Raw genomic sequence first — 47723 nt, 5'->3', positions numbered from 1 at the left:
CCGGCGAGGGCCTCGTCGACGGAGTTGTCGATGATCTCCCACAGGCAGTGCATGAGGCCGCGGGAATCGGTGGAACCGATGTACATGCCCGGGCGCTTGCGCACCGCTTCGAGTCCTTCGAGGACCTGGAGATGATGGGCGGAATACTCGGACGTCACGATCTCCCAGCGTAATCGGGGCCTCCGACATCGCCTTGCAGACACACGGCCTCGCCGGGTCGCCGTACGCGCACAGCGAAATGTGATGCGCGTGCGGCATAGGGGAAACATCCCCGTGGTTCTATTGACAGACTCGCCCAACGACCCACCGAGGAGGGCACCCGAGATGACCACCACGACCGCACCCGACGCGTCCGTCGTCCTCGACCACCGCCTGACGGCGGCGGATCGCTGTGACTCCTGCGGAGCGCAGGCCTACATCGCCGCCGAAGTCAACGGTAGCGAGCTGCTCTTCTGCGCCCACCACGGACGCAAGTACGAAGAGAAGCTCCGCAGCATCGCGACGTCGTGGCACGACGAGACCGCGCGTCTGCACGCCACCGACTGACCCTTCTCCTTCGAACGGGCTCCGGCCGCTCTCACCGAGCGGAACGGGGCCCGTTCGACGTGTAGCGCCGCGGAACGAGCGGTGAGACGCGCAGCGCGATCTCCTCGCCGATCGTGTCGACGGCCTCGGCGAGATCGGTCGCGGATGCAGCTCCCCCGCGCCCGAACACGACGACGGTGTCACCAGGAACGGCATCCGGCCATCCGTCGACGACGGTGGTGGCCGCCTCGATAGCGCGGACCCGGCGTCCTCCCGCGACCGTGGCGATCGAGAATCGACCCTGCAGGACCGATGGCAGGCCGTGCAGGTGGCCCAGATCGATCCGTACCGCGTCGCCCTCGACGGACACCACCGTGGCGAGCAGCGAGGCGATGGGCTCGATCCCGAGCTCGGTCTCGCTCGGTCCCCCGGCGGGACGGATGCCATAGGAGAATGCCCCGACTCGCACGAGGTCTTCGCGGAACGGGGCGCGCGCGAACCCGGCGGCGCTGGCGGCCAGGTGCGAGAACCGCGGGGTCAGCCCCGCGGCGGCCGCGGCGGTGCGGGCGGAGAGGAACACCTCCCGCGCGTTGTCGTCGTCGGCATCCGAGGCTTCCGCGATGTGCGACCACAGGCCCTCGAACGAAGCCGCTCTCGCGTCGACGAGGGTCGACACTCGCTCGAGGGCAGCGCTCCAGCGCTCGGGACGGATGCCATTGCGGTGCAGGCCCGTGTCGATCTTCAGATGCACGCGCGCGGGCGTCGACGCGGGGGGCAGGCTCGCGAGGTCGTCGAGGAGCGCCTCGTCTCCGATGCCGAGGTCGAGCCGGGCCGCAACACCCGCGGCGAGGTCGGCGACCCCGCCGAGCAGCCACACGAAGATACGGGCGTCGGCGCCCGCGATCGCGCGCACCGCCCGGCCGGTCTCGACGTCGAACGCGCCGAACCAGGTCACGCCCTCGGCGCTCGCGCGTCGGACGATCGCGTCGATACCGTGCCCGTAGGCGTCGTCCTTCACGACGAGCATGTGTCGCGCGGGGGCGACGGCCTCGCGCACCCGTGCGAGATTGCGGGCGAAGACGTCGAGGTCGACGAGGTACTCGGCGCTCACGCGACCACCGTCCGCACGGCCCGCGTGCCCACCGCGGCGACGATCTCGGCCGCGGTCCAGCCCGTGGCATCCGTCCACGCCGACAGCTCCGGATGCCCGGCGTCGGGGTCGCCGAAGAACACGACGTCGGTGCCGCGTGCGGGGCGTTGGTCGGAGACGTCGACGACGCACACGTCCATGGCCACGCGGCCCACGATCCTATGGCGGCGGCCGTCGATCGCCACGTCGGCCCGGTTGCCGAGGGAGCGCACGACGCCCTGCGCGTAGCCGCCGGTCACCAGGGCCACGGTCGTGTCGCGGGACGCACGGTGCGTGTAGCCGTACGAGACGCCCTCACCGGTGAGGAGCGGCTTCGTCCCCAGCACCCTGCCGTGGAGCGACAGCACCGGACGGGCACGGAGGTCTCCCCCGGGCAAGCCGAACAGCGTCGCGGCGTCGAGCCGGCTCGGGTCCGTCCCCAGGGAGGCGAGGATGGATGCCACCCACTCGGCACCGTGACCCCACGCGTCGGCCGCGAGCACGTCGTCGGCGGGACCGATCGGCGCGAGAAGGGCGTTGGCGCGGAGGTTCGACTCGGACAGGCGCGCGACCGGGGAGACTCCGGCGGCGGCGTCGAGCGGGGCGGGCATCGCGGCGGCGGACATCATCAGCGGTGGAGGGCGTCGCCCATCAGTCGCTCGTGGCGGGGACGCGAGCCCTCTCGGATACCGGTGGTGCTCACGCGCGTCTCGTACAGGCCGGGGATCCAGTTGCCCTCGATGAGCACCGGTCCCTCGGGGCCGACGGCGACGTCCCAGCCGATGTAGGGCACCTCGGGGATCTGTCGCGCGGCCCGGTCGACGAGCGCGAGCGCCTGATCCCACAGCGGCACCTGGAAGTCGACGATCGACTGCTGCGACTCGGGGTGGACCTCGTAGCTGCTCTTGTGCTTGCCGGTGTGCCCGGGACCGACCGAGTGGCCGTCGTCGTCGAGCATGGTGAAGAAGCCGCCCCACGTGAACTGGTCGCTCACGGCGCCCCGTCCGAACTTCTGCACCATCACCATCGGGTGGACGGTCTCGCCGTCGAAGTACGTCGTGATCCGCGTGGTGTTCACCGTCCCCGCGCAGTACGACGCGAGGTAGGGGTGCTGCACGATGGGCTGCTCGATGAGGATCTGGCCCTTCTCCACGAGCTCGGCCCGGAAGGCGTCCCAGTCCGCCACCTCGGCGGTGTCGTAGCGGAAGACTCCCTTGCCCTCGCGGCTGACCGGCACCTTGGCGATGATGACGGGATGCCGTGACGCGAAGTCCTTCAGGGCGGCTGCGTCGGTGGTGTCGAGTTGCATCCACTCGCGTCCCAGGAACTCGCCGAACGCGCGGTTGAAGTTCAGCTTGTTCTCGAGCGTCTTGGCGACCTCGCGATCGTTGACCGCCGTGGCGAGGTGATGCTGGATGAGCGACGTCATGAACGTCTTGCGCTCGCGCGGCGTCAACAGCGCGAAATCGGCCTCGTAGTAGTCGATGTAGGCGGTGTCGTGGAATGCGGCCCACCACAGCATGTCGACGAGCACGAGCGGCGCCCACTTGCCCTGTTCCTGACCGATCTGGCGTGCGAACGTCCAGACGCGGGAGGGGCGGAATGCGGCGACGCGCTTGAGGAAGTAGGCGGCGCGCGCCTTCGGGGAGATGTCCATCGGCAGGCTGATCGCTTTCTCGTTCGGAGGTCAGACACCGCCGGATCGACGTCCGTCGCGGCGCTTCCGAAGTACCCATCATACGAGGCCGGTCCGCCGTCGCCCGCTCCGCGGGCCCGTGGCGGCCCTGTGTTAGCGTGTCGAGGTGTCACAGAGGTCTCTGCGCGTCCGGTACCTGCTGCAGCGAGCTCGACGCCTCAGCCTGGGCAACGTCACCGAGTTCGCCGGTCAGGTGAAGAAGGTCTCTCGCGCGCCTCTTCCCGTCATCATCGCCGACATGCTCTGGTCGTCCGTGCGATACGAGATGGGCTTCCGCGACTACGCGGTGTGGGACATCCGGCTCCTGAACGGGCGCGAGCGTCGGACGTGGATGACGCACCCCAAGGCCATCCGTCTCAACAACACGCTGAACGGACCCGATTCCGCGACCCTCCTCGGCGACAAGCCCCGCTTCTACCGCGACTTCGCCGACATGATCGGCCGCGAGTGGATCGACGCCGCCGAGGCGACCGACGACGAGGTCGCGGCGTTCCTGCAGCGGTATCCCCGCGTCCTGGTCAAGCCATCGCAAGGTGAGGGCGGACGCGGCATCACGACGTTCACCGTCGACGAGATCCCCGACGTCGCCGTCTGGCGCGCCACGCTCGTCGCCGAGAACCAGTCGCTGATCGAGGAGATCCTCCCCCAGCACGAGGACATGGCGCGGCTGTACCCGGGCAGCGTCAACACGCTCCGGCTCATCACTTATCGCCGCGCCGACGGCAGCTTCCACCTCATCGCCGCGGTTCTGCGCATCGGCAACGGCGGTGTCGTCGACAACTTCGCCGGCGGCGGCATGTTCACGATGCTCGACGACGACGGTGTCGCCCAGTGGGCGGGCGTCGACAAGAACTCCAACGTCTTCCCCCGGCATCCCGTCACCGGTGTCGACATCGCCGGATTCCCGGTGCCGCTCTTCGCCGAGGCGCTCGCGATGGTGGAAGAGGCGTCGCGCCGACTGCCGACCGTGCCCTACGTGGGCTGGGACGTGGCGATCACGCCCGACGGTCCCGCGCTCATCGAGGCGAACCACAACTCGAGCGTCTTCCAGATGAAGCCCAGCGTGTCCGGCATCCGCACGGGACTCCTGCACCGCTACCGCGACGCGATCGGTCCCGGCATCCTCGAACGCCGTCGCTGAGGGCACCCTCGCGGTGCGGGGTCAGCGCCGCCCGAAGCGCGCCCGCACGAGCGTGAACGCGGACGTCAGCTCGGGCGTCCGCAGCGCCGCCAGGATGCCGAGGTAGATCGCGCCCGCGACCGCGCAGATGAGCGCCGTCCCCGCGGCGCCGAAGAAGAGGTTGTCGAGCATCCAGCTCTGTGCGCCGCCGGACAACAGGTAGATCCCCCACCCGGCGAGAGCGGCGGGGACTGCGGCGCCGATGAAGACCGCCAGCGAGATGACGGCCTGACGGATGCCGAGAGGGCCGATCTTCCGGCGGAGGAGCCAGATCGCAAGCGAGAGCTCCAGGATGCCGCAGAGCGTCTGCACGGAGGCGACCGTGGCCGTCAGGAACTCCTTCGGGACGGTGCTCGCCAGGAGTGTCAGGACGACGACGAGGGCGCCCTGCGCGAGCGTGAAGAAGAACGGCGTGCGCGTGTCGCCGTACGCGTAGAACGTGCGCTGGATGATGAACAGCACCGCCATCGGGACGAGACCGACGAGGAACGCGATGAGCACCGGCGCGGCCAGAAGCGCGTCTCCGGAGCTACTGGTGAAGATGCGCGAGGCCGGCGCTGCCGCCGCGATGAGCGCGCCCGCGGAGATCACGACGAAGAGGCCGAGGATGCGGATCGCCGAACTGATGTCGGCGCGGACGTCCTCGCCGCGCCCGGCGCCGGCATGTTCGGCGATGCGCGTGAAATAGGGCGTCCCGATCGATAGGACGATCAGCGAGTAGGGCACCATGTAGATCAGCCAGGCGTTGCCCCACACGGCGACCGAGGCATCCTCGCCCGACGCGGAGCTCATGATGTTCACCTGCACGAGACCGGCCAGGAGCGTCACGACGACCATGCCGAACGTCCAGGACGCGAGGCTCCCCATGCTGCCGAAGCCCACCCCGCGCCAGCGGAAGTCGGGGCGGAGCGGGATGCCGGACCGGCGCCACGCGATGGCGAGGACGACGGTCTGCGCGACGATGCCCGCGGTCGCCGTGGCGCCGACCAACGCGATCGACGCCGGCGTCCACCACTCCACGTCGGTGCGATGGAAGCCGAACAGCGCGATGAAGAGCCCGAAACCGACGATCGAGACGATGTTGTTCACGACGGGTGCCCACGCGTACGGCGTGAACATGCGTCGGGCATTCAGGCTCTCGCCGATCAAGGCGAACAGGCCGTAGAAGAAGATCTGCGGCAGGCACCAGTACGCGAAGGCGATCGTCAGTTCACGGGTGGGCCCGTCGTACCCGCTCGCCATGACCGAGACGAGCGCCGGCGCGAGCGCGAGGGCCACGGCGGTGGCCAGCAGCAGGATCGCCGCACCGGCCGTGATGAGCTTCGGCAGGAACACCCGTCCGCCGTCCGCCTGCGCGCTGACGGCCACCACGCGCGGCACGATCACGCCGGTCAGCAGACCGGTCGAGATCAACGTCAGCACCGTGTTGGGCAGCTGGTTCGCCACGTAGAACGCGTCGGCCGACGCACCCACCGAACTGATCGCGGCGACGAGCACGATGGTGCGTACCAGCCCCGTCATGCGCGAGACGAGAGTGCCCGCGGCGATGAGGCTGCTCGCCCGTGCCAGGTTCATCGAGTGCGCGTCAGGCCGCGGCGCGGACGATACCCAGCGGCGTGGACTCGTGTCCCTGGCCGAGCGGGTTGTCCTTCAGGATCGCGACGAGACGCTTCTCCCCGGCCCTGTCCATCGTCGACCCGAGGATGTTGCCCCCGAGGTCGTTGATGTCGACGACCGCGACCTCGAGATCGATCCCCAACAGCGCCTTGAGCCGTGCAGCCACCTCTCGCGGACGCTCCGGTCCGAGCACGACCGCCTGGTTGTACGGCGGGATGGTGCCCTGGGTGGGACCGTCGATCGCGCGAGCCTTGTCGCCGGCGATGCGGTAGAAGTCGCCCTTGCGCCCGAAGGCCTTGGTGACGGCCGATACGGCGGCGGCGAACAGGATGCGGGGCGTCCCACATTCACGCAACGCCATCTCCATCGTCTCGGGCATCCCGAGGCCGATGCCGTACGGCGTGCGGGTCACGTACTTCGACAGGAAGAGAGCGAGCTTGCGCGGCTTGATGCTGTCGAGCTTGAACGAGCGGCCCTGCGTGATCGCGACGATCTTCTCGGTGACGAACAGCAGGTCGCCCGGCTGCACGGCATCCTTCGCGTACTCGAGGATGAACGCGTCGAGGTCGTCGCCCGGCATGACGACCCGCGTGCGGATCGGAATGCGGGCGTACGAGATACCCTCGACGGTCCGGGTGAGCGCCTTGCCGGCGTTGGCCTCCGCGCTCATTCGAGGTAGTCCCGCAGCGACTGCGACCGGCTGGGGTGCCGGAGCTTGGCCATCGTCTTCGACTCGATCTGGCGGATGCGCTCACGCGTCACGCCGAACGTGTCGCCGATCTGGTCGAGCGTCTTGGGCTGACCGTCGCCGAGACCGAAGCGCATGCGGATGACACCCGCTTCGCGCTCGCTCAGGGAGTCCAGGAGCGACTCGAGCTGGCGCTGGAGCATCGTGAAGCCGACGGCGTCGGCCGGGACGACCGCCTCCGTGTCCTCGATGAGGTCACCGAACTCGCTGTCGCCGTCCTCGCCGAGCGGCGTGTGCAGCGAGATGGGCTCGCGACCGTACTTCTGCACCTCGATGACCTTCTCAGGGGTCATGTCGAGTTCCCGGCTCAGTTCTTCCGGTGTGGGTTCGCGCCCGAGGTCCTGAAGCATCTGGCGCTGGACGCGCGCGAGCTTGTTGATGACCTCGACCATGTGAACCGGGATGCGGATCGTGCGGGCCTGGTCGGCCATGGCGCGCGTGATCGCCTGACGGATCCACCAGGTGGCGTACGTGGAGAACTTGAAGCCCTTGGTGTAGTCGAACTTCTCGACCGCACGGATGAGGCCCAGGTTGCCCTCCTGGATGAGGTCGAGGAACTGCATGCCACGACCGGTGTAGCGCTTGGCGAGCGAGACCACCAGGCGCAGGTTGGCTCCGAGCAGGTGGCTCTTGGCACGCTGGCCGTCGCGGGCGACCCACTGGAGGTCCAGGCCCAACTGGCTCGTCTTCTCAGCGGCCGACATGTTCGACAGCTTCTCTTCGGCGAAGAGACCCGCCTCGATCCGCATCGCGAGCTCGACCTCTTCGGCCGCGTTCAACAGGGGGACCTTACCGATCTGCTTCAGGTAGTCCTTGACGGGGTCGGCCGTCGCGCCGGTGATCTGCGCCGAGTAGACGGGAACGTCGTCCTCATCGCTGGAGGAGATGACGATCGCGCCGGTGGGCAACGCCTCCGCGGGCGCGGCAGGGGCCTCGTCGTCCTCGTCGGCGTCGTCGTCCGTCTTCTTGGCGGCGGGCTTCGCCGCGTCGTCACCATCGGTGTCGTCGTCGTCCGCGTCGTCGGCGACCACGATGTCCTCTTCGACGTCTTCCTCGATCTCTTCCTCGTCGAGGTCGTCGTCGCCCTTCGTCTTCGACTTCGCCTTGGCGGGCGTCGCCTTCGCCTTGGCGGGGGCCTTCTTGGCCGGGGTCTTCGTCGACACGGCCGTGGTCTCCTCCGCGGTGTCGAGATCGGTGTCCTTCGCACTGCGGGAGCGGGTCTTGGTGTTCGTGCCTGCCACGTTTCGCCTTTCACCGGGAACGTACGTTGCACGGCCACCGGTCGTTCTCGGACACTAGTAAGACCCTTGTCAAGTCCGATCCGGTGGAGCGGGCTCCAGGTTCGGCCGACAACGGGTCAGGTTCTTCATTGTCTCACATCCCCGACGCGGGACTTGACGTGCACCGGGCATCTATGCGTATGCAACGGTTCCGGAGCCCGCGCTATTCCTCCCGGGAGGGAGCGATCCCACCGTTCGGTCGGCGTGAGCCGCGCAGCCGTGGTCGACCCGGCGGTCGACGGCCGCGGGTTCAGCCGAGCCGGCCGCGTCGGTCGTCGTCGCCGGGACGGGTCGCGAGGAACCGTTCGAGCTCGGCGGCGAGTTCGTCCGCGCTGGGGAGATCGCCCGTGTGGATGATGGGCGTCGCCTGCGTCGAACCTGCCATGTACGCGTCGTAGCGCTCTTCGAGCCCCTGCAGCATTCGGGTCAGCTCGTCGCTGCCCTCCACCTGCTCGGTGACCTTGCCGAGGAACTCCCGGTTCTCTTCGCGCAGCACTTCGCCCGAGAACACCAACCCGGTCGCCACCGTCAGGCTGTCGAGGCCCGCCAGGGCCGCCGCCGGGTACTCGGTGTCGCCGAGGTAGTGAGGGATGAGGAGCGCGAAACCGGCCACCTTGGCGCCGGCTTCGGCGAAGCGGTACTCGAGGAGGTGTCCGACCGTGGAGGGGACGTGCGTGTGCGGTCGCCACACCGAGTGCGCTTCGGCCAGGTCGGGGCGCGTGCCGCTGACCGTCGTGCCGATCGGTCGGGTGTGCGGGACGGGCATGGGGATGGCGTGCACCCACGTCACCGATGCCACCTGGAGACCCGCGCTGAGTTCGAGGACGGCCTCGGCGAACGCCTCCCACAGGAAATCGGGCTCGTATCCGGCCAGGAGCAGGAACGGGTGTCCGAGGGAGTCATGCGCGAGCGAGAGCTCGAGCCGCGGCGGCCGGTAATCGGTGAGGTGGTCCTCGACGAAGGTGATCAGCGGGCGCCGGGCGCGGTAGTCCAAAAGCGTGTCGTTGTCGAAGGTCACGACGGGGTGCGGTTCGAGGTCGTCGCGGAAGTACTCGACGAGGCGGGTCACGGCTCCCCCCGCGTCGGTGAACCCGGTGAGCGCGATGACCAGCGGCAACCCGGAGGGCACCGGCGGCGCGGCGGGGGCGCGGTCGTACAGCGGTGCGGGATACGGCATGAGTCCACTCTACGAGCCGCTTCGGACACGGCGGTGGCGGTGCGTCCCGCTTCTAGCGAACACCCGCGAACCTAGGATGGGAGCCATGCCTTTCCCCTCCGTGACGCATTCCGATGTCTCCGTTCTCGACTCCGGTGCCGATGCGATCCTCCTCGTAGTCGCGAAGTCCGACGGAGCTGAACCCGACCCGCAGGGGTGGGACGGGCTGTACGCGTCGCTGACGGCCGTCGGTTTCACCGGCGCCGCCGGTGCGTTCCAGCGTGTGCACGTGCCCGGCGTGGCTCTTCCCGTGGCCGTCGTGGGCGCGGGTGCCGCCCCGGATGCCACCGCGCTCCGCGATGCCGTCGGGACGGGCATCCGCCAGTTCACCGGATTCGAGCACGTTGCGGTGCTGTCGTTCGTCGACGCGGCGTGGGCGCCGCTGGCCGAGGGCGCAGCCCTCGGGGGCTACCGGTTCGCCGGATACAAGTCCGAAGCACCGAAGGCGCGGGCGGCACGAGTGAGCGTCCACACCCCCGACGCGCCCACCGACGCGGAGCAGGCGGCCGTCACCGCTGTCGCGGGGGCCGTCGCGCTGGTGAAGGACCTGGTCACGACCCCCGCCGAGTGGCTCGGGCCCGCCGACTTCGCCGACGCCGCGGTCGCGGCTGTGAAGAGTCTGCCCGTGAAGGTGACGGTGCTCGACGAGGACGCGCTCACCGAGGGCGGCTACGGCGGGATCCTCGGCGTGGGCCAGGGATCGGATCGTCCGCCGCGCCTCGTGCACCTCGAGTACTCCCCCGCCGACGCCGAGCGCCACGTGGCTCTCGTGGGCAAGGGCATCACGTTCGACACCGGCGGGCTGTCGCTGAAGCCTGCGGCATCCATGGTCGGCATGAAGTACGACATGTGCGGGGCCGCGACGGTGCTGGCCGTCCTGCGGGCCGCGGCGGAGATGGCACTGCCGGTCCGCGTGAGCGCCTGGATGTGCATCGCCGACAACATGCCCTCAGGTCGCGCGACGCGCCCGGGCGACGTGCTGCGCATGCTCGACGGAACCACTGTCGAAGTGCTCAACACCGACGCCGAAGGTCGCCTCGTGCTCGCGGACGGTCTCGTCGCCGCGAGCCGCGAGCACCCCGACCTGATCGTCGACGTCGCCACCCTCACGGGCGCGATCACCGTCGCGCTCGGCAACCGCCACACCGGCGTGATGGGCGAGGACGACGCGGTGGCGGAGTACCTCGCCGCGGCCGAGCGTGCGGCCGAGCTCGCCTGGCAGCTGCCGCTGCCGGCCCACATGGTCGATGAGCTCGACTCCCCGATCGCCGACCTGCAGAACGCCAAGATCGGCGATCCCGCGGGCGGGTCGCTCTTCGCCGGGCTCTTCCTCCGGCACTTCGTGGGCCGTGTCTCGGAAGAGGCCGACGCGCCGCGGATCCCCTGGGTCCACCTGGACATCGCCGGGGTCGGCATGAACAAGGGCGCACCGCACGGCTTCACCGACAAGGGTGTGACGGGCGCAACGGTGCGCTCGCTCGTCGAGTTGCTCTCGTCGGGGAGCGCGCGGTGACCGAGTCGCGCGCCGACGTCGTCGTCCTGGGTGGCGGCAGCGGAGGGTACGCCGCGGCGCTGCGCCTCGCCGAGCTGGGCAAGGATGTCGTGCTGGTCGAGAAGGACAAGCTCGGCGGAACGTGCCTTCACCGGGGGTGCATCCCGACCAAGGCGCTCCTGCATGCGGCCGAGGTCGCCGACGCCGCGCGCGACGCGGCCGACATCGGTGTTCGCGCATCCTTCGAGGGCGTTGATCCCGCTCGCGTGCGCAGCTACCGCGAGGGCATCGTCGCGAAGAAGTTCAAGGGCCTCGAGGGGCTGATCTCGGCCCGTGGCATCCGCGTGGTCCGGGGTGAGGGAACGCTCGAGGCCGGCCCGGCGGTGCGCGTGGGCGACGACCTGTATCGAGCGACGGACGTGATTCTCGCGACCGGCTCGTACGGCCGCACGCTTCCCGGGCTCGACATCGGTGGACGCGTCCTCACCAGCGAGGGCGCCCTCGATCTCGACGTCGTGCCCGAGCGTGTCGTCGTGCTCGGCGGCGGCGTCATCGGCGTCGAGTTCGCCAGCGTGTGGCGGTCGTTCGGTGTCGACGTCACGATCGTCGAGGCACTTCCGCACCTGCTCCCCGCCGAGGACATCGCCTCCAGCAAGGCGCTCGAGCGCGCCTTCCGCAAGCGCGGCATCTCGTTCCAGCTCGGCCGCCGGTTCTCGTCCGTCGCGCAGACCGAGACCGACGTGACGGTGACCCTCGACGATGGATCGACCCTGGACGCCGATTACGTGCTCGTCGCGGTGGGCCGGGGGCCAGCCACCGCCGACATGGGCTTCGAAGAAGCCGGCGTGCGCCTCGAGCGCGGGTTCGTCGTGGCCGACGAGCGGCTGCGCACGACCGCTCCCCACGTCTGGGCCGTCGGAGACATCGTTCCCGGACTTCAGCTCGCCCACCGAGGGTTCCAGCAGGGGATCTTCGTGGCGGAGGAGATCGCCGGCCTCGCCCCGGTCCTCGTGCCCGACGTCGACGTGCCGCGTGTCGCTTATTCGCATCCCGAGGTCGCGTCCGTCGGGCTGACCGAGGCGCAGGCCACCGAGCGTTTCGGCGTGGATGCGGTGCGCGCGTACGAGTACAACCTCGCCGGCAACGGACGCAGCGAGATCATCGGAACGTCCGGGATCGTCAAGATCGTGCGTCGGGTGGACGGTCCGGTCGTCGGGGCCCATCTCGTCGGTGATCGCGTCGGCGAACTCATCAGCGAAGCGCAACTCGCGGTCGGCTGGGAGGCGCACCCGGAAGACATCGCGCCCTTCGTCCACGCGCATCCCACCCAGAGCGAAGCACTGGGCGAGGCGTTCCTCGCTCTCGCGGGCAAGCCGCTGCACGCACTCTGATCCCCCAGTCGTCACTAAGCTAGACACCGCATCCGGTACGAAGGAGACATATCCATGAGCACTTCCGTCGTCCTCCCCGCTCTCGGCGAGAGCGTGACCGAGGGAACGGTCACCCGCTGGCTCAAGCAGGTCGGTGACACCGTCCAGGAGGACGAAGGTCTGCTGGAGATCTCGACCGACAAGGTCGACACCGAGATCCCCTCGCCCGTCTCGGGCGTGATCGAGGAGATCCTCGTCCAGGAGGACGAGACCGTCGAGGTCGGCGCCATCCTGGCGAAGATCGGAGACGGCTCCGGCTCGTCGTCGTCGGACGACGCTCCCGAGGCCGCCCCGGCCGAGGAGACCCCGGCCCCCGCCGAGGAGGCTCCGGCCGAGTCCGCTCCCGCTGAGTCCGCGCCGGCTGAGTCCGCTCCCGCCGAATCCGCGCCGGCCGATCAGCCCGCCGCTTCGAGCGACGCGACCGAGGTCACCCTTCCCGAGCTCGGCGAGAGCGTCACCGAGGGCACCATCACCCGCTGGCTGAAGGCCGTCGGCGACGACGTGGCGGTCGACGAGCCGCTTCTCGAGATCTCCACCGACAAGGTCGACACCGAGATCCCCTCTCCCGTCGCGGGAACTCTGCAGGAGATCCTCGTCCAGGAGGACGAGACGGTCGCCGTCGGCTCCGCCCTCGCGCGTATCGGCAGCGGCGCTGCAGCGCCAGCGCAGGCGCAGCCCGCCCCCGCGATCGAGGAGGAGCCGCTTCAGCAGCCGCAGCCCAACGAGGTTCCGCAAGAGCCCGCAGCTTCTTCCGCCGAGGAGAAGCCCGCCGTTTCTGCGCCCGCCGCGGAGGAGAAGCCCGCCGGGGAGGAGAAGCCCGCCGCTTCCGCGCCCGCCGCGGAGGAGAAGCCCGCCGCGCCGGCCTCGGCTCCCGCTGCTACCGGCGGCGAGGTCACGTACGTCACGCCGCTGGTGCGTCGTCTCGCGCAGCAGCAGGGTGTCGACCTGGCGACGGTCGAGGGCAGCGGAGTGGGAGGACGAATCCGCAAGGAAGACGTTCTCAAGGCTGCCGAGGCTGCGAAGTCCGCTCCCGCGGCAGAGGCAGCGCCGGCCCCCGCCGCTCCCGCCGCCGCGGTCGAGGTCTCGCCGTTGCGAGGCACCACGCAGAAGATGTCGCGTCTGCGCAAGGTCATCGCCGAGCGCGCGGTCGCGTCGATGCAGGCCACGGCCCAGCTGACGACCGTCGTCGAGGTGGACGTCACGAAGGTCGCCGCGCTGCGCGACCGCATGAAGGGCGAGTTCCAGCAGAAGACGGGCGACAAGCTGTCGTTCCTTCCGTTCTTCGCCCTCGCGGCTGTCGAGGCGCTCAAGACGTACCCGATCATCAACTCGACGGTCGAGGGCGACGAGATCATCTACCCCGCCCACGAGAACGTGTCGATCGCCGTCGACACCGAGCGCGGCCTCCTCACCCCCGTCGTCAAGGACGCCGGTGAGAAGAACATCGCTCAGCTCGCACGGGAGATCGCCGACCTGGCCGCCCGCACGCGCGACAACAAGCTGAAGCCCGACGAGCTCGCGGGCGGAACGTTCACGTTGACCAACACGGGTTCGCGTGGCGCGCTGTTCGACACCCCCATCGTCTTCCTTCCGCAGTCGGCCATCCTCGGCCTGGGCGCGGTCGTGAAGAAGCCCGGCGTGGTGTCGGTCGACGGCAAGGACGCGATCTCGGTTCGTTCCTACGTCTACCTGGCCCTGTCGTACGACCACCGCATCATCGACGGAGCGGATGCTGCTCGCTTCCTCGGTGCGGTCAAGGCCCGACTCGAGGCGGCGCAGTTCGAGGGCGACCTCGGGATCTGAGTCCCCGCCCCACCGGCTCACGATGGCTGGTCCGTGACGTCTCTGACGGAGCGGACCAGCCATCGGTCGTTGGAGCGGACCAGCGTCACGTACTGTGTGCGGTCGTCGCCGGAGAGCCGCACCACGGCGAGGCCGCCGAAGTCGTCGATGACGTCCAGCCGGGCCACGGCAGGGTCGAGGGGCGCGGGCTCGGCAGCTCCCGAAGGGGCTTCTCGGTGGCGAGACGTGCACGCCTGGTCCGTGCAGGCCGCGAGCGAGGCCAGGACCTCGTTCACCGCCCTCGGCAGGTCGTCGGACGTCTCCGTCACGGGAGAGTCGGGGAGGGGTGACGCGACGGGTGCCGCGGACACGCCGGGGGTCGTCGCGGGAGGCGACGTTCCAGCGTCGGCGGTTGCGCTGCTGTCCTCCGCGTCGGTCGACGGGACGTGGTCGGTAGAATCCGGCGAGGCCGAGGCCGGATGCGGTGCCGTGCCGGGCGCCGAAGGGGGCCCCGGTGCATCTGCGCCCGTGTCGGCCGCGTTCGTCGACGGCGCCAGCGACATCGCTCCCACCGTGATCACCGCGGCGATGCCCACGCCCGCGAGCAGGACCGGGGGCCGCACCCGGCGCGCCAGGGCCCGCGCACGGTCGAGCAACGTCGTGGCTGCGGCATCCGGACGCGCCGGAGCCCCGGTCGGTGCCACGCTCGACTCGACGGGAGTCAGCGGGCCGAGCACCAGAGGCTGCGGCGCGACCACGGCGAGCAGCCGAGTCTCCAGGGCCGCCCACGCCGGAGGCGGCTCGGTGAGCACGCCATCGCGCACACGCGCGAATCCCGGCCGAACGTCGGCGCTCACGAGCGCGACGAGTTCATCGAGCACGGCGATCGTGGCCGCGAGAACGTCGTCGTCGCCGGCACCGTGGAGCAGGACGGGGCGACCTTCGGGTGTGAGACGCCATTGTCCCGGAGCAGCGCGCGACGATGCTGACGCGCACCCCCGGACGACCGCAATCGCGAGGGTCGCCGCTTCGCCGGCGGTCAGTGTGATGGCGCTCCGGCTGCGACGGTGGAGGTAGCCCGCGAGGGTGTCGATCGTCGTGACAGGAGGGGTGGGATGCATGGCCCCGATGCTCTCGCGTCGCCGCCGTCAGCCGGGGGTGCGAGGGTCGGTTCCGGGGAGGAATCCGAGATCCCGGTGGGTGGGGAGGAACGGTGCCGGGCGCGAAGATAGAATCGACCCCATGGCCGCTCGCACCTCCACCCCCGAAAAGCGCCCGGGATTCTTCTCGCAGCTTCGCACCCTGTACACCTTCACGCAGAAGGAGTACCGGTGGCTGCCCTTCGTGCTGGCCGGCATCGTTCTCGCGGGCATCGGCCTGGGTGTGCTCGTCGGCTTCCTCATCCCGCCGGTCGCCGTCTGGAGCGTCATCCTCTGGGGTGTCACGGGCCTGCTCGCCGGCATCCTGGTCGGGATGATCACCATGACGCGTCTCTCGACGCGGGCGATGTACCGCAGGATCGACGGCATGCCCGGGGCCACCGGTCACGTGCTGTCGTCGTCGCTCGGTCGCAACTGGCAGGCGTCCGAGACGCCGATCGGCGTCAACCCGCGCACGCAGGAAGCCGTATACCGCGCCATCGGTCGCGGCGGCGTGGTGTTGATCGGCGAGGGCTCGCCCACGCGACTCTCCCGACTCATCAACGAGGAGCGCGCTCGTGTGCAGCGTGTTGCCGCGGGCGTGCCGGTCACGGTGTTCTACGTCGGACACGGCGACGACGAGGTCGAGATCAAGAATCTGGCATCCGCCATCAAAGCTCTGCCCAAGAAGGTCGACCGCACGACACAGGCCGCCGTCATCAAGCGCGTGTCGTCGGTGTCGCAGGGTCTGTCGTCCTTGCCGATCCCGAAGGGCGTCGACCCGACGAAGATGCGCGCTCCGCGTCCTCGGTGATCCTCGAAGAACGGCCCCGCTTCGGCGGGGCCGTTGTCGTTCGTCTCAGCGGCGGACGAGCACCGTGGCGACGGCTTTGTCGTGCAGGCCGCGCTGATCGGCATCCCACACGACAGCGGGGATGATCAGCCCGAGCAGGAGGGTGCGCACGATCGGGCGCCACACCCCGACCCATCCCCCGGATGCCAGTTCCAGACGCATTCCCAGCAGCCTGTGCCCGGGGCTTCCCCCGATGAGCGGGATGAACACGATTTGCATGAGGAAGAAGATGAGGTTCGTCGCGAGCGGATTCGCGAACGGCACGCCCGTGACGGGGTCCGGCGACGAGAAGAACGCGTACCCGATGAGACCGGCGAAGGCGACATCGAGGAGCAGTGCGGCGATGCGCCGACCGGGACGGGCGATGGACCCGCTTCCTTCCCGGGGAAGGCCCAGTCGCTGCCCGGGATACGCGTTGTCTGCGGCGGCGGTCACTCCCCCAGCGTAATCGGACCCGCGTAACACGCCCGAAACATGGGAGTTATCGCAGGGACACCGGCTCTGGGTAGGGTCGAGGAGGCTGGCCGAGGCCCGCCAATCCCGAATGTTCTACCTCTGGAGTCTTCATGTTCAAAGATTCGTCCGAGGTGCTGAAGTTCATCCAGGACGAGGACGTCAAGTTCCTCGACATCCGTTTCACGGATCTTCCTGGCGTGCAGCAGCACTTCAACATCCCCGCATCGACCGTCGACGAGGAGTTCTTCACCGTCGGCCAGCTCTTCGATGGCTCGTCGATCCGTGGGTTCGCGAACATCCACGAGTCCGACATGCAGCTCATCCCCGATGTGACGACCGCGTACCTCGACCCGTTCCGCGAGGCGAAGACGCTCATCATGGTCTTCGACATCTACAACCCGCGCAACGGCGAGATCTACTCGAAGGACCCGCGTCAGGTCGCCAAGAAGGCCGAGAAGTACCTCGCCTCGACCGGCATCGCCGACACCGCGTTCTTCGCGCCCGAGGCCGAGTTCTACATCTTCGACGACGTCCGTTACGAAGTGAAGCAGAACTCCAGCTTCTACTCGGTGGACTCCGAAGAGGGCGCCTGGAACACCGGTCGCGTGGAAGAGGGCGGAAACCTCGCCAACAAGACCCCCTACAAGGGCGGCTACTTCCCCGTCTCCCCCGTCGACAAGCAGGCGGATCTCCGCGACGACATCAGCCTCAAGCTGATCGACGCCGGTCTCATCCTCGAGCGCGCTCACCACGAGGTGGGCACCGGCGGTCAGGCCGAGATCAACTACCGCTTCGACACGATGGTGCACGCGGCCGACGACATCCTGAAGTTCAAGTACATCGTCAAGAACACCGCTCTCGAGTGGGGCAAGGTCGCGACGTTCATGCCGAAGCCGCTCTTCGGCGACAACGGCTCGGGCATGCACACGCACCAGTCGCTGTGGAACGACGGCAAGCCGCTGTTCTACGACGAGACCGGCTACGGCGGCCTCTCCGACATCGCCCGCTGGTACATCGGTGGCATCCTGGCTCACGCTCCCGCCGTGCTCGCCTTCACCAACCCGACCCTCAACAGCTACCACCGTCTGGTGAAGGGCTTCGAGGCTCCGGTCAACCTGGTGTACTCGGCCGGCAACCGCTCCGCGGCCATCCGCATCCCGATCACGGGCACGAACCCGAAGGCCAAGCGCATCGAGTTCCGCGCGCCGGACGCTTCGGGCAACCCCTACCTGGCGTTCGCGGCGCAGCTGATGGCCGGTATCGACGGCATCAAGAACCGCATCGAGCCCCACGAGCCCGTCGACAAGGACCTCTACGAGCTCCCGGCCGAAGAGGCGAAGAACATCCCGCAGGTTCCGAACTCGCTGCTCGACTCGCTCGAGGCTCTGCGCGCCGACCACGAGTTCCTGCTCGCCGGTGGCGTGTTCACCCAGGAACTCATCGACACCTGGATCGAGTACAAGATCGAGAACGAGATCCAGCCGATCGCTCAGCGGCCGCACCCGTTCGAGTACGAGCTGTACTTCGGGGTCTGATTCCGGGAGGCCCTCAGAGCCACACTTCCGGTCTCTGAGCCCAGCAATTTACTGAGCCCCAGGCGGCCATCTGCCGTCTGGGGCTCAGTCTATCTCTGGACGTTTACGGACGGCTACGGGGAGTAAACGGACAGGATCTCGGACAGCGGCGCACGAGCTACTTCAGCCAGACCCTTCAACCCTTCGAAGACCCAGGTGGTCAAAGGTCGGGTGGCGCGCACAAGTGCCTCCCCTCTCGTCGGCGAGCTGGGCGACGGAGTGTCGGGGGGCTCCACTAGCGTGGACAAGTGGATGCGATTCTTGAACCGCGAGCAGTCGGTGACGTCACCGGAGCCTTCTTCGTTCCCGGTTATCAGCGGGGTTACCGCTGGGGTCCTGACGAGGTCGACCGTCTCCTCGCAGACATCTGGGAGAGCAACGGCGAGCCGTACTACCTCCAGCCCGTGGTCGTAAAACAGATGGCCGACGGTCGGTGGGAACTCATCGACGGCCAGCAGCGGTTCACCACTCTGTACCTGATCTTCCAGTACATGCGGGATCAGGGGCTGCAGAGCGCCGGCGCTGGCTACTCGATCGAGTACGAGACCCGACCCGGCAGCCAAGAGTTCCTACGGTCGCCGATGGCCGACCACAAGGACGAGAACATCGACTTCCACCACATCTTCGGAGCGTACGAACGAATCCGCACATGGTTCGAGGCGTGGGAGCATCGCACTCAGCACGTCGCCAACAAGTTCTACGGCTACCTCTTCGACTCGGTCAAAGTGATCTGGTATGAGGCATCGCAAGATCTCGATTCCATCACCCTGTTCACCCGACTGAACGTCGGGCGGATCCCGTTGACTGACGCCGAACTCGTCAAGGCGCTCGTGTTGGCAAACAGCCGTGCGCGTCCTGGATACTCAGACAAGAGCGAGCAGATCGCCGCGCAGTGGGACCAGTTCGAGCGGGAACTTCGCTCGCCGGAGGTGTGGTCGTTCATCACAGGCCGACACGAGCACGAGGCAACCCACATCGGGCTCGTCCTCGACACTCTCGCCGATCGGAACGGCGGGCGGTCTTCCGGTCGGCACCGCCCTCGCTACTACACGTTCGAAACGCTGAGGAACGAAATCACCGCAGATGCGCAGGCATTCTGGGACCGAGTCGTCAGGCTCCATTCACTGATCCTCGGCTGGCACGACGACCGCCAAGTCTTCCACAAGGTCGGATTCCTGATCCAGGTCGGAAGCGACACCTTCGGCCAGCTCGTGAATATGGCCGACGGCCTCACCAAACCGCAGTTGCATGAGGCCCTCGACGGCCGAATCCGTGATGTGCTCGACCTGACGGAGGAGGACCTCGGCGCGCTGGATTACGACACGAGGAGCGCGAAATGTAACGAGGTCTTGCTGCTGATGAACGTGGAGACAGTTCGCGCCCGCAAGGACGACACTGCCCGGTATTCGTTCAACGCCCACTCACGCGGCTCCTGGTCGCTGGAGCACATCCACGCGCAGAACGCCAAGGAACTCCGGCGCGACGAGAAGATCTGGCGCGAGTGGCTCCTGCTACAGCGCGATGTCGTGGAGGACCTGCCGACGCTCGAGAGCGCGGTCCGCGCCGAACTCCTCTCCGAGATCGACGACGTGCTCGGGATGATCGCGGAGCAGCAGGTTCATGGAGTCGGCGTCCGCTTCGACGCGGTGAAGGCCGCCGTCGAGGATGCCCTCACGGACGAATCGACTCGCCGGGGAGAAAACGTGCACTCGCTGGCGAACCTGGCCTTGCTGGCAAGTGGCGACAACAGCGCCCTCAGCAACTCGACGTTCGAGGTCAAGCGTCGGGAGATTCTCGCCCGGGACAAAGCCGGCTCATACATTCCGCCGTGCACCCGAAACGTGTTCCTCAAGTACTACACCGATGCCGACGACCAGCAGATTCACTTCTGGGGAGCCGCCGACCGAGAGAGCTATCTGAAGGCGATCCTCGAAGCCGTCGCCCCGTACCTGCAGACGTCGGAGGTCGCAGCGTGACCGAGATGCGCGGCACCAAGACCTCATTCGCCCGCATGTTCCAGCCCGGTGAGACCGGCGCGGACACCATCAAGCGTGTCGAGATCCCGCTCATCCAGCGCGACTACGCGCAGGGCCGAGACGAACGCGGTGTCAACAGCATCCGCGCAGACTTCCTCGGCGTCCTCATTGAAGCGCTCGTAGGCGACGAGACTGTCGATCTCGACTTCGTGTACGGGGAGATTGGCGACGGAACTCTGCGACCCCTCGACGGACAGCAACGCCTCACAACCCTGTTCCTCATTCACTGGTACATCGCCGCGCGAACTGATCGACTCCACGAGGCCGCGGCGGTCCTCCGGTTCGAGTACGCGACTCGTGCAAGCGCCGAACTCTTCTGCCGCGAGCTCGTCAAGCCCGAGCACTCCCCCGGCGATGACTTCTCCACGCCAAAGACGTGGATCACGGATCAAGCGTGGTATCTCCATGCCTGGCGGCACGACCCGACAATCCGATCGATGTTGAACATGCTCGACGCGGTCCACGAGCGAATCACCGCGGAGAACATCGATCTCGATTCCGCATGGGAGCGACTCATGGACGAGTCGACACCAGCGGTGTCCTTCTACCTTCTTCCCATCGACGACATGCCTTCCGGCGAAGAGCTGTACATCAAGATGAACTCGCGGGGAAAGCCGCTCACGGACTTCGAGAACTTCAAGGCGCGACTGGAGAAGCTCTTTCACGAGACTCTGCCCAAGAACGACTTCGACGCGATCATCCACAAACTCGACGGTGTGTGGAGCGACGTGCTCTGGAGCTTCCACGGCGGAGACCACCTCATCGACGACGAGTTCCTCCGGTACCTCGAGTTCATCATCGAGATCAGCGAGTGGCGCGACAACGTGGTCCCTGAGGGCACCCTGCTGGAGCGGGCGGAAAGCGCCTTCGACGTCGGCAACCCGAACGCAGCGAGTCACATTGCCTTCTTGACTCATGCCTTCGACACCTGGGTAGGTGTCGATGACGTGCGCGCAACATTTGAGGAGCACTTCGTCGACCTCTCGCGCAGCAGCACCGCGTCGCAGACCGGACGGGTGCCGATCGACACCACGAATCTCAACCTCTTCGAAGGCTGTCTCGAGCTGTATGGAAAGCGAACTGGAAACCGGCGGCTCTTCTCCCTGGCGGAGACGCTCATGCTCTTCGCCGTGCTCATGCATCGGCAGTATGCGACCCGCGAGATCGCGGCTCGACTCCGAATCCTTCGCAATCTCGTCGATGGCGCCGACGACGAAGTGCGCCTCGAACGGATGGGTGACCTTATCCCGAGCGTCGAGCAACTCATTCGCGACGGCGACCTCACCAGGACCCGCGGCTTCAACCCCGACCGCGTGCAAGACGAACTCGACAAGATCGCGCTGATCGAAGCCTTCCCAGAGGTCGAACACGCAGTGCATTCCCTCGAAGACCATCCACTCCTTCGCGGCAGGATCTTCGCGTTCGACCTCGACCCGGAGTCGCTCCAGCGCCACGCGACTGCGTTTCCCGATGTCGTCTCGCCCGAGCACTGGCCGATCTTGACTGGCGCGCTCTTGGCGAAGGGCGACTACGGATATCCCCGCACGGCGGGCAGAGCCGTTCAGCTGGGAACCGGAGACCCGAAGCAGAGCGCGCGATGGCGCGGCGTCTTCTCCAATCGAGGACGCGGTCGGAACCAGGCACTCCGAGCCGCACTCGCCTCCCTGCTCGACGACGTTGAGGCGAACGGCGGTGGCAGTGTCGGTCATTCGTTGCAGCGAGTCACCGATGAGTTCGTCGAGCAGGCTCGATCAACGCGACGCTTCACCTGGCGCGCGTATCTCGCCACCTACCCAGAGATGCGCGAGGGCGAGACGGGCGTCTACTACGGCGAGTACCTGCAGCAAACCGGGCAGTGGAGACACTCCATGTGCATGCTGCGCACCCCTGACCTCAGCGGGAGCGGACGATACCGAGACCCCTATCTCTGGGCGATGTGTCGAGTCAGCGGGCTCGCGTCCGGTGTCGAAACTCTGTGGTTCTCGGGGTACGAGTTCCAGCCCCGGTGGCTCGTTCTCTCGGCCAGCGGCGCTGGTATTCGCCTCGTTCCCGATGGATTCGAGCTGGCTCCGCCCGCCGATGCCGCGCTGTCGCGACGGTTCCGAGACATCTGCACCCAGCATGGTGCAACATCGGACACGCACCTCCCCGTCCCGCAGATCGACCTTGACGGCGAACTCGTCGACACCGAGGACCGAGTCGCCATGGGGTCTGCTCTCCTGACGGCGCTCGTAGCGGCCGGTCTCTGACCGAACGAGCCGCGAGGTTCAGTAGCTGTTACCAGATCAGTGGAGCGACGCGGTCAGCACGGAGATTTCGCTGCGGGTCGTGTATCCCGCTGATTGACGCTCGGCGCGTAGGCGGTCACGCCGCTCGGCAACGCGAGCCCGGATCAGGACGACGAGCGTGATCGGCCCGTTGACGAGGAACTTCAGCGCGTTCCAGATGAGGAGCAGCACGAGCAGGTTCAGCCAGCCCGGCCCGCCGTCGGCAATCCAGACGGTCAAGAGCCACGCGCCGAGCAGATACGGCACAGCGATCAGCATGGCGGGCACGCCCCACTTCAGTCCGCGTCGCGTCCGTAGCGCGTTGAGCAGGATGTTCGTCGGCATGTACGTCCGCAGGAACAGCCGAACTCGGATGCTGAGATTCCAGAGCAGTCGGAGCATGATGTCCGCCTCCTGAGAGGGTGCGTAGCTCCGCCGAGGAGGCAGATCATGTGGTGAGCGTCCCGAGAGGACCGTCGCAAGCGACCTAGAAATCGTGGCTACTACCTCGACATCCAGGGTACGCCCGACCTCGGACCCACGGAAGGGCAACTACAGACGTGGCGCGGATACCCCGACCGCGGTGACCGTGGACTCCGGTTCTGCTGCGCGTGCCGCGAGCAGTCGTGCGCGGTGGATCGCGGCGCGTGCTCGCGCGGCATCCGCGCGCTGCCGCGCGTCGACGCAGACGAGTCCGAGCGCGCTGGTCTCCGTGATGCCGTAGGTGTCACGGTAGGCCGCGACGGTGCGCGCCTCGCGTCGCCAAATCGCGGCAAGCTGCGGATCGGCGGGCTCCGGGCCGAGTTCCGCGGCCCATGCCTCGGACGCCTCGACCGCTTCGGCGACGAGTGCGTCGGCCCGCTGCTCGATGAGTACGGCGCGTTCCCGGAGCGCGGCGCGCATGTCGTCGTTCATCGTGCCGAGCGCCGGGGTGATGAGTCCAGCGATGGGCGCGGCGGGCTGGCGCACGTGCCCCGCACCGTTCGCGCGCGCCAGGGCTCGGATCACCCGTTCGTGGAGCACCGCGGCCACGTCGTCGGCGTCGTCGAGCGGGCGCGAAGCGACGAGCGCGCGAAGCAGGCGCTCCGTGTCGTACCCGTCCGCCTCGGCGCGGCGCAGCTCGGCACCGAGCACACCGAATGCGGTCGATCCAATGGCGGCGTCTGCTTCGGCCTCGGTGAGTCGGGTCGCGCGCACGAGGGCTTCCCAACGTGGTTGCTGTGCAGCGGCGGCGATGGTCTCGTACTCGGCGGCGAGATGGCCGACCGAGCCCCAGGCGTCCTGCTCGGCGGCGATCATCTGGCGGGCGGAGAGTTCCGCTCCGACGTGCTGGAGCACCCCGGCGAGCACCTTGCGGGCCGCGACTGCCTTGGTGTCCTGGGTAGGCGGATGGATGTGGTCTTCGTCGGGACGGTTGATCGAGACGTAGGCGGTGTTCACGAGCCTTCCGCGGGTCATGGCGACGTAGAAGTTCTCGCGCGTCGCGCCGGGCTCGATGAGCGTGTGTCCGGTATCGACCGTGACGCCTTGCGCCCGGTACGCGGTGACGGCGTAGCCGAGTTCGACGTGCTCGGCGACGTACTCGGCGGGAAGCCGCACGGTCGCGCCCCAGTGCCGTCCGGCGCGACGCACCCGCAGCGATCCGTCGGCGCCGATGGCGGTGATCGTGCATCGACTGCCGTTACGTACCCAGCCGCGGCCGATGCGCAGCTCGCGGTCGTTGCGGCGGGTGATGATCGCGTCCCCGACGGACGCATCGGTATCGTCATGCAGCCGCACCTCGGCGCGCGCGTCGACCTGCCCGGCGAGGATGAGGTCGGCGCGGGCGCGCTGGTTCAGGGTAGTGACCATCGCGCTCGACTCGGCGATGAGGATGCTCGCCAGTCCTGCGGCGCGGTCCCGCTGCCACGAAGCGTAGGCGGCGTCAGCCATGCGCTCGGCCTCCCCTGCATGGATGCGTCCGTGGGCCTGGTAAGTGTCGATGGCTTCGATGCGCCCGTGGCGCAGGTCGAGTGTGGCGTCCTTCTCCCAGGCTGCGGCGATGCGACGCACATCGGTCAGCTCGGGCACGTCGGCACGGTCGGCGACGAGCATTCCGAACGCTCCCCCGGCGTCGACGGATTGGAGCTGAGCGGGGTCGCCCACGAGTATCACCTTCGCCCCGGCGTCGGCGGCGACCCGAACGAGGCGGTCGAGCGCGAGCGTTCCAGCGAGGGATGCTTCGTCAACGATGACGAGCTGCCCGGCGGTGAAGCCGATGCCGTGGTCGCGGTAAGTCTGCCACCACTTCGCGGTGTTCTCCGTCGGGATGCCGAGATCCCCGGCCAGCACCTCGGCGGCCACGGCAGACGGGGCGAGCCCGACCACCGAGCCGTGCCCGTGCTCGGCTTCCCACGCACGCCGCAACGCGCGCAGAGCGGTGGTCTTGCCCGCCCCCGCGGGGCCGACGAGCAGGTCGAGCATCCGGCACGACGACGCAATCGCTGCGAGTGCGGCGCGCTGGTCGTCGCCGAGCGCGCGCCCACGGCGGGGTTGCAGCGCATGCGCAATGGTTGCATCGGCCAGGCGCGGTGCAACCTGCTCGCGGGAGCGTGCAAGCAGCCGATCCTCAGCAGCGAGCACCGCGGCCCCGCTATAGCGGGCGGCGTTGCGAGGCCGGAACACGCTCGTCCCGTCCGCGCGCTGGAACGCAGCGGGACTGGAGGCAAGCTCGGGCGGGGTGAGCCGGATGGACGCCTGCTCTGCGGCATCGACGATCATGCCAGTGATCGCCTCGCGGTCCTCCGTGCCGGTGAAGCGCCAGCCCATCGTCTGCCGTGCGGCCTCGGCGTACAGGTTCCAGAGGCTCCACGTCGTGCGCTTCTCGGCAACCGCGGCGACCACCGACACGCCGAGCCTGGCGATCCGCTCCAGCGGCACATCCTCCGCGCGCAGGAGCTTCGCGGGCTCGACCGCGACGGCTTCTCGCGCCCATTCGGTTGCGTCCCGGCCCAGCAGTCGGCTCGCGCGGATGCGCCACTCCTGGGCGAGGTCGGCGAGCGGGCGGACTTCCTTGTCGGGCCGAGTCGCCAGCGTCGCCTGCTGCCGCAGCCGGATGATCGTCTCCCGCGACGGCGCGTGCCCGCGCGCTATCTCGTACTCGGCGATCAAGCGATCCTTCTCGATGTCGATGTGCCGCGACCGGGACGAGAACTCCGCGACCAGTTCCTCCGGCACCGTGGCGACCGCCCACACCGGGTTGCGGTCGGCTCCCCGCCCGCGCCGCTCCCAACCCACGCCGAGCGCGCGGCTGAGGTGGTCGGCGAAGACCGCGTTGTGCAGCTCGCTCAGCGCCACGGTCGCCGCGTGCAGCGGCCGGCTGTCCAGCGACCGCCACTTGCCGTCGAACACGGTGCGCACCTTGTTGCTCACCACCACATGCGTGTGCAACTGCGGATCACCCGCCCGCGAATCGAAATGATCGAACGCCGTGGCGATGAGCCCGGTCACCTCGACTTGCGCAACCGCGCCGTCGCGGGAGGTTGCGCCCGAGCGCGTCGCCGCAACCTCCCGCTCCATGAACGCAACGACCTCTGCAACGGCCGCATGGTGCGCCCCTGCGATCCGCGCCTGAGTCGCCGCGTCCGCAAGACCCCACAGCACCGACGCGGACTTCGGCAGTGAGAACGTGAAGTCAAACCCCGCCACCGCCCGCCGCGACCTGCGCGCCGATTCCTCGGCCTCGATCACCGCGACTGCCTCGGCGCGCTCCGCCGCGCCCAGCGCCGGATCGAGCCGGGAGAGCCGCGTGGCGATCCGTTCCTCGACGGCCGGGAACACCGGGTACGCCTTCCCCAGCGGATCGCCAGTCACCGGGTCAAGGCCCATACCCAGCAGGAGCTGGAGCTGCGCCTCTGACACCTGCGCACCTTCGTGGATCTCGCCGTTCCCGAGCGCGGCAAGGCCGCCGCCCATCCAGCAGCCGGGTGGAGTGCCCTGCTCTGCGTAGTAGCGGGTCAGCGGGGTCGAGAGCGCCCGCTCGCCGTCGGCGGATGCCACGGTGCGGAGCAGGTACTTGTAGCCGTCCCCCGCACCCATGACCCGCATCGAAACCGACACCCCGCACCGCCTCTCTCGTCAAAGAGGTGAGCCACTGAGCCCGCCGTCAGGCGGGGTCAGCCTCGATGTGCCAGACGTGTACTGGTCTCTGGAGGGGCTTCCGAGGTCAGACGAGGCGGGCGCAAACGATCAGGTCGGCCTCCCGAAGAGACTGTCAGGGCGCGTAGATCGCGGAGTCGACATGACGGACGCCGTAGCGCACGCCCAGGCGCTCAGATGCTCGGCTCAGTACCGGATCGGGGACGCCGAGGTGAGCGAGGGTCGCGAGGGTCAGGATCACCCTGGTCGCATCGCGGAGTGCACGCGACTCCTGCGCGTCGACGAACAGGACGGGGTTGGCCGGGTTAGGCGCTCCCTCGTGCGCGATATCGTTCCGAGCCGAATGGAGCGCCGCCGTCCAGTTCGCCAGGTTGATCTTCGTGTGCGCGAGGTGCTCTGGCTGTAGGGACTCGATGAGCGCGCCGACGTACTCCTCATACCGAGTGCGACGAGCATCGTTCCGAATGCCGTTGACAAACGCGCGCTGCGCCCCACTCAGGGTTGGAAGCAACGCCTGAAGCGTGTCTTCGATCACCGCGAACTCCTGCGCGTCAAGGCGAGGCGGAGACATCGGCGGCGGGAACTTCTGCTTTGTGAATCGCTCCAGCGCAGCCGCGAGCGCGATCACGTCACTCTCCACGAAACCCGGCTCATATCGAACGGCCGCAAGGATCTGCGGGACGGGGCGGAAGTCCACCCGCATCTTCCACCACGCCTCGACCACGGTTGCGAAGTACGCAGCGCCGAACCTGAGCAGGTACTCGACGGGCTGGCGACCCCGACTCTCGAACGCCGGATACCGTGTCCAGCCATGAACCGCGACCTCGGTTCCATCCGCAAGAACCCCGGTGAGGGAGACACGCTCCGCAGGCTGATCGGCAGCGAACACGATGAGGTCTTGTAGCGCCGCGAGATGGGACCCATACTCCTCCATCGGTGCAGGATTGGGTGACCTGATCTCGGCAACGCCTCTAGCGTCGAGCAGGAGTGCCATCGTCCTCGCCGATTCAAGCGGTGGCAGCACTATCTCAGCACTAGCACTTCGCGCCGCCCCATCCTCATGACGAATCGTTGACAGCGATGGCAGGAGTTCGAACTCAGCGCGGATCGCCACATACTCCTGTGTCAGAGCGTCCGATCCAATCCTGACCTCCGAAAGGTGAAACGCAGCTCCGCCCGAATACCCGCGCATGATCGCTGGTTGCCCGCCGATGACCGTCGTGGCGACTCTCGAGTTGTCTATCCCCCGCCACCCCTGCTGGAAGGACAGTCCCCGCTCGACGTCCACGACGTACTTGCCGCTCGCCTCGCGGATCTTGCCGCTACGGGCTCCCTCGTCCTTCCCGACGAGGACAAGCTGCAAATCTTCCGGCCAGTTGATGCCGCCCGCAAACAATGACACCGCTACTCCGCCTTCGTCCCCTCGACCGCCATCCAGGCGATGAGGCGCACGTCGTCGAGGGCGATGGGTGGGAGCGGTTCGACCTTCTCGGCAGGCTGGATGCCGAACCCGTCGAGCACCTGGACAATCGCGGCTACGACGGCCTCCGGCTTGCCCGGCGTGCGCAGCGCGGCTCGCATCGCCTTCCGCGCCTTGGCGGTCGGGACGGTGTTGAGGCGCTTGATGGTCTCGAGCTGCGCCGCGCCGAGGTGGCCGCCCTTGTTTAGGATGACCTCTCGCGCGTCGCGGAAGGACACCGGGATCTCGGCGGCGAGGGCGTTCGGGTCGGTTGAGCGCATCCACTCGTCGTGCGCATCCTCCTGCGCGAGAGCCCATGCCTCGTATGCGGCGCGGAACGCTTCGTCGGGCAGAGACCTGAGCCTGTCGGGTTTGCCGGGGTCTGCGGTGACGAGTGAGATCAGGGTGTCATCGACCACGACGCGCCCGTCTTCGTCGGCGATGGGCTGCCAGGCGTCGTCGGCGTTCACGTTGCGGAACCAGATGTGGCCCGTGTCGCCCATCTTCATGCAGAACACGAAGGCGCGGCCGGCGACGGCCGGGTTCACGAATCCGCTGCCGATACCGTAGGGCAGGTCTTCGAGCCGTCCGCGCAGCGCCTGGTCGGCGTCAAGCGCGTTAGCGAGCCGTCGCCGGTACTCCTCCCCCGATCCCGCGGCCGAGCCGCCTCCCTGCTCGATAAGTTCCTCGATCTCGCCGACGATCGCGTCGGGGTCGTAGTGCTCCTGCGGCGGGTAGTGCGAAACCCCTGGGAGCACCTTCCCCGCGCCGATGGCGGCGTCTGCCTGCCGGAGCTTGCGGATCAGGGTCTGCTCCAGCCCGAGGAACTCGTCGAGGTGCTCGGCGGGGAAGAACACGTCGAGTTCGATGGACTTGTGCTGGCTGCCGATGCGGTCGACGCGGCCGTGGCGCTGCACGATGCGCATCGGGTTCCACGGCAGGTCATAGTTGACGATGTGCGCGGCCTGCTGGAGGTTCACGCCTTCGGCGATCACGTCGGTCGTCAGCAGGACGTCGTAGAGGTCCGCCTCGACGGGAGTGCCGTCGTCTCGGAGCTGCCCGGCGGTGCGAGGCGCGAAGTTGGCGACCGCCTTCGCGCGGGTCGGCTGGTCGATTCCGCCGCGCTTGCCCGAGGCGAACTCTCCGATTACCGCGGGCGCGACCCGGCCGCGGTAGGCCGCGAGGGGCGAGCCGTCGGGCACGGCGTCAAGCGCGTCGGTGAGCCGCTCGTGAAGGTCGCGGATCGTGTCGGCGTAGGTGGAGAAGACGATGACCTTCCGCCGGTCGCCGCTGGGGGCGTTCGTCACTGCGGGCTTCTCGGCCTCGGCCGCGATCCGCTCCAGCTCGGCCAGGAGCGCCGCGACTTTCGGCTCGCCGTCGTGCGCCGCCGCCTGAGCGAGCGACTGGAGGTGGCGGATCAGCACGAGGTCGCGTTCGACATCGGATGCCAGCAGTTCCGCGTCGTACAGCGCGGCAGGGGTGGCCTGGTGCTCGGCGTCCTCGTCGAGCCCGGCGACGATCTCGTCAAGGTCTTCCGACTCGGAGTTGACGTAGTCGCGCAGCGCCCCGCCGACGAGCACGGTGCCCTTGCCGAGCGCGGAGAGGAATGCCTCGTGTGTCTGGATGAGCACGCCGAGTGTTCCGGCCAGCGCGGTCGGCGAGGATTCGAGCCGCTTGAGCAGCGCGGAGCGCAGCAGCCCCATGTTCGAGACCTCGGTCTTGTTCAAGTCCTCGGACTTCAGATACCGGCTGGAAACGTATCGTGCGAGCAGAAGCCGCCCTGGGTCGCCGCGGCGCACGCTGAACGACGCGACGTGCGCTTCATCGTCGGGGATATCAAGCGCGTAGGTGACCGCGTTCACCAACCCTTCGCCGGGCTCATCGAGTTGATAATCGACACGGCGCACGTCTGCGTCGGGGAACTCGACCGGGATCTTCTTGCCGCCAGGCCCAGCAATCGTCTCGCCGCGATAGTTGTCCTTGACGAACGTCCTGGTGCGCCGCACCGCAACCTGATCCATCAGGTCGAACAGATGCGCGGGCGTGAGCGCCTCGGGATCGAGCGCCTGCGCATCGCGGATGTACTTGCGGATCGACGGGATGCCGATGGAGGCGAAGCGCGCATCGTCACGGATGAAGTACTTGACCAGAGTCTCAAGGTCGATGAGCGAGTTGTTCACCGGCGTCGCGGTCAGCAGCACGACCTTCTTCGGGTGCCGCCCGGCGAGGATGATCCGATCCAGCGCCTCCGAACGCGCCGCGCCCGCGTTCCGTAGATTGTGCGCCTCGTCCACGATCACCAGCGCCGCATCCTCGGCGCGCTCGTAGAAGCCGAGGTGCTCCGGGTGGTCGGGGTCCATCCGGCTGCGGATCTCCTCGTAGGAGTGCACCGAGACTCGGCGGGAGATGTCATACCGCTCCAGCACGGGGTCCCACACCGATGCCTTCAGCGCGGCGGGAGCCGCGACCAGCACACGCTGCCGCTGCTCCTCCGTGGCCGCGGCGATCACTTCGAGCGCGAGGAATGTCTTGCCGAGCCCCACCTCGTCGGCAACGAGCACGCCCCCGATCTCGTCCAGCAGCCGACGCATCCGCTTCACGCCGTCGGCCTGGAACCGGGTCAGCTCGAATCTCGTGGGACCGGCCTGCTCATCATCGAGGTGCTCGCCGTATCGGGCGAGCAGCATGCGGAGGAACACGCTCCACGGCGTGTGCTCGGCCCACAGCGGCTCGTACAGCCCGGCGAGGTCGAAGGCTTCGGAGTCCGACCAGCACTCCTCGAACCAGTCGATGACCTGAGGCGTCGACCCGTGCTGACCGGACGCGCCCACGTTCAGCTCCGCGTTGCGCGTGAGCCCCGCGTAGGTCAGATTCGACGACCCCGCGAGATAGGCAGGATGCGTCGGATGGTGGCTGATGAACGCTTTGCCGTGCAGGAACCCGCCCGTGTAGCGGCGGATCTCCACGACCGGCTCGCCACGTTCGTCAGCCGCACGCAGCCACGCCACGAGGTGCTTCGCCGACTGCGTTGCCTTCAGCTCGAAGCCGAGCGCGTCGCGCTCCGCCTTCAGCCAGCGCACATGATCGGTCAGCGCCGCATCAAGCCGCTTCTGGAGCGTCGCGTCGGCGTCCACCGGCAGCAACGGATCAGGCAGCGGATCAGCGCCGAGCAGGATGCGGATGCGCGGCAGCTTCTCCAGCTCGTCGGCGAGCAGCAAGAAGCCCGCAGGGTTGACGTAGGCCGTCGCGATCGCCGCGCTCGGCGGCACCGCAAGAGCCTCCCGGTTCACCCGGAACAGGCGACGCACCTCCTCGCGCACCGTCATTGGCGGCGCAATCCGGTTCGTCGCAAAGACGGGGAGCTGGTCAGTCATGACGTACCCCGATCAAGTCAACCTGGCGCAAGATCGCCTCCCTCGTGCTGTTCGGGAGTGCCGCGACAGAGTCTGCAAAGTCGTCGAACACGGCTAGCGCCTCGACGCTACCCAAGCCCAGCCCTACAAGCGACAGCGCATTGATCTCCGCCTCAGCATCTGCTCGCAATCCCGGCGTAGCTGACTCCGGAACAAGCCGTGGTCCCGCGATCTCGTGCACTCCACCGGCGATGAGAATGCTGGCAACGAGCTCCGCCACACGAGCACGGTCCGCTTCGTCCCATGCCGGTAGCGGTAGACCTTCGATGATGCGCTTTCCCAGATGGCGGTCTACGAACCGTCTCGCCCACCAGTCTGCGGGGATGCTGTTCAAGTAGCCAAGAAGCGCAAGCACATCACGAGTCGCCACCTCTTCACTCAATCGAACACCGTGCGCGTAGCCCTTGCTAAAGAGCCACCCCTCCGCCGGAAGGGCCGCCGCAACGAGTGTGCGGCTGTTGTCATTGTTCGTCGGGAAGCGATACACGAGCGACGGATGGTCTCGACCGATCAGAACTCTGTCGCCCTCTTTGCGGACGCCGTTGTCGAGCGACGCCAGACGCGCGACGTCACCGATCCACTTCCCTTCCGCAGTTGGACTCATCAACCACCGATCGACGTGACGAGTCATTGTCACGCGCCAGTCGACCGGGCTCGTGGGCGAGGGATTCGCAAGAACGGCGTGCTTGCCAGAAGATGAGAAGTCCCATCGAGTGCTGTCCGCGTGACCGACTATCCACCCCAAACCGCCGCCGAGGCGTGGGTATCGCGCCAACCGCGCGAAGACTTCCGGATCCTCTTCGTGCTCGAACCACGGAACGTTCAGTTCCTCCGAGAGATCCGAAAGCTCCGAGACAGTCAAGGTCAAAGGCGGAACTCTCGACGAGAGCGCTTCGGCGCTCGATGCGGCAGCACGAACGGCAACGCCGCTTCCAGGACCGAGTACGACCAAGGCAATCGTCATCTGGCCGTGCACATTCGGGAATGCCCAGCCATTGGTGTTTCGGATCGGAGCTACTTCGGCCAACTGACGCGCGAGCATAGCCTCACGAATCGGAGCCCAGCCGCCGAGGACCAGTAGCGCTTGCGGAAGAACGACTCCGGCCTCTCCGCCCTCGCGCACAAGCACCAAGTTCCGCTCCGCGAAGAGTTTTGCGAAGTCATAGTGCTGCGACTTTTGCAGGGTGTAGGCGGCAGAAAAATATGCCGTCCGCCGCTCACTCAGATCAATCGCCTCAGTCTCAATGCGACTGTCGAGCGGACGATTCTTCCTCAGCCACTCGATTCGGTCCTTCCGCGCCTCTGCGGTGAGCGTATTGAGGCCGGGGTCACGCACGACCCAGAACTGCTGTGGTTCGTGACGAACCTTGTCCCACGGCGGGTTCCCCACGAGCACGTCGAAGCCGGGCCGGTCACGAAGGAACACCTCGGGGAAGAGATACGGCATGTGCGCGGGCTGGAGTGGATCGACAGCCTCACGCACCTCACGCATCGCTGCGAGTGCGACGAACTGCTCGGCATCCCACGCCTCGTCAATCGTCACGCCGAGGCGCTTGGCGACGGCCACGTCGAAGATCGCCTTGGCCGGGGCGGCGGCGTCTCGCGCTTTCGCTAGCATCTCGGCACCCGCGGCGACTTCGGACTTGTCGGCTTCGGATGCGTTCGCGTAGTCGATGAGGAGGTCTCGTGCTGCCGTTAGCGGTTCACGGATGATCTGCTCGAACAGGCCGTCGGCCTTCAGCGCGTTCATCGCCTCGTCGATGGTGCCAATGCCCGTGAGGGAGTTGGCGAGGACGAGCCCGTGGTCGAGGCTCGACATCGGCAGGCCGGGCACGAAGGTGTGAATCCAGAGCGCAAGCTGCGACAGCTCGACGGCGAGCGGGTTGATGTCGAGGCCGTAGATGCAGCGGCGGGCCACCTGACGGCGAAGGAGCTGGCCGTCGGTGATCGCCTTCGCACCGTCGGTGTCCTGCCCGAGCGCCTCGCGTGCCTTCTCCGCGAGCCGGGCGAGTTCGGCGCGGACACCGGGCACTTCGTTGGAGGTGAGGAAGTCGCGCATGCCGCGCTCGATCTTGTCCACGGCGGCGACGAGGAAGTGAGCGGAGCCCATCGCCAGGTCGGCGACGCGGAAGTCGAAGAAGGCGTCGGCGGCCTGGCGTTCCTTGCCCTCGTCCATGAGGGTCTTGACCCGGTCGAGATGGGCCTTCAGCGCGGGCTCGACCGAACGCTCGATGAGGTGGTCGACCACGATCTTCGGCGTGTAGTACGAGCCAGTCGCCTTGCGCTCCCCCGAGGCGGAGTGGAAGTACGGGCGTCCTGCTGGCGCAATGACCTCATCGTCGTCCTTCGCGGGGATGTATGCGCCGTTCCGGTCGACGGTGAGGTCCTGCTCGGCGAGCGAGAGGCTGGATTCGAGCAGGCCCTCGTAGATGGTGCCGAACTCACGTACCTGGAGGCTGCGGAAATCGACCGGCCCCCAGGTCTGGTCGACGGTCTCCTCGCTGAGAAGCTCCTGGAGGGCGGGGCCGATCACGCTGTCGGTGAGTTTGACGCGCGACAGCAGAGCGCCTTCTTGGGTGGCTGGGTCGAACAGGCTGCCGCCGTAGGCGGGCACCTCCCAGCGGGAGTTGCCCTGGAAGATGACGTCCCACACCTGCGTGAGATCCGACCAGATCGCTGCCGACTCGGTGGAGAACTGGTCGGGGCCGGTGCCGATCTCGCGGGTGATGAACGCCTGAAGCGAGTTCGCGTCGTAGTGATCGTTGCGGCCCGCGGGCAGCAGCTCGGTAGCCTCCCCGTATGCCTGGAACAGCAGGCGGAACAGGATGCGCATCGTGAGGTGGTACGCGGTCTGAAGTCCGTGCGCGTCGAGCGCGAGCCCGAGCGACGGGAGCTGATCGGCGATGGCCAGCGCAACCCGAGGCACCACGCCTTCGTACACGCGGTCGCGCAGTCGCGTGCCGAGGTCGGCGGCGTACTTGCCCGAGCCGTCGAGGATCTGCTGCGCGGAGCCGTCAACGTCGAGCGCCTCGGCGGAGAAGATGAGGGTGAGCAACGCGGCCTGCTCGGGCGCGAGCAGATCCAGGTCCAGTTCGAAGTAGGTCTCGGACTGGCCACGCTGGCCGACACCCACGCCGTCACGTCCGGGGTAAAGCCGCAGAGTGGACTTGCGAAGCGCGATCACCCACGGCACGTCCTCGCGCCCAGCGATCTCCAGCGCCTTCGCCACGGGTGTGAGCTGGTAGGTCGCGGATTTCTGATCGAAGTGCTCGTCGTCGCGCAGCAACACTGCGACCGCGCGCCGTGGCCCGCTCGATGTGCGCAGGACGAGCAGCCGCTCCGTCCCCGCGGGCTCGGCGTCGAACCCGAGCGCCGCCACCAGCTCGATGCCGCGCTTGGGCAGGATCGGCGTGGCCTTCTGACCCGCGGACTCCCAATCGGCGCGGCGAGGTACGTCACGATTCAGGTGGTAGGTGGCGAACAGGAAGTGGTTGGAGAAGCCGTCCGTGCCCGCCGAGGACATCGCCTCCTGAATGGCGCGGATGCGCCCGTGAGCAGCGAGCCCGTTCCCCTCCTCCAGCACGGACTGGAGCTGACGCTCGGCCTGACCGACCGTGACGGGGCCAATGGGCGGAGCGTCCGCGGACGGATAGTGAATCCAGACGCCATCCGGGGTGACGGCTGCGACGATGAAACCCATCGGAGCCCGCGTACCGCGCGACTTCCACAGGTCGTCGAGCACGCCCTTCGTCGGTCGCGCGGTCAGGCGGGCGATACCGACCTGGATCGCCCCTGCCCCGGCGTCATCCCGGCCGAGGACGACGATGGCGTCGGCAGCGCCCGCGGGCGCATCCGCCCACGCGACCGTGCTCGATCCGTCAAGCTGCAATGCCGACACGTTCCCTGCTCTCTCCGCGCTCATCCGAGGTGCCCCGGAAACCACTCGGCTGGCGTCACCGTCGCCACCCGCTCCATGCCTTCGGCGTCCCCGACGACCAGGACATCGCCATAGGTCGTCACGCGAAGCGTCGCGCCGTCGGCAAGACCTCCGGCGAACGGCTGCTTGCGACGTTCGCCGGAGTCGAGGTCGGCGATCTCGTCGCCCTCGACGGCGTAGAAGTGCGGGGTGAAGAACCCGCGCGCAATGTCACTCTCCGGGTCGGGGCCGAGGTAGCCAAGCAGGCGCGGGCTCGCGCCGATGAACCCGCCCACGGCCCCGTCGGTGTCGATCCACAGCTCGCGGCCGCGCGGCTCGACGGCAGTCCAGGCACGCACCTTGTCGGCGAAGTCGCCGGTGACCCTGGAGCGCACGGATTCCATCGTGTCGGGGTGCACGACATCCCCCGCGCGGGTTATGCGGTAACGCAACTCCGGGAGCGGGCCGACCCAGGTGCCACCGATACTCGGGCGCGGCAAGTCCTCTGGCGTGTCCAGTGGCACAGTCTCGGCAACGACAGGAACCGTTGCATCCGAGCTCGGCGCTGCGTCCGCCGGATAGCGTCCGGTGCGCAGGTCGTCCAGCCGCTCGATCAGAGAGTCGATGCGTCCCGCGATATGCATGCCGCTGGACTGCACGAATCCGCGCACGACCTTCGCCGCCTCGACGAGCTGGGCGGTCGTCGGATCGTCGCCAAAGTGGAACCAGGTGTTCCTGGTGGCGAGGATCTTCTTCGCCGCGGCCCGCTTCTGGAACTGCCCGCCGAACACGCTCACATACGGAGAGTCCTGCTCGTGGATGTAGTCGCGGAGGATCACACCGGGGTCCTGCGGCTCGAAGCGATGGTTGGGTCGCCAGTTCTTCGGGTCCGAGTCCTTCAGCTCGCTGATCCGGGCCGCGAACCACTGCGATCCCAACGACTCCCGCAGCATGAAGTGGCTCGTGACGTAGAGATCCCAGCCGAACGCGCGCATGAGCGTGAAGTAGCCCTTGATGAGTTCGCCAGGCGTCTCGTCCTCGGGCAGCGCGATAGAGACGTCGACGCCGCTCATGCGTTCGGGCCTTCCACTGATTCCTTGCCGTAGCCGGTCATGATCGGCACGACGCGCGTGAGCGCGTAGACGGCGAACAACGCCGACGGGTCGGAGAGCGGCACCTCGATGGCCGGCTCGGTCTTGAAGCGGGTTGCACTCGGCAGCAGCACGCCATACGCTCCCGTGCGCGTCGCGCCGAGCGCGGCGAGCAACGCCTGCGCGTCGCCGCCAGCCCATTCGCTGATCTGCGACCACTCGACCGCCGCCCCCGTGGCTCGCCCGGCCCTCCCGTAGCGCAACGCCCGAATCCGTGCGACCAGCTTGTCCCCCACGAGCTTTGGCGAGATCGCTCCGGCGTCCTCCAGCCGCTCGTAGTCCGACGGGCCTGCGAGAAGCTCCGCGAAGCCGAGCGACGTCTCGTCACTGTCATCCCAGCGGACAAGCAAGACCTGTGCGCGAAGACCGTCTTCGGCCTTGAGGTTGGCGAGCACGGCGTGGGCGGGTCGCTCCTGCCTATCGCCATGCCACTGGCTCGGCGGAACGAGCGTGATCGAGTGCTGACCATCGAGCACCTCGACACTCACCGGCCCGATCCTGAAGCTGCTCATCCGCGCTCTCCTCCCCTCATCTGCTCCGCTGCTCGGTCTCACGCGCGAAAGTTCTCCAGGCTAGGCCCGACCTCCGACATCGTTCACTCGGCCTCCGATGAGGCTCCCCCCGAACGCACCCACTCATCGACTTCGCTGACCTGGAACTTCCAGAGACGCCCCACCTTGTGAGCGGGCATCCCTTTGTCGGCGATCCAGGCATACACCGTGTCCTTCGTCACCCCTAGGTGAGATGCGATCTGATCGGCTGAGAGCCAAGGCTCAGACATCAGTTACCTCCCCTTGCGGCACGAGCACCCGGTCGATTCCAGCCTACCCATCGGCACTACCGAGTAGGCCCTGTTTGTCGGGGTATAACCGAAGAACACCCCATGTCGGGGCACATAGTCGACGTGCTACTCGCCTTGGAAGATCGTCTCGTCGAGCGGAACCGGCCCATCGACATTGAGGAGCAGGGCTGGCGTTCCGAGCGGCGGCCGACCCTGCAACGCTGACCAGCCTCGTCAGCGATGGCGCCCGACCCAAGCCTCGAGCGCCGACGCGACGTTCAGCGCGTCCGCCGCCCGGCCTTGGAGAATCCCGACCCGCATCCTGCCCTCGACCACCTGCAGGTCGCGCTCCTCGTTACCGAGGATCTGACGCGAGAGCAGAATGGGCGGCACGAGCCAAGTTCCGCGGTGCTCCCACGCGTCACGGATCCCCTGGGAGCGCAGCCCAAGATAGTGCCGATGCAGCCGAGCCACAGAGTCAAGGAACTCCGCGTCACTCGCACCGGTTGGGATGTCGACAAGTTGAGCGGCAGGCACCAGCTCTCTCGTCCATTCGATCGCGGCCAGGTCGAGGTGTCCGTAGTCTTCGATGAATGCGGCGTTGCCCGCATGCTCGAAGAGCCACTGCTCCACGACATCGGCCGGCCAGTGCAGGTCGGCGATCTGGGGCAGCGCGAGGTAGTCACTGAGATTGCCGGGCCGGTCCAACATGTTCCTCCCGGGATCAACGCGCGGTAGGTCTCCGAATCGAGTTGCCATGCCTCAGCCCGAAGACTGTCGGTAGACGTTCCACGACGCATGGGCGGCGTTGAGGAGATGAGCTGCTCGCACTGCGAATGCTCCGACGCTCTCTGCGTCCGGGTAGAGGCTGGCCTGGCCAGGCTCTCCTGGCTGGGCCAGCTGCTGAACCGCTGACAACGAGCCATGCGCACTCGTGCTCGCGATCCACCACAACAAGGAGTAGTCGAGGTCGTCCGTGTCCGAGATAGTCGATTCGGCTGCAACGAGCACCTTTGCCATTTCGATCCTGCGGGGGGCGTAGAACGATTCTTCCCGGCCCGGGAGCGACGCTCGGAACGCAGTAGTCACCCTCTCGAGCTCGCGCGCTGCACCGACGAGCGCGCCCGACCGCATCTCTCGACCTTCCGCTGTTCGCGCGTGGGCGACAGCGAACTTCTCCCGTCTGATTGCCCAGGTGAGGTCGTCTATGACGACTCGGAACGCTCGATGCATCCGATCGTCACGGTCAGATCCTTGTAGTACCCACCAACCGAGGGCCGCGTTCTCCACGACAACGCGAAGGAGTGAATAGTCGGCGATCATGTGAACCTCGCCTTCTCTCCACAGCACCGCGGCCGCTCGTGCGCCGTCGTAGGCGGACATAAGCTTGCCGCTCACGATCCAGGGCGGCGTCTCTGGCCTCACGGCAGCGTGGTCGTGGTCGTGCTGCGCTGTGCTGCCATGCTCTGGAACCGAGTCGCGCTCGGTGAAGAGTTGCCCTGCTCGAAGCCAAAGCCTCGAAACCGCGGCCAGTGGAGTCCCATCTAGTTCCAAGTCGAGATCCTCAGATCCGATTGAGCGGCGGGAGCCAAGCCCGCCGGAGGCGGTCCTCCAGGCTCGCAGCGGCCGCAATCGTCTCGCACTCGAACCATGACAGCTCGCATTCACATAGCCAGGCTGCGATCGCCGCCGCTTGCGCGGGAGTCACCAGCTGCGGGGCTGGCTTCGCCGTCACTGCGGGCGGGATGCCGAACAACAGCTCGCAGACGTTTCGTCGCAGCGAAGATCCGGAGAGATTCGTCCCACGACCCAAGTGGCTCCCCCACAGCCGCGATCGCAGGCTCGTCGCCTTGCCGACGTACTGTACCGAGCGGGTGTGCCGCCAGAGGTATACGCCAGGCTGTTCCGGCACGTCGCTACGGGCAAGCTCGCTCACGGGTCGTGCCGTCCGCCCGAGGAGTGCCCGCCACTCGTCAGTCGGGGGCGGATCGGCGTTATTCACGCACCGATCTTCGCAGGCTTCCCGATGCTCGACCGTCCGGGGAAGTCGTTGCGGGATCCGTCGCGCTGACGTCGACGGCTGGTCACCTCTCGCTACCCAACCCGGGATTCCATTCCTCAAGCCGTGATGCGGCCGGTGAGCCATTCGGTCACCGCGTATTGCCACCGCCCCCGGTCAGAGTTCCATGAGAGCGTGTGTCCGGCCTCGAAGACTTCCAGCGAAACAAGGTCAGGCCGAGCATCTCGAAGGGCTTGTGAGAGCCGTACCGGCACGGAGTCGTCGCGGGTGCCGTGAAGGATGAGCGTGGGCGCGGTGAGTTCCTCGGCACGAACCATCCAGTCGAAAGATCGGATCGGGATGCGCTCGGGCAGGCCGGCCATCCGGGCCAGCGGGCGGAGCGTCAGCCACGGGATCGCGAGGCTGCCCGCGGCTGCGGGGAGTCCGCTGCGGGTGCAGTTCGCCTTGATGACCTCGGTCCAGTCGAGCACGGGCGAGTCGAGCACGAGACCGGCGATGCTGCGTCGATGTGACGGGTGGTGAGCGAGCTGGAGCGCGATGGCCGCGCCCATCGAGCATCCGAACAGCACGACCTGTCGAGCTCCGTGCCGCATCGCGTACTCAATGGCGGCCGCGGCGTCGTCGGCCTCGGTGAAGCCGAGTGTTGCGCGACCGTTGCCGACTCCCGAGCCTTCGCCGTCGGCTCGGTAGGTGATGACGAGCGAGGTGTAGCCGCGCTCGGTCGCGGCGAGCACGCCGCGAAGCGTTCCGGCTCGGACGCTGCCGAGGCCATGTAGGTGGATCGCCCACGTCGACCTGGCACCATCGCCGTCGATGCGCCAGGCTGGGGCAGGCCCCGCTGGGGTGTCGACGGTGATGTCGTGTGCATGAAGGCTGGCGTCGTGCGGGGTCGCGTAGTAGATGCCGCTCCAGGAGACGTGATCGCCAGCCCTGAGAGTGAGCCCCGATGCCGTGCTCGTCACCCGTCGTGCGATCAGAGTCGGTCCACGGTCGAGCACGTCTTCGGAGAGTTGCGCCCACCCTCCGTTCTCGAACCAGAGGTTGTAAGCGCCTTCGGCTGCGGTCTGGCGAGTTCGGTCGAGCACAATGAGACAGGCGTCGCCGTCGTATTCCACATCGCGGACGATCAGATCGTATCTTCGCGTGCTGGGGGCTGTCAGCCGCCGCGCGATCGCCCATCCGACACCCAACGCGCCTGCCGCAACGAGTCCGGCACCTAGCGCGACTCGTCGCATCACGAACTGCCCCCCTGGTCGACCCGGCTTCCTGGTGAAGCGGTGGTCCGTGTCGCTCTCGTGTCGAGTCCGAGGAGGTGGCTCTCGGCGCGATTCAGCAGGGCGCGCTCGGCTGCGCTGATGTCGAAGGTGACGCGCGGGTCGATCATCGCGTCGCGGATCTCAACGATCTCTCGGTGTAGACGGCTCTCCAAGTCATCCGCCCTCGCAGCGAGCGGGTCTGCTTGGCTCAGCCCAGGCCGCACGAGGGACGCCCGCTTCCAGAGAGGCTCCAACTGTGTCGTGAGGCCGACGGTGCGCTTGCGGCGCATGTCGTGCTGTGCGCGGCGGACCGCAGGCTGCGCGGCGAAGCCCGCGCATAGGAAAAGGAACGCGAGTAGAGAGAGCGGTTCGTAGGCGGGTTGGACGGCGCGCATGAGATCGAGATGTCCTGTGACGTGTGCGACGTCCATGATGAGCACGGCCAGGCACAGTGCGCCGCCGAACGCCGATCCCAGGCTCAGCAGAGCCGCGGGGAGACGCTGGATGCCGGAGCTGCGCAGATATTGCCGCGCGGCGAGGATCATCATCGTCGTGATGACGAGGAAGAAGTAGCTGAAGTTGATGATCGAGTAGGCCGCCGCTGCGGGTTGCGCGCCGAGATCGATCATGAACCGAGTCGTGGTTGTGCCTCGGTCGATGAACACGAACGTCGTGGTGATCGCAAGAAGCGAGGTGAGGAGCACGGGGATGCCCACGGCGACCCGCACGAGCCTGGGGCGGTACTCGTCGGCCTTCATGACGCCTCGACCGAGAAAGAAGATCCCGGTCATCAGCAGCCCATCCGAAACGAGGGTCGTGACATTCGTCCCGCCAAGAAGCGGATCGGTGGCGAGGTAGATGGCGTCGACGTTCAGGGTCATCGCGACCGCAATCGTGAAGGAAGCGTAGGTGATGCTTCGATCCGCCCGTTTGCGGCGGAAGATGAGCAGGCTCGCCACGAGCGCCCACATGAGCGTCGCGACGAGCGCCTGGATCACCCGAAAATCTCCGAATAGCGGGACTCGGCGAACACCGATCCTCGGATGCCCGCGGCCAGCCGATCTGCGAGCGACTCGGCGGCGATCTCCGTCTCACTGTCAATGTCCTGTCGCTTGAGCAGGCGTCCGCGCGTGTGAGGAGGGATGTTGGGCAGCAAGACGTCCCCGGCTGTGCAATCGTCGCCCTCCGTGTGACCGAGGATCATGTGGGCCAACTCGTGAAGGACGAACTGCTGGCGATGCAGTGCAGAGTCGCTGCGTGCGTGGAGCACGAAGTCCTCGGTGTCGGTGACCAGCCAGAGCGCACAGATGCCGTCGCGGGTGTCGAGGTCGGCGAGTTCGACGACGCGGAGCCTACGATGGCGCCGTTCCTGTATGGCCTGGAGAAGGTGCGCAAGCGTGAAGCTGCTGCCGAGCCGCAGATCGGAGACGGCGGCCGTTACGGTCTCTTCGGTGTTCACGTTTACCCCCTCTCGCCCGAGCAACTACTGGCCTCGGCTCCGTGGTGCGCGACACCCGTCAGTGCTCGGGTGTTCGCATCATTTCCTCGTCCAGGAACTTGCTGATGGCTTGGAGCGCCTTCGGCGAGATATCGCCGAGTGTGCGTGCAGCGTAGGACTTCACCTTCGCTGCACGCATCGAACGCACGAGGTCGAGCTGGGCGGAGACCTTCTCCGGGGTTGCCACGCCGCTCTCCCCCGCAAGAAAGGCAGCATCAACGTCGAAGAAGTCCGCGAGTCCCTCGAAGATTGCGGTGTCTTGAACGTATCGGTGGCCGTTGACCATGTACGTCCATCGTGATCGAGACAAGCTGATGCCACGTTGTCTCAGATACTCCGCGATCTGCGAGTAGGTCGGTTCGGAACCGGACTCGGCGACAGCGACATCCATCAGAAGTCGCAGGCGTTTGGCGAGGTCGTCAGCCGCAGCCTGACTTTCGTCTTCAGTCATCGTCGCTGACCCCCCTTCCCTTCGGGAGGGCCAAGGCGTCGACGTAGCCCAGGCCCAAGGGTAGTTGTGCATGCTCAATCTACCCGTTGAGCATGCACAAATCAACCGTTGCGCATGCTCAACGTGCGGTGTTAGAACGGAATCTCGGGAGAGTTTTGAGCATGCTCAACACGGCTTCCCGGTGAGCGGGAGGAGACGATTCCATGAGCACAGCGCGACCCCGCAGCCTGACTGCGTTGCCCGTCGGACGGCGACCGTCTCTTGGGAACCCCGGCGCACCTGATCGACAAGAGCCCCACGGCTCACGACCAGGCCAGAGGAGGTGCCGAGATGACGATGCCGGAAGCCTCGCGCGGAGAGCGCCAGACGATGGATGCCGCCGCCCTTCTCGCCTCGCTCACCGGGCTGTCGCCGAGCGCCGCAGCGTGTCGCTACGCCGAGGCAGGCATCCCGGTCTTTCCCTGCGTCACAGGAGGCAAGCGCCCGCTGAGCAAGCGGGGATTCCACGAGGCGAGCACCGAACCGCGCCAGGTCGCTCGCTGGTGGGCGCGGTGGCCGCTCGCCAACATCGGGATGCCGACGGGCCAGATCTCCGGGCTGGAGGTCGTGGATGTCGACGTGCACGGGGCGATCCGCGGCTTCGCAGCGTTCGAGCTGGCCCGGCGCGAGGGGCTGACGGATCGCTGGGCCGCGTTCATTCGCACGCCCTCGGGCGGAGTCCATGCCTACTACCCGGCCGATCCCGAGCTGGTGCAGCCGTCCTGGCAGGTGGCGCGTGCTGGCATCGACTTCCGGGGATCGGGCGGCTACGTCATCGTGCCGCCCTCGATCATCGCCACCGATGCGGGGCCGAGTGCGTATGCCCTCATCGGCTCCGGGCGAGGCGATGCGGTTCCCGTCGATGCCCGCGCGCTGCGGCAGTTCCTCGATCCGCGACCGGCGCGCCCGATGACCGTCATCCCTGTCGAGCGAACGGACGGCGTTGACGTGGAGCGGATCGCCCGCTGGGTCGAAATGCGCGGCGAGGGCGAGCGCAACCGCGGCCTGTTCTGGGCCTCGTGTCGACTCATCGAGGCGGGCATCCCGCTCGACTGCGTGCGTGCCGCGCTGGGGCCGGCTGCCGAGCGCGCAGGCTTGCCCGCGCCGGAGATCGAGACGACGATCCGCTCGGCGCACCGCGTAGCGAGGGGTGCACCGCCCGCGCCTGCCGCCAGTTCCGTGCCCAGCCATGCAGCTCAGCCTTCATCGGGTCAGGTGCTCTCGTGATCCCCGGCAGCACGCAACAGCCGCGCGGGCGGATCGCTGTGTGGACCGCGGTAGCTGGGACCGTATTCATCGCGGCAGCCGCCTTCTGGCTGTCGTTCACGGCGCTCGCCGACCTCGCGCGACGCTCCGGCGTCGATGAGAGCCAGGCGTGGGCGTGGCCACTCATCGTGGACGGCATCATCGTCGTCGCCACGGTGTCCGTCGTCGCGCTCGCGGGGCAGCGTGCCGCCTGGTATCCGTGGCTGCTGCTCATGGCCGGTGCCGCGGTGTCGGTCGCAGCCAACGCGATTCACGCGGTCGTCGCCGCTGACGCCGACGTTCCTTCTGCGCTCGCGGGATCCGTCGCCGCAGTTCCGCCGCTCGTGCTGCTGGCGATCACGCACCTGACGGTGGTGCTCACTCGACGGTTCCGTGCGGAGCCGTCGACGCAGACAGCCGAGTTGGTGCCGAGCGCGGTCGAGCACCTGTCGCCGGAAGCGCCTGCGCACCTTGCTCCTAGAGAACTCGCTCTGCGGATGAAGGAGGACGGCATGACGAACACCGCCATCGCTCGTGCAACCGGGGTGCATCCGTCCACGGTCGGTCGTTGGCTGGCGACGCCCGCGCTCGCCGCCGCATCGGAAGGAGGCGCGCTGTGAACGACGAGCTGCCAGAAGACGAGCATGCCCGTCGGCTTGCCGATGTCCTCCACACACTGAAGCCGACTCCCAGCGAGGCTGCTGAGATCTCCGAGCTGGCGCGCCACACCGACCCGTGGCTCGCCGCGCAGACGTGGCGCGGCGGCCACCCACTCCTGGAGCGCCTGAGCGCAGAGCACGACCGCAGCCAGGTGGTGTGGGTGCGCCCGACCGAGCTACTCCCGTCCGCTTCGGCCCGCATGATCGGGCGCGGCATCGACCTGCGCACCGAGCTGGCGCGCCGCGTCGAGGAACGTCGGCAGACCTCGCCGCAGGCAACTCCGGTGACCCGGCCAGGCATCCGGGCGCGTGCCCAGGGCATCGCGCCGCTCTCCGCGTTCGGGCAGTCGTCCGCACACCAGTCTTCTGTCAGCCGCGACCCGCTCCGCCGCCTGTGAGCGCGCCATGTCTGCCCAGGCCGCTCCCACGTCGTTCCGCACTCCGGAGGGACTGCGCGCGCTCCTGGAACGTCTGCACGACGATGGGGAAGGCGCGTGGCAGCGCGACATGGATGTCGCGGCGCTCATGGAGTACACGGCGGGTCGGTACGCGAGCCTCGCGCGAAAGCACGGCCTCGACCCGTGGGAGGCGGCGAGTGCCGCGTTCGACGCGATGCGTACCCCGGCCGTGCGCAACGCCGATGATCCGTGGGCAGTCGTCACCCGCGCCGTGCAGGTCACACTGATCGCCGAGGAGCGGGGCAACGGCTTGCTGTGCTCGACGCATCAGGCGCGCAGGCCGCAGTACAGCGGCTTCCACGACCCGGAGCGGTTCAGCGACCGGGAGAACCCGCTCACCGACTACCACGAAGCGTTGCAGATTGCGCCCGCGGGTGAGGACGAGCACGAATCGGACGACGAGGCATCTGGCGTCGTCCGTGCAGTCGAGGACGCGATCAAGCTACTGACGCTGCTCGACTGGCCGGAGCAGACGGCGCGCGCGGCCATCGAACACATCTGCACTCGACTCGGCGAAGCGCCGTCGCGGGCGAGCGCAGCGGAGTCGCTTCGGCGAGACCCACACGCTCGGGCCGTGCTCGATCTGTCGTCGACGAGCTGGAACGCGCTGCTCCGTGCGATCCTCGGCAACCCCGATCCCGATCAGGCCCGCACCGCCGTCGGCCGCGGCGTGCTGTACCGCCTTCTTGTCGGCGAACCCCTGCGCGCGCTGCTCACCGATGACGACCTCGTGCTGCTGCTCGGCCTGAACGCGCCCACTCTGGCTGGGGCGAGGTGAGCGCATGGCGGCGAGCACCGGGCACATCGAGCTGGAGCGCACCATCGACTCCATCGTCGTCGGCAGCCGTCATCGCGTGGAACTGGGCGACATCGACGCACTCGCAGCATCCATCGAACGTGACGGACTGCTCCAGCCCCCGACCGTGACACCGGACGGCGTGCTCGTGTGCGGCGCTCGACGCATCGCGGCGCTGCGCAAACTCGGCCACAAGAAGGTCAACGTCTTTGTGCGCTCCGGGATCAGCGACCGACTCCAGAGGCTCATGGCCGAACAGGCCGACAACGTGCTGCACAAGCCATTCACGCAGACCGAGGCCGCGGCGCTGTACCGCGAGCTGAAGACGCTCATGGCTGAGGACGCCGCTCGTCGTCAGGCGGCGACGCAGTTCGGTGCTGGCGGGAAAATCACCGGAACGAGCGGTGGTGCCGTGACGGCACCACCGCTGATCGGTGCGCCGGGCAAATCCCGCGCGCAGGCTGCGCTCATGGTCACTGGGCGCAAGTCGTACACGAGCCTGGAGCAGATCAACGACCTCCAGCGGATCGCCAACGACCCCCGACAGCCGGAAGATGTGCGCGGCTTCGCCCTCTCCGAACTCGACGCCATCGACCGCGGCTCGTCCATCACCACGGCGCACGCCCGCACCATCGCCATGCTCGCGATCCCGCAGGATGAGCCCGAGCCGCCCGGCGAGCTGGAGCTGCTCGCTCAAGAGGCGCTGGAGCGCGCGAAGCAAGGACGCAAGCGCGGCCCGGCTCCCGCGCCAGTGACAAGCCCCGTGCCGGTTCGCTACCCGGTGCGGGCGTTCACGCTCACCTGGAACGACCTCGATCAGTGGTGGTCGCACTACGACCCCGCCGAGGTCGGCACCGCACTGAGCGACGAACAGTGGGAGCACGTCGAGACGATCCTCGACGCCACCGTCCGCTTCTTCGACGCGGCCCGAGCCGCCCGCGCCGCCCGCCAACGTCTCGCCAAGGAGAGTGCCTGATGCCGCAGACTCGCTTCCCCCGTCGCCTCATGATCCTCCTGATCGTCGGTGCCGCCGTGCTCGCCGTCCTCGTCGGAGTCGGGCTCTACGGGCTGTTGCTCGCGCCTCGCTCCGACCCCTCGCCCGGAAACACCGCGGGCGATCCTCCCGGCGCGTCGACCAGCACGCCGTCGCCGACATCGAGCACGCCGCCCGTCGTCCGTGAGTCCGACGACCCCGAGACGTTCGCGCGAGCCCTCGCCATCGCGCTGTTCACATGGGACACCGCGACTGAGTTCGGGCCGACCGACTACGCGCAGGTCATCGTGGATGTGGGCGACCCCTCCGGCAATGAGACCGCCGGGCTCGCCTCTGACGTGCGCACCTATCTCCCGACCGCGGACGCCTGGGCGCAGCTCCGCACGATGCAGACCCGCCAATGGCTCGACATCAACGACGTGTTCGTGCCGGACGAGTGGGCGACGGCGCTGGAGCAGGCAGCCGAGGGACAGATCCTTCCGGGCACCGTCGCCTACACGATCACCGGCATACGACAACGTGAGGGCATCCACGGCACCGAGCCCGTGACCAGCTCCCACGAGGTCGCGTTCACCGTCTTCATCACCTGCGAGCCGACCTTCGACACCTGCCGGGCGCTGCGCCTCTCCCAGCTCGACAACCCCCTGCGGTGATCGGCACCCGCATGAAGAAGCTCGTCATGGCAGCCGCCGCGCTCGCAGCCATGCTTCCGATGAGCCTGCTCGGCGTCGGCCTGCTCATGTCGCCCGCAGCCTTCGCCGCGTGCTTGTCGTCGACCTCGCTCGTCGTCGGCCCGATCCCCGATTCGCTCACGTCGACCACCCGCTCGGGCGCGACCGTGACGCTCGACCGCCAGCAACTCACGCACGCCGCGACGATCATCACCGTGGGCGCGCAGACCCAGGGCGTAGGGCGCGCAGGCGTCCTCGTCGCGCTGATGGCGGCGCTCACCGAATCGCGGCTGCGGATGCTCGCCAACTTGAGCGCCGTACCCGAGTCGACTGACTACCCGAACGACGGCGCGGGCAGC

At 67.7% G+C, this 47723-nt stretch carries 40 protein-coding genes (1 of these 40 running past the window's edge); 16 read left to right on the top strand and 24 right to left on the bottom strand.

Features of this window, described 5'->3' with window-relative positions; translation table 11 throughout:
- The first annotated feature begins 324 nt into the window (after positions 1-324).
- Positions 325-546, top strand: a complete 222-nt coding sequence (locus D8Y23_RS01540) for a DUF7455 domain-containing protein (protein ID WP_128216409.1) — start codon at positions 325-327, stop codon at positions 544-546.
- A gap of 31 nt (positions 547-577) precedes the next feature.
- Here D8Y23_RS01540 and D8Y23_RS01535 read toward each other — a convergent pair whose 3' ends face one another.
- Genes D8Y23_RS01535 through D8Y23_RS01525 form a run of 3 tightly spaced genes read right to left on the bottom strand, consistent with a single transcriptional unit; the run spans position 578 to position 3311 of the window.
- Positions 578-1636, bottom strand: coding sequence for an alanine racemase (locus tag D8Y23_RS01535; RefSeq protein ID WP_128216408.1), 1059 nt, complete (start codon positions 1634-1636; stop codon positions 578-580).
- Positions 1633-2265 (bottom strand): alanine racemase C-terminal domain-containing protein, encoded by a 633-nt coding sequence (locus tag D8Y23_RS01530; protein ID WP_240663722.1) that lies wholly within the window; start codon positions 2263-2265, stop codon positions 1633-1635. The genes D8Y23_RS01535 and D8Y23_RS01530 overlap by 4 nt, the downstream gene beginning before the upstream one ends.
- Positions 2266-2282: 17 nt before the next feature.
- On the bottom strand, positions 2283-3311 hold the full coding sequence (locus D8Y23_RS01525; RefSeq protein ID WP_128216407.1) for a sugar-transfer associated ATP-grasp domain-containing protein: 1029 nt from the start codon (positions 3309-3311) through the stop codon (positions 2283-2285).
- 145 nt (positions 3312-3456) lie between these two features.
- Between D8Y23_RS01525 and D8Y23_RS01520 the strand changes: the two genes are divergently transcribed.
- Positions 3457-4491 (top strand): sugar-transfer associated ATP-grasp domain-containing protein, encoded by a 1035-nt coding sequence (locus D8Y23_RS01520; protein WP_128216406.1) that lies wholly within the window; start codon positions 3457-3459, stop codon positions 4489-4491.
- A 21-nt stretch (positions 4492-4512) separates the two neighbouring features.
- On the opposite strand, the gene murJ is transcribed toward D8Y23_RS01520, so the two are convergent.
- The 4 genes from murJ to D8Y23_RS01500 all read right to left on the bottom strand — a co-directional run bounded on the left by murJ (position 4513) and on the right by D8Y23_RS01500 (position 9352).
- Positions 4513-6105 carry a murein biosynthesis integral membrane protein MurJ gene (murJ, locus tag D8Y23_RS01515; protein ID WP_128216405.1) on the bottom strand — a complete coding sequence of 531 codons (1593 nt, stop codon included), beginning with the start codon at positions 6103-6105 and terminating at the stop codon, positions 4513-4515.
- 10 nt (positions 6106-6115) lie between these two features.
- Positions 6116-6817: a coenzyme F420-0:L-glutamate ligase gene (locus D8Y23_RS01510; protein ID WP_128216404.1), complete on the bottom strand. Its 702-nt coding sequence runs from the start codon at positions 6815-6817 to the stop codon at positions 6116-6118.
- On the bottom strand, positions 6814-8136 hold the full coding sequence (locus D8Y23_RS01505; RefSeq protein ID WP_128216403.1) for an RNA polymerase sigma factor: 1323 nt from the start codon (positions 8134-8136) through the stop codon (positions 6814-6816). Before D8Y23_RS01505 ends, D8Y23_RS01510 begins: the two co-directional genes overlap by 4 nt.
- Before the next feature lie 289 nt (positions 8137-8425).
- Positions 8426-9352: a proteasome assembly chaperone family protein gene (locus D8Y23_RS01500; protein WP_128216402.1), complete on the bottom strand. Its 927-nt coding sequence runs from the start codon at positions 9350-9352 to the stop codon at positions 8426-8428.
- Positions 9353-9437: 85 nt separating this feature from the next.
- On the opposite strand from D8Y23_RS01500, the gene D8Y23_RS01495 reads away from it, so the two are divergent.
- Genes D8Y23_RS01495 through sucB form a run of 3 tightly spaced genes read left to right on the top strand, consistent with a single transcriptional unit; the run spans position 9438 to position 14116 of the window.
- Positions 9438-10904, top strand: coding sequence for a leucyl aminopeptidase (locus D8Y23_RS01495; protein ID WP_128216401.1), 1467 nt, complete (start codon positions 9438-9440; stop codon positions 10902-10904).
- Positions 10901-12274 (top strand): dihydrolipoyl dehydrogenase, encoded by a 1374-nt coding sequence (gene lpdA / locus D8Y23_RS01490; protein ID WP_128216400.1) that lies wholly within the window; start codon positions 10901-10903, stop codon positions 12272-12274. The genes D8Y23_RS01495 and lpdA overlap by 4 nt, the downstream gene beginning before the upstream one ends.
- Positions 12275-12328: 54 nt before the next feature.
- Positions 12329-14116, top strand: coding sequence for a 2-oxoglutarate dehydrogenase, E2 component, dihydrolipoamide succinyltransferase (sucB, locus tag D8Y23_RS01485; protein WP_128216399.1), 1788 nt, complete (start codon positions 12329-12331; stop codon positions 14114-14116).
- Positions 14117-14133: 17 nt separating this feature from the next.
- Here sucB and D8Y23_RS01480 read toward each other — a convergent pair whose 3' ends face one another.
- Complete coding sequence (locus D8Y23_RS01480) at positions 14134-15216, bottom strand: hypothetical protein (protein ID WP_128216398.1); 1083 nt, start codon at positions 15214-15216, stop codon at positions 14134-14136.
- Positions 15217-15337: 121 nt separating this feature from the next.
- Between D8Y23_RS01480 and D8Y23_RS01475 the strand changes: the two genes are divergently transcribed.
- The gene (locus D8Y23_RS01475) at positions 15338-16048 is read left to right on the top strand and encodes a DUF4191 domain-containing protein (protein ID WP_128216397.1); all 711 of its coding nucleotides are present in this window, start codon (positions 15338-15340) and stop codon (positions 16046-16048) included.
- 45 nt (positions 16049-16093) lie between these two features.
- On the opposite strand, the gene D8Y23_RS01470 is transcribed toward D8Y23_RS01475, so the two are convergent.
- The gene (locus D8Y23_RS01470) at positions 16094-16522 is read right to left on the bottom strand and encodes an RDD family protein (protein WP_128216396.1); all 429 of its coding nucleotides are present in this window, start codon (positions 16520-16522) and stop codon (positions 16094-16096) included.
- A 131-nt stretch (positions 16523-16653) separates the two neighbouring features.
- Here D8Y23_RS01470 and glnA point away from each other — a divergent pair, with 131 nt between their 5' ends.
- The 3 genes from glnA to D8Y23_RS01455 all read left to right on the top strand — a co-directional run bounded on the left by glnA (position 16654) and on the right by D8Y23_RS01455 (position 22402).
- Entirely contained in the window at positions 16654-18078 is a 1425-nt protein-coding gene (gene glnA, locus D8Y23_RS01465) for a type I glutamate--ammonia ligase (protein ID WP_128216395.1), read from the top strand.
- Between the two features lie 287 nt (positions 18079-18365).
- Positions 18366-20093 (top strand): GmrSD restriction endonuclease domain-containing protein, encoded by a 1728-nt coding sequence (locus D8Y23_RS01460; protein WP_128216394.1) that lies wholly within the window; start codon positions 18366-18368, stop codon positions 20091-20093.
- 35 nt (positions 20094-20128) lie between these two features.
- Positions 20129-22402: a DUF262 domain-containing protein gene (locus tag D8Y23_RS01455; RefSeq protein ID WP_164878096.1), complete on the top strand. Its 2274-nt coding sequence runs from the start codon at positions 20129-20131 to the stop codon at positions 22400-22402.
- A 36-nt stretch (positions 22403-22438) separates the two neighbouring features.
- On the opposite strand, the gene D8Y23_RS01450 is transcribed toward D8Y23_RS01455, so the two are convergent.
- From D8Y23_RS01450 to D8Y23_RS01380, 15 genes are all read right to left on the bottom strand, one after another.
- Positions 22439-22822 carry a sulfate permease gene (locus D8Y23_RS01450; protein WP_128216392.1) on the bottom strand — a complete coding sequence of 128 codons (384 nt, stop codon included), beginning with the start codon at positions 22820-22822 and terminating at the stop codon, positions 22439-22441.
- A gap of 150 nt (positions 22823-22972) precedes the next feature.
- Positions 22973-26497 (bottom strand): MobF family relaxase, encoded by a 3525-nt coding sequence (mobF, locus tag D8Y23_RS01445; protein ID WP_128216391.1) that lies wholly within the window; start codon positions 26495-26497, stop codon positions 22973-22975.
- Between the two features lie 175 nt (positions 26498-26672).
- The gene (locus D8Y23_RS01440; protein ID WP_128216390.1) at positions 26673-27959 is read right to left on the bottom strand and encodes a hypothetical protein; all 1287 of its coding nucleotides are present in this window, start codon (positions 27957-27959) and stop codon (positions 26673-26675) included.
- A 2-nt stretch (positions 27960-27961) separates the two neighbouring features.
- Positions 27962-31390: a helicase-related protein gene (locus D8Y23_RS01435; protein WP_128216389.1), complete on the bottom strand. Its 3429-nt coding sequence runs from the start codon at positions 31388-31390 to the stop codon at positions 27962-27964.
- Positions 31383-35327: an Eco57I restriction-modification methylase domain-containing protein gene (locus tag D8Y23_RS01430; protein WP_128216388.1), complete on the bottom strand. Its 3945-nt coding sequence runs from the start codon at positions 35325-35327 to the stop codon at positions 31383-31385. Before D8Y23_RS01430 ends, D8Y23_RS01435 begins: the two co-directional genes overlap by 8 nt.
- A gap of 20 nt (positions 35328-35347) precedes the next feature.
- Complete coding sequence (locus D8Y23_RS01425) at positions 35348-36418, bottom strand: hypothetical protein (protein WP_128216387.1); 1071 nt, start codon at positions 36416-36418, stop codon at positions 35348-35350.
- A complete protein-coding gene (locus D8Y23_RS01420) occupies positions 36415-36984 on the bottom strand; it encodes a hypothetical protein (protein ID WP_128216386.1) in 570 nt (189 codons plus the stop codon). The genes D8Y23_RS01425 and D8Y23_RS01420 overlap by 4 nt, the downstream gene beginning before the upstream one ends.
- Before the next feature lie 107 nt (positions 36985-37091).
- Positions 37092-37277: a helix-turn-helix domain-containing protein gene (locus tag D8Y23_RS01415; RefSeq protein WP_128216385.1), complete on the bottom strand. Its 186-nt coding sequence runs from the start codon at positions 37275-37277 to the stop codon at positions 37092-37094.
- A gap of 234 nt (positions 37278-37511) precedes the next feature.
- The gene (locus D8Y23_RS01410; RefSeq protein ID WP_128216384.1) at positions 37512-37988 is read right to left on the bottom strand and encodes a hypothetical protein; all 477 of its coding nucleotides are present in this window, start codon (positions 37986-37988) and stop codon (positions 37512-37514) included.
- 51 nt (positions 37989-38039) lie between these two features.
- A complete protein-coding gene (locus D8Y23_RS01405) occupies positions 38040-38831 on the bottom strand; it encodes a hypothetical protein (protein ID WP_164878095.1) in 792 nt (263 codons plus the stop codon).
- Between the two features lie 10 nt (positions 38832-38841).
- Entirely contained in the window at positions 38842-39423 is a 582-nt protein-coding gene (locus tag D8Y23_RS17290; protein ID WP_428844459.1) for a GIY-YIG nuclease family protein, read from the bottom strand.
- Complete coding sequence (locus tag D8Y23_RS17190) at positions 39396-40532, bottom strand: alpha/beta hydrolase (RefSeq protein WP_164878098.1); 1137 nt, start codon at positions 40530-40532, stop codon at positions 39396-39398. Before D8Y23_RS17190 ends, D8Y23_RS17290 begins: the two co-directional genes overlap by 28 nt.
- Positions 40532-41551: a DUF6545 domain-containing protein gene (locus D8Y23_RS01390; protein ID WP_100810655.1), complete on the bottom strand. Its 1020-nt coding sequence runs from the start codon at positions 41549-41551 to the stop codon at positions 40532-40534. Before D8Y23_RS01390 ends, D8Y23_RS17190 begins: the two co-directional genes overlap by 1 nt.
- Positions 41548-42012: a hypothetical protein gene (locus D8Y23_RS01385; RefSeq protein WP_128216380.1), complete on the bottom strand. Its 465-nt coding sequence runs from the start codon at positions 42010-42012 to the stop codon at positions 41548-41550. Before D8Y23_RS01385 ends, D8Y23_RS01390 begins: the two co-directional genes overlap by 4 nt.
- 58 nt (positions 42013-42070) lie before the next feature.
- Positions 42071-42502 carry a hypothetical protein gene (locus tag D8Y23_RS01380; protein WP_100810653.1) on the bottom strand — a complete coding sequence of 144 codons (432 nt, stop codon included), beginning with the start codon at positions 42500-42502 and terminating at the stop codon, positions 42071-42073.
- A gap of 330 nt (positions 42503-42832) precedes the next feature.
- On the opposite strand from D8Y23_RS01380, the gene D8Y23_RS01375 reads away from it, so the two are divergent.
- The 7 genes in view from D8Y23_RS01375 to D8Y23_RS01345 are tightly spaced (at most 26 nt apart) and all read left to right on the top strand, a layout consistent with a single transcriptional unit that may run on beyond the window.
- Entirely contained in the window at positions 42833-43768 is a 936-nt protein-coding gene (locus D8Y23_RS01375; RefSeq protein WP_240663720.1) for a bifunctional DNA primase/polymerase, read from the top strand.
- A complete protein-coding gene (locus tag D8Y23_RS01370; protein ID WP_240663719.1) occupies positions 43765-44406 on the top strand; it encodes a DUF2637 domain-containing protein in 642 nt (213 codons plus the stop codon). Before D8Y23_RS01375 ends, D8Y23_RS01370 begins: the two co-directional genes overlap by 4 nt.
- Entirely contained in the window at positions 44403-44843 is a 441-nt protein-coding gene (locus D8Y23_RS01365) for a hypothetical protein (protein ID WP_128216379.1), read from the top strand. Before D8Y23_RS01370 ends, D8Y23_RS01365 begins: the two co-directional genes overlap by 4 nt.
- Positions 44844-44850: 7 nt before the next feature.
- On the top strand, positions 44851-45681 hold the full coding sequence (locus D8Y23_RS01360) for a hypothetical protein (RefSeq protein ID WP_128216378.1): 831 nt from the start codon (positions 44851-44853) through the stop codon (positions 45679-45681).
- Positions 45682-45685: 4 nt separating this feature from the next.
- Positions 45686-46675, top strand: a complete 990-nt coding sequence (locus tag D8Y23_RS01355; RefSeq protein ID WP_128216377.1) for a ParB N-terminal domain-containing protein — start codon at positions 45686-45688, stop codon at positions 46673-46675.
- Positions 46675-47346, top strand: a complete 672-nt coding sequence (locus tag D8Y23_RS01350) for a hypothetical protein (RefSeq protein WP_128216376.1) — start codon at positions 46675-46677, stop codon at positions 47344-47346. Before D8Y23_RS01355 ends, D8Y23_RS01350 begins: the two co-directional genes overlap by 1 nt.
- 26 nt (positions 47347-47372) lie before the next feature.
- Positions 47373-47723, top strand: partial view of a M23 family metallopeptidase gene (locus D8Y23_RS01345; protein WP_240663718.1) — the start only. 804 nt of this gene lie beyond the right edge of the window; 351 of the gene's 1155 nt are visible here — the first part of the coding sequence; it begins with the start codon at positions 47373-47375; the stop codon falls past the right edge of the window.

It is taken from the genome of Microbacterium enclense (genome assembly GCF_004022425.1).
Lineage (GTDB): Bacteria > Actinomycetota > Actinomycetes > Actinomycetales > Microbacteriaceae > Microbacterium > Microbacterium enclense_A.
The sequence above is the reverse complement of the archived record's forward strand: the minus strand, read 5'-3'. Positions and strand labels throughout refer to the sequence as shown.

Bases quoted from the DNA above. Each gene is read 5' to 3' on its own strand.
- D8Y23_RS01540 (WP_128216409.1), top strand. From the start codon at position 325: ATGACCACCACGACCGCACCCGACGCGTCCGTCGTCCTCGACCACCGC.
- D8Y23_RS01530 (WP_240663722.1), bottom strand. From the start codon at position 2,265: ATGCCCGCCCCGCTCGACGCCGCCGCCGGAGTCTCCCCGGTCGCGCGC.
- D8Y23_RS01525 (WP_128216407.1), bottom strand. From the start codon at position 3,311: ATGGACATCTCCCCGAAGGCGCGCGCCGCCTACTTCCTCAAGCGCGTC.
- murJ (WP_128216405.1), bottom strand. From the start codon at position 6,105: ATGAACCTGGCACGGGCGAGCAGCCTCATCGCCGCGGGCACTCTCGTC.
- D8Y23_RS01510 (WP_128216404.1), bottom strand. From the start codon at position 6,817: ATGAGCGCGGAGGCCAACGCCGGCAAGGCGCTCACCCGGACCGTCGAG.
- D8Y23_RS01500 (WP_128216402.1), bottom strand. From the start codon at position 9,352: ATGCCGTATCCCGCACCGCTGTACGACCGCGCCCCCGCCGCGCCGCCG.
- D8Y23_RS01495 (WP_128216401.1), top strand. From the start codon at position 9,438: ATGCCTTTCCCCTCCGTGACGCATTCCGATGTCTCCGTTCTCGACTCC.
- sucB (WP_128216399.1), top strand. From the start codon at position 12,329: ATGAGCACTTCCGTCGTCCTCCCCGCTCTCGGCGAGAGCGTGACCGAG.
- D8Y23_RS01480 (WP_128216398.1), bottom strand. From the start codon at position 15,216: ATGCATCCCACCCCTCCTGTCACGACGATCGACACCCTCGCGGGCTAC.
- D8Y23_RS01475 (WP_128216397.1), top strand. From the start codon at position 15,338: ATGGCCGCTCGCACCTCCACCCCCGAAAAGCGCCCGGGATTCTTCTCG.
- glnA (WP_128216395.1), top strand. From the start codon at position 16,654: ATGTTCAAAGATTCGTCCGAGGTGCTGAAGTTCATCCAGGACGAGGAC.
- D8Y23_RS01455 (WP_164878096.1), top strand. From the start codon at position 20,129: ATGTTCCAGCCCGGTGAGACCGGCGCGGACACCATCAAGCGTGTCGAG.
- D8Y23_RS01450 (WP_128216392.1), bottom strand. From the start codon at position 22,822: ATGCTCCGACTGCTCTGGAATCTCAGCATCCGAGTTCGGCTGTTCCTG.
- mobF (WP_128216391.1), bottom strand. From the start codon at position 26,497: ATGGGTGCGGGGGACGGCTACAAGTACCTGCTCCGCACCGTGGCATCC.
- D8Y23_RS01435 (WP_128216389.1), bottom strand. From the start codon at position 31,390: ATGACTGACCAGCTCCCCGTCTTTGCGACGAACCGGATTGCGCCGCCA.
- D8Y23_RS01425 (WP_128216387.1), bottom strand. From the start codon at position 36,418: ATGAGCGGCGTCGACGTCTCTATCGCGCTGCCCGAGGACGAGACGCCT.
- D8Y23_RS01415 (WP_128216385.1), bottom strand. From the start codon at position 37,277: ATGTCTGAGCCTTGGCTCTCAGCCGATCAGATCGCATCTCACCTAGGG.
- D8Y23_RS01410 (WP_128216384.1), bottom strand. From the start codon at position 37,988: ATGTTGGACCGGCCCGGCAATCTCAGTGACTACCTCGCGCTGCCCCAG.
- D8Y23_RS17290 (WP_428844459.1), bottom strand. From the start codon at position 39,423: ATGGCTCACCGGCCGCATCACGGCTTGAGGAATGGAATCCCGGGTTGG.
- D8Y23_RS17190 (WP_164878098.1), bottom strand. From the start codon at position 40,532: ATGCGACGAGTCGCGCTAGGTGCCGGACTCGTTGCGGCAGGCGCGTTG.
- D8Y23_RS01380 (WP_100810653.1), bottom strand. From the start codon at position 42,502: ATGACTGAAGACGAAAGTCAGGCTGCGGCTGACGACCTCGCCAAACGC.
- D8Y23_RS01375 (WP_240663720.1), top strand. From the start codon at position 42,833: ATGACGATGCCGGAAGCCTCGCGCGGAGAGCGCCAGACGATGGATGCC.
- D8Y23_RS01360 (WP_128216378.1), top strand. From the start codon at position 44,851: ATGTCTGCCCAGGCCGCTCCCACGTCGTTCCGCACTCCGGAGGGACTG.
- D8Y23_RS01355 (WP_128216377.1), top strand. From the start codon at position 45,686: ATGGCGGCGAGCACCGGGCACATCGAGCTGGAGCGCACCATCGACTCC.
- D8Y23_RS01350 (WP_128216376.1), top strand. From the start codon at position 46,675: ATGCCGCAGACTCGCTTCCCCCGTCGCCTCATGATCCTCCTGATCGTC.